Consider the following 57,671-nt stretch of genomic DNA (forward strand, 5'->3'; position numbering starts at 1 on the left):
CAGATGCACGATCAGAAGGGCAATATCGCTATTGCGTACCCCACTGATTCGGGAAGCCTGCCCCACTGAAATAGGCCGTACCAATTTCAGTTTTTCCTTCCCCTCTGTACTCAGTCCATCCAATGCATCATAGTCGAAATCCTGGCTGATATGGAGACTTTCCAGTTTTTCAAATCGGTTGATCTGTCGTTCCTGACGATTGATGTACCCTTCATACTTTACATCAAGTTCCACTTGGTACTTGATAGGCTCTTCAAAACCTGAGAGTTCGGGAATAGACTCCTGGAGACTAGCCATTGTAACCTCTGGCATCTTCAGAGCCTGGATTGCACTCTTATCGGCCAGTTTACGCTGACGAAGCAGATCCTTAACCGTTTCCATCTTCTCCAGCTTCTGGCGGAGACGGGAAAGGCTCTCCTCAGACTGCAAACCTACACGAAAACCTTTCTCGGTAAGGCGTTGGTCACAGCTATCATGTCGGAGATTGAGACGATACTCTGCCCTGCTGGTAAACATACGGTAGGGTTCTTTGGTTCCCATGGTAACCAGATCATCAATCAGCACCCCGGTATAGGCTTCATTGCGGCTGAGCACCAAGGGTGGTTCCCCTTTGAGTTTCTGTGCTGCATTGATTCCTGCCATCAAGCCTTGACAGGCGGCTTCCTCGTAGCCACTGGTACCGTTGGTCTGGCCTGCAATGAACAGATTCTCAACCAGTTTGCTCTCCAGGGAAGGGTAAAGGGCTTGTGGATTGATGAAATCGTATTCCACTGCATAGGCTGGGCGCATGATCTGAGCATGTTCCAAGCCTTCAATGCTATGAACAAAATCCCATTGTACATCCTCAGGAAGGGAGCTAGAGATACCATTAAGATACATCTCCTCAGTGCCGATGCCCTCCGGTTCTACAAAGATTTGATGACGATTACGATCAGGAAATCGCACCACTTTATCTTCAATCGAAGGGCAATAGCGAGGACCGGTTCCGACAATCTTCCCTCCATACAGGGGGGATCGATGGATATTATCCCGTATGATCGCATGAGTCTTCTCATTGGTCCAGGTAATGTAGCAAGGGACCTGGGGTCTGTTGATGCTGTCATAGTCGAAACTGAAGGGCATCATGAGTTCTTCCCCATCCTGCACTTCCATCTTGTCGAAATCCAGGGAGGACTTGCGGACCCTTGCGGGGGTACCGGTCTTCAACCGTCCGACTGGGAAACCCTTTTTCCGGAGGTTGGTACCCAAGCCAATGGCAGAGGGTTCGTCCAAACGCCCATTGGGAGCATCATATTCCCCTATGAAGATTTTTCCCTCCATGAATGTCCCTGTGGTCAGGACAACAACGTTGGCGGAGATGGTATGCTGTCTCTCGGTAATGACCCCTGTTAGGCGCTTACCTGTTGGGTCGAGTAAAAAATCGACAACCGTATCCATGAACAAAGAAAGGTTGTGTTCACTCTCCAACGTCTCCTTGGCAAGCCTTGCATAGGTGAATTTATCAGCCTGTGCACGGGGAGCTTGTACAGCCGGCCCGCGCCTCCTATTGAGTATGCGGTACTGTATCATGGAGTGGTCTATCAGGTGGGCCATCTCTCCACCGAGGGCGTCAACTTCCCTGACGATGTTTCCCTTGGAAAGCCCACCAATTGCCGGATTGCACGACAAACGCCCGATTGCATCGAGGTTCTGGGTGATCAAGAGCGTCTTGAATCCTATTCGGGAGAGAGCCAAGGATGCCTCAATACCGGCATGTCCTCCTCCCACTACAATTGCATCATAATCCATATATTATTTACCTACACAAAATCCACTGAAGATTGTCTCAAGAATATCGGAGGGGGTAACCTCTCCGGTCAACTGACCAAGATTGTCCAACGCCTCACCCAACTCAACTGCAGTGATATCCAATGGGATATCCTCATCCACCAAGGCGAGCGCTCGGCCAAGTGCTTCCTCACTTGCATTCAAGAGTTGGTACTGCCGCTCTGATTCAATGATTAAGAGCTCATCGGCACTGACAGAGAATCCACTGGTCAGCCTGGTGGAGATCTCATGCAACAAACGATCCACTCCTTCCCCACTTTGGGCACTGATAGCCAGCTTTCCTTTGGGCGGCTTTGCAAGATCACTCTTGTTGTACACCACCAAGGTTCGCTCATCCTCTTCAGGTACGTGACCCATCAGGGTACTGTCAACAAGGAATACCACCAAGTCAGCTTGCCCGATCAAACGCTCTGTTCGTTTTATGCCTTCTCGCTCAACACTATCAGAGCTTTCCCTCAGTCCTGCTGTATCGTATAACCGAATCGGGATACCCTCGATTGATAGATCTGCTTCAATGTAATCGCGGGTGGTCCCATTTATGGGACTGACTATTGAGCGTTCCTGTTTGAGCAACAGATTGAACAGCGAGCTTTTCCCTGCATTGGTAGAACCGGCAAGTACGATTCTGGCTCCACTCTTATACAACTTTCCTACTTGGTAGGTCTCAGAGAGATGATGGAGCTGGGCTATCAAATCGACAAGTTGAGTCCGAGGAAATACAAATTCATCCAGTTCATCCTCAGCATAATCAAGTTGTACTTCTACCGCAGCCATGATCTGCATCAATTGTTGCTTGAGGGAACTGATCCGTTCCTTCAAGCTTCCTTCGAGTCTCCCCAAGGCAAGTGCCCTGGATCGTTCACTCTGGCTTACAACCAGTTCCTGGACTGCTTCTGCCTGGGTCAGATCCAACCTGCCGTGCAAGAACGCACGGAAGGTGAACTCACCACCTTCTGCACTGCGCATACCCAATTGGGAGAACAGAGACAAAATCTCCTTGATTACAGCAAGTGAACCATGACAAGAAAACTCCAGAGCTTCCTCCAGGGTATACCCATGTCCTTCTGTATAGACGGCAGCAACAACCTCATCAATCTTTTTCCCTGCCTCATCCTGCAGGTATCCATGTACCAACGTGGCATTACCAGCTTCTTTCAGGGATTTAGGCCGGGAAAACCGGGTGGCCAGCAGCGCTTTGCACCCCTCCCCGCTCACCCTGATGACCGCTAATGCACTCTGTGCCCATGGGGTGGCAAGGGCATAGATGATATCGTCTGTTACATACTCTCTCATAGGAGTGAGTATACTGTTTTGCACGGTATGCTTGCAACACAAGCGACCCTTTGGCTATGATGCACCCATGAAAACAGCAGCACAGCAAAGGAGTAGGATGAACAAGGCGATCCGCACCTTCTTCGATGAACGTTCCTATACCGAAGTTGATACCCCTATTCTTAGTCCTACCCTCATACCAGAGGCTACCATAGAGAACTTTTCCACGCGGTTTGAAAATCCCTTTCTTCCATCCAAGGACCTGTATCTGGTTCCTTCCCCTGAAATTTTCATGAAGCAACTCATTGCAGATGGACTCGGCAGCATCTACCAGATCAGCCATTGCTTCAGAAACAGTGAACAACTTGGACATATCCACAATATAGAGTTCTCAATGCTTGAGTACTACACGGTAGGTGCAGATGAACAGGATTCCATTACCTTGAGTGAGGAGCTTATTGCCTCGTTGCTTTCTGCGGACAGTCCTGAAGACCTCAGACCTCCGTTCAGGAGGATGACAGTCGAAGAGGCAATGCTCTCCTATACGGGAATAGATCTGAAAAAGCACCAACAACAGAGTTCACTTGCCTCAGAAGCACGGAGACTAGGGCTCTCAATTCCGACCGAACCTGAAAGCTGGGAAGACACATTCAACAGGATCTTCCTTACATTTGTAGAACCGAAACTCCCTCAAGACCGTCCGTTGGTACTCGAGCAGTATCCGAGGCAGATCGCCTGCCTAGCCAAGTCAGACGGTCTTTATCGCCGCAGGTGGGAACTGTATATCCGTGGCGTAGAAATTGCCAATTGCTATGATGAGGAGCGGGGAGAGAACGCCATCTCCGCCTACTATCAGAGTGAGTATGCAAAACTGATTGAAAACAGGATGGTCAGTGGTTCGGTTATCCCTGATACCGACCCAACCCTTGCCCATACTTTTGCCTCAATGCCCCAGTGTTCTGGTGTTGCAATGGGGCTTGACCGCCTGTTGATGTTGCTCATGGACAAAATGAGTCTGCAGGGGGTGATTCTTTTTCCGCTTTCTGATATGCTGAGGAATGGCAATACGCGTAATTTGTAACTATACGAGGTAATACACATGATTAAAGCAGGCCAAATCGATAAGGGAACCGCCTTATTGATCAAAGGACAACCCTTTGTGGTCGTTGACCGAGAGTTCGTGAATCCCGGAAAAGGCTCCGCCTTCGTTCGGCTGAAGATGAAGAGCCCCTCAACAGGCCAGACCTTGAGTGAAACGATGAAGACCCAGGATAACGCTGAAGACATCAGTGTAATGGACCGTGACTGTCAGTATCTGTACAATGATGGAGAGCATTTCCATTTCATGATGACTGATACCTTCGAGCAGATTGAGGTTCCCATGAGCACTTTCCCGGATTATGAGTTTCTCATGAAAGACGGGGAGACCTATCGGTGCACATTCTGGGAAGACCAGTTGCTCGACATCCAGCTTCCCCCAAAAGTCATCTATTTGGTAGCAGAAGCTGAAGAAGCGGTAAAGGGTGACACCGTTCAAGGTGCAACCAAGTACGTTACCACGGAAACAGGACTGAAGGTCCGGGTACCAATTTTCATCAAGCAAGGTGAGAAGATTCGCATCAATACTGAAACAAAAGAGTATATTGAACGAGTCAACAACTGACCAATCCCTTGCTACCAAACCCCCATGAACATCCTTGGGGGTTTTTCTTTAGACAATTTTGTCTAATTCCGACATATTCTTGGATAATACATACTCATTATCTTCTTTGTATAAAACTACTTACCATAAGTTTTTGACATCTTATGTGTAAGCCCGTACACTATACACAACACGAACAATAAGGAGTGATTTGTATGAAAGCAAAAAACGTTCTCATCACCATCTTGGTGACCCTCTTGTTGCTACCGGGAGTCCTCTTCGCCCAGGCAGCTGCCGAGAAAACTGATTCGAACACGATGCGTCTCGCTTGGTGGGGTAACCCTACCCGAGATGAACGCACCTACAAGGCCGTCCAAATGTTTGAAGCTAAGAATCCGGGAGTCACAATTGAGACCGAGACAACCGGTTGGAGTGGCTATTGGGACAAGATGAACACCCAGGCAGCCGCAGGGAGCCTCCCTGACCTTATGCAACATGACTATGCATACATGCTTCAGTGGGTAGAGAGGAATCAGCTCGCTGATCTTACCCCCTATGTAAACCAGGGAATCATCGACCTCTCCAAGATCAATGACTCCTTCCTTACAGGTGGCAGGGTTGACGGTAAATTATATGGCATCAGCTTGGGCACCAATGCAGTTTGTCTAACCTATGATCCTGCTGTTCTCAAGAAGGCGGGCATTTCACAAATCGACAGCACAACCTGGACTTGGGAAGATTTTGAACGCATCGCCATACAGGTATACCAGAAGACTGGTGTACAGACCATCCCATTCTTCACCACTGATCCCAAGGTTGGGTTTGACAACATGATCCGTCAGACCGGCGCATCCACCTATGGTAAAACAGGACTCGGTTTTACCGATCCCGCAGTTCTGCGTGAGTTCTATGCAATCCAGCTCAGACTCCTTGATGCGGGTGCTCTCATCAAACCGGAAACAGCCTTTGTAACAGTCAGCCCCGAAGAAGGAGCAATGGCAAAGGGGGATACATGGGTTGAATTCATCTGGTCCAACCAATTTGTATCCACTCAGGCTGCTGCACAACGCCCGCTCGAAATAGCAATGCTTCCCAACATCAAGAATGCTAAGGCTAAGGGAACATTCCTCAAGCCTTCCATGTTCTTCAGCATTCCAGCTACTGCAGAGAATCCTGAACTTGCAGCCAAATTCCTCAATTACTTTGTCAATGATATTGAAGTCAATGAAATGTTGATGGGTGAACGTGGCGTTCCCATTCCTGATGATGTGCGTGAGCACATGGCTACAATGGTTGATCCAATCAACAAGCAAATTTTCGATTACATCAGTCTTGTTTCCAAGAATGCAGGACCGATTGATGCTCCCGATCCGGCAGGCAGCGGCGAGTTCCTCAAGATGGTACGTGATGTAACCCAAGAGATACTCATGAAGCGTGTATCCCTCAATGAAGGGGTTGCAAAGATCATGAGCAGAGGAAACGAAATTCTGAAGTAAGAGCAACGGTACACTATGGGGAAGACCTGCCCCCCAAGGTCTTCCTCTATAGCCGGAAGGAGCATCCATGAAGCAACTCACACCCCGCAGGCGATCGTTCTTGAACGATCTATCCGGCTATGCTTTCATCAGCCCATGGCTGTTGGGGTTCATAGCCTTTTCGATTATCCCTATCCTTTTCTCTCTCTATTACTCATTCACCGAATACGATATCCTCGGTGAACCGATATTCAATGGACTGGAGAACTTCAGGAGAATGCTAGGTGATGAACTCTTCTGGCAGTCGCTGAAGGTCACCTTCTTTTATGCCTTCGTTTCAGTACCACTGCGTCTGGTTTTCGCCTTCTTCGTTGCCATGCTGTTCAACCGTGGTACCCGTGCAATCAGGATATATCAAGCAATATATTACGTGCCTTCCCTAGTCGGCGGCTCAATCGCCATCGCGGTTATGTGGAGACGCCTGTTCATGGCAGACGGAGCATTGAATGCTGCACTCACAAAAATCGGTATCGTCACCGACATATCCTGGATTGGAAACCCTTCGACAGCAATCTGGACTTTAATTCTGCTTGCAGTATGGCAGTTTGGATCCTCCATGCTGATCTTCCTTGCAGGGCTTAGACAGATTCCCAAGGAGCTTTATGAAGCTGCCTCCATCGATGGGGCAAACCCTTTGAAGAAATTTACTCACATAACAGTCCCCCAGATTACCCCGGTTATCTTCTTCAACCTGGTCATGCAGCTGATCAATGGGTTCACTGTCTTTACCCAGGCGTTTGTGGTCTCAGGAGGCTCCGGAGATCCGCTGAACTCAACATTGGTGTATGCTCTCTACCTCTACCAAAGAGCATTCAAGTACTATGACATGGGTTATGGAAGTGCTCTAGCATGGGTCCTCGTACTGATTATTGGAGTGATGACTGGAATAGTTTTCAAGACTTCAAACAGCTGGGTCTTCTACGAAGCAAAGGAGGGCAAATAAGATGTTGAATCGAAAAACAAAATATCTTCTCGGCCAAACCACATTCCACATCGTTGTCATCCTGCTTGGATTCCTGATGCTCTATCCGATTCTTTGGATGGTTTCCAACTCGTTCAAGACCAATGCTGAGATATTTGGTTCCAGCTCCCTGATTCCAAAATCCCTGAGTTTGGAGAACTATATCCGTGGTTGGAAATTCAACAACACAATCACTTTCACAACCTTCTTCAAGAACTCATTCTACTATACGATCCTCTCCACTTTCGGAGCAGTGCTTGCCTCCAGTTTGGTTGCCTATGGCTTTGCCCGGGTACCATTTAGGGGCAGATCATTCTGGTATGCTTGCATGTTCCTTACCATGATGATTCCCTACCAAGTAGTCATGGTTCCCCAGTTCATCATTTTTCATAAGATTGGTTGGATCAATTCTTTCAAACCCTTGATTGTGCCGCAGTTTGCTGGACTACCCTTCTTCATCTTTCTCATGGTGCAATTCATCCGGCAGATTCCCTATGAACTTGATGACTCTGCAAAGATTGACGGGTGCAACCGCTTCATGATCTTCACGAAAATCCTTTTCCCTCTGATCAAGCCCGCAGTGATCACCAGTACCATCTTCAGCTTCTACTGGAGATGGGATGACTTCCTCGGCCCACTGCTCTTTTTGAACAAGCCAAAGCTCTTTACCGTATCTTTGGCCCTCAGGATGTTCAGTGATCCACAAACCTCGACTGACTGGTCCGCCATCTTTGCCATGGGGACACTGAGTCTTCTCCCAGTTCTGATCATCTTCCTGATCTTCCAGAAGTACATCGTTCAGGGATTGGCTACAACCGGGCTGAAGGGTTAATCGAGTTTCTCTCCTTCACAGAGCGCTAGGAGGATGATACCTATTCCATGGGTATCATCCAGGCGGGGAAGCAACTGCTCGGCATAGTAGCGCCGTGAACAGGAGAACTCCGAACCACGGCACACACCATGCACATGGCCATCGCCATCGATGGCCTTTTTCTTGAGTCCATCACATGCCTTCACACACCCCTCACGATAGGGTTCCGGGTTCTCATACCACTGGTGACGCACGCCCCTAGAGAAGGCACAGGCAGCCATGGCAGTACAGGAACTTTCTTGGTAGGAACTGTGCATATCCAACACTTGATGGAACATTCCCTCCTCATCCTGGTGACGGAGGAATCCTTCACTGAGGGAGCGAAAAAATGTAATCAGCTTCTTCCGTTTCGGATGGTTTTCAGGCAATACCATCAGCAGTTCGGAGAGGCTGAACAATGCCCACCCATTTCCCCTTCCCCAAGGAATCCCTGTTGCAATATTTCGCTCAAAATCATAGACATGGCTCATCAATTGCTCATCTTCCATGTAGAGGTATTTGGCAAACCCAAAGAATTGGTTGATTGCATCCTCCAAGGAGGAATTATCGTTTGCATAGATACTGTAGCGAATAAGGAAAGGAACGGACATATATAGGTCATCGACCCACATGGTGTTCTCATGGAACTCATGCATGAGTCCGGTGCGGAAGAACGTACCATCACTTAAGCGGGGCTGAATTTTGCTGATATACGTATGAACTACTTCAATAATCTCTTCAAATCCATGAAGTTCATGATCCTTCCCCACTTCCAGAACCGTCGAGGCAAAGGAACCACAGTCATCAAGGCTGTCCAGACTTGTCATCAAGTGATGTACAGCGGTGCTGCCTCCCAAGTGCTCCTTGTCCCACATCGCATAGGGGTAGGAGTCCAGACTGGCTTGTATGTGGTTCTCCAGATACTCTGCAATACGGTATGCCAGGGAAGGATCAGAAGAAGAGAGCATCCGCTCCGTTTCCGCTAGGCCATAGAGGGTGACACCAAGGGGATAGTTCCAATGACCGAACAGAGGATTGTCATTATACATTCTCAAGTAGGTATTTTTCCCTTCAAGATGCCAGAAATCTTCCCCATCGGCAGTAGGAAACGGCTTGGTGTATTGAAGTGTGAATGCATCGGGACGTGAATCAAAGGGACCTGCTATGAGAAAACGATAAGGGCACGATTCTGGAAGGACTGGATTGGATACAGCTATCGTATCATTGGTCTTCGCATCCCGGACTACCAAGGAGACCATTTCCTCGATTCTGGCATGGAGCAGAAGGGTATGCCGGCCTGATTGCAGTTCCAGAGACCCCTCTACGGGAAGATCATCAAGAAAAAGTCGGGCATTGCTCTGAAAGGTACACCATCGGTTCTCTTTCAAGGTAAAGGATGTGGCAAGTACAGCACATTGCCCTTCCTTCGCATCAGGGAAAACGCTGCTAAGCTTTACCTCTCCCTCATGAAGGTCAGGACGCTCTGGAAACCACGATAAGGAATACAAGGAATCCAAGGAGAGAGATTCCAGCAGGGTTTCCTGAGGAGCAGAGTAACACAATCCTTCCATTTCACTGTAGAGGGCGGGCATGAGAAAGTAATAGTCCAGCTTCCCGACCCACGTACCGAACTCACAGCCAAAACCTCCACTGGTGTTTTCACAGAGCAAGACCAGATCATTCAGGCCTTTTCTCATGGGAAGTTCGAGAATCTGCTTGCTGCGATATCGTTCACTGAAGATATCACTCTCCCCCACCAGTGCACCATTCACATACACTTTGACTGGTCCATAGGGGATGAGGGCGAAACGGAGCGTAGTCTCTCCTGTGCTGGGATATACTCCCCAGATATAGCTGTAGGAACCAAGAGGAGCAGAGGGGAGCAAACCCTGCAGGTCTGCATGGTAGCGGTAATCTTCTCTCCTGTAGATACCTCGTTTTACAAACGGTCGCCACGTATACTGGCCTCGCTCGTGTGATGCGAGATAGCGCTCCACTATTGCTTTTGCTGCATCAGTTGATGATACGTTTTTCATAGGCTTGATCCCTCCATGTTTTCAGTATCATGTTGAACGGGCATGGTTGCAAGAGCAACTAAACAAAGCTTGGAAAAAAACGTATTTCCCTCTTGTCAAAATAGAAAAACAATTGTACGTTAGTAATCGTTAACTTACTCTGGAGGAACCGATGCAGACAAAACGACAGATTGAGTTGGTTGAAGCAGCAATCCGCGTGACAGCCAATGATGGAATCCAAAAATTGACTATTCGTAATGTGGCCTCTGCCATTGGAGTCAGCGAGGCGGCGGTATATCGACACTTTGCGAGCAAACATGAACTACTACAAGCCATCCTTGTCCATTTAGATAGTTTACTTGCTCCACAGTTCGCTACATTACATGCATCCCAAGGTTCCTACAAAGAAGCACTCACCAAGTTTATAAATGACTTGTTCACTCTCCTGGAACATAATACAGCGTTCACCCTCATGCTGTTTGCTGAGGAGACTTTCAATGTCGATATCCAACTCAAGCCACAGTTGGATGCACTACTAAGTGGAAACCTGAAGCAACTCGCTAAGTTCTATACAGATGCCATTGCAGAAAAACGTTGCAGAGCCGATTTGAAACCTATTGAACTTGCCATGATCACCTTCGGCACCATCCGCCTCTATGTCTCACGCTGGCACATGCAGGACCAACCAACAAACCTGATGGACTATGCGGCCCCTGTCACGGCAAGCCTGAGTACCCTCTTTTCATTGCAATAACCATGCACTCCATTGAAAGAAGAGTGATATTCATTTCAATTATATGTAAGTAAACGTTAACTATCGGAGGATTTATGCACTTTTTCACATCATTTGCAAAACGCCCGTTTCTTCTCTTGTTCACAGTTCTGATACTATCCCTCATCTTTGTGCTCTCCATTGCCAACAATGCAGTGTTGGAGACAGACCTTGATGAGTATATGCCAAAGACCCACCCGGCCTTCATGGCTAGTGACAAAGCGGAGAGTCTCTTCGGCATCAAGGATGCAATACTCATCGTAGTGGAACACCCAGAGGGCATCTACAATTCGGGCACGATTGAGAAGATTGATGCCATCACCGTAGCGCTTCAAGAGGAGTTCGATGCAATTGAATCCGTAACCAGTCTTACAACTGCCGACAACATCAAGAGTGATGACGGATTTCTTGAGGTTGAGCCGTTCTACTCTGGAAAAACAAGTCAGGCGGCCATCTCACAAATGCAGGCAGAGGTAGAAGCCAATCCGATGATCTATGGGCGAAACGTCAGCAAAGATGGCACAGCTACGCTCATCATCGCTGAACTGAACAACGACATTGACGCAGATGTCTTACAAACGTGGGTCACACAGTGGGAAGGGCCTGAGAAACTCATGGTTGCAGGACGCCCAGTAGTTGAAGGGGCACTTGCCGAGCTGGGACCGAAGGACATGGCAATCATGTTCCCCCTGGTCATCATTACCATGATAATCCTGCTCTTCCTATTGTTGCGATCGGTACGAGATACCGTACTGAACATGGTCATTGTGCTCTTTGGCACACTGGTCTCCTTCGGCTTGATGACGTTGCTTAACATCCCAATATATGCGGTTGATACCATGATCCCCGTCATGTTGATTGCCATCGGGGTTGCCTATGGTATCCACATGCACAACACCATCCACCACTTTATGCGCTCCTACCCTGATCTTTCCAAAGAGGAACTTGCCACTCTATCCTTGAAGCAAATGGTCAGACCGATCATTATGACCGCAATAACCACGGCAATCGGATTTGTAGCCTTGATGAGCAGCCAGGTACTTCCTGTCCGCTATTTCGGGTTGTTTGCTGCCATTGGTGTCCTATCGGAGATGTTGCTTGCCCTGTTGCTCTTCCCCGCCTCCATATATCTTCTGGGCAAACCCAAGTACAAGAAAGCGAAGGCAGACTTTGAGACACAGAGGGAAAAAGGAACCTTATCTGATACTTTGCAAGCACTCCTGTTGCATCGTCCAAAGATGATTGTTTTCATTTCCATTGCAGTGCTCATCATCGGGGTGTGGGGAACAAGTAAAGTCTGGATTGACACAAGCTTCCTAGCAAACTTTGAGGAAGACAGCACCATCGCACAGACTGACCAATTCGTAAACAGCAATTTCGGAGGTACCTCCACCTTGAATATCATCCTCAATGGAGATGAGCCAGACCTCTTCAAACATCCGGAAGTTTTGCTTGCGATGGATTCCATGCAAGAGGACCTGGAGAAGGATCCAATTGTAGGCAACACCCTCTCGCTGGCAACCTTCATAAAGCAGATGAACCAAGTAATGCTGGAGCATGAGGATGGCAGTTACAGCATTCCTGACTCACAGGAGTTGGTTAGTCAGTATCTCCTGCTCTATGAATTCTCTGGTGACCCGGAAACCTTGGAACAGGTCGTTGACTATGAGTATACCAGTGCAAACATCACTGTTCAGCTGAAGAGTGACAGTTCAGCTGTTCTGAAGGACATCCTTGCTGTGGTTGACTATTACCGACCAGTCTTTGCGGAACATGCAATTGAAATAACGTATGCAGGCAGTGGATACAAGGCCTTCATCTTCAGCGAGCTCTTGCTCGAAGGGCAGATCATCAGCTTGGCCATAAGCTTCGCAATCATCATCATTCTCTTGGCTCTCATGTTCAAAAACCTCCGTATCGGTGTAGTGGGAACGGTTCCGATTGCCATCACAGCAGTGGTGAATTTCGGGGTGATGGGACTACTTGGCATCCCACTCAGCAGCGCAACCGCCTTGATAACGAGCATCGCCATCGGTATCGGGGTGGACTATGCCATTCACTTCCTGGAGCACTATACAAATGAACGACTTGGTGGATCTTCGCTTGAACAAGCCACAAGATCGACGCTGAGACATACGGGAAGGGCTATCATCTTTAATGCAATCGCCGTAATGGGTGGTTTTGCAATCCTGATGTTCAGCGTCTTTCCTCCCAACAGGCAGGTAGGGGCTCTTATTGTCCTGAACATGGCAACCAGTGCCTTGGGCACACTCACAATTCTGGTGGTACTGGTGCACTATCTCGAGAAAAAACATGTGTTTCTTCCAAAACGCATTTTAGACAACAATACAAGGAGTTTTTCATGAGAACACATACAACAAAACGACTCAGTGTACTTACACTGCTCATTACGTTCGTCTTACTTACCGTGAGCGCAGCTACCCCAAGTGGTAGTGAGATAATGTGGGAAGTCTACAACCGCGATAGCGGGGAAACGATGAGCGCCAATCTGATCATGACCATTACCAACGCAAGGGGAGCGGTCAGGGAACGAAGCATCGCTCAATACCGAATGGATAAGGATGGGGTGGAAAGCAAGCTTATGTTCTTCCTCTCCCCCAGTGATGTAAGGAACACCAGCTTTCTCAGCTTCAGTTATGAGGATGGAAGAAGTGATGACCAGTATATCTACTTGCCAGCCATTAAAAGAGTGAAGCGTATCGCCAGCACCAGCAAGAACGACTCTTTCATGGGGTCGGACTTCACCTATGATGACATGGGGAGCCGACATCCTGATTTGGATGTGCACAAAGTCCTAAGAAAGGAGACCATTGATGGAGTTTCCACTCTGGTAGTGGAAAGCATCGCAAAAGGAGATGAAGATTATCCTCGGACCCTCTCGTGGATTGTCGACGGACAATGGTTTGGTTTGAAGAAGGAGTTCTATCTCCCTGATGGAACTCGGGGAAGAACACTCACCATTGACTCGTATGAAGAGATAGATGGCATCTACGTCATCACCGACATGACGATGAGGAACCTAGAGGGGAATACCTCAACAAGAATACGAATGGAAGACGTCGAATTCAATCTCGATTTCAATGACAATTTCTTTAGTGAACGACAAATGAAAATTGGACCAAGGAGGTAAGTGATGAAACACAAGACCATTCTACTCACCAGTATTATACTCGCTACCGTCCTACTCCCGGCAGTTGCCGGGGATGGGGTATTCAGCGGCATGGTTCGAGACTATGCCACCTTCCGATTCAGCCAATCTGATATGCCAGTGCATGAGATAACTGCCGACCTGAGATATGACTACTATGGAGATCTCGGAAAATTCACCCTACATCCGGTAGCATACAGCTATCCCAATGAAGGAGTGGAACTCGACATCCAGGAAGCCTATTTTGATTTCTATTTGCAGGATGCGGATATCAGGGTAGGTAAGCAAAAGGTCATCTGGGGTGAGGCTGAAGGGGCATTCATTACTGACTTGGTAAGCCCAAGGAATATGCGCTCATTCATCCTTGCTGACTTTACGGAGATCCGTAAGGCAGTTCCGGCCATCAAGGTCGATTACTACGCAGGAGATTACACCCTGCAGGGAATCTGGGTGACGCATTTCATTCCATCCACCCTCCCCTCCCAGGACTCGATGTGGGCACAGACCCCTTCCATGCCGTTTCCTCCAACAATTAGTGCTACGATCAATGTGCCCACCATGCCAGATGCCAGCTTGGAAAATAGTGAAGCTTTCCTCTCATTGGGAAGATTCGGGAATGCGATCAGCTGGAAGGTAAACGGAGGCTATGTATTCACCGATGAACCATTGGTAACAGGGGTAACGGCCCCTGATTCTACCTCAAGGGAAATTTCCCAAGGATATGAGCGGTACGGATTTGTCGGGGGGAGTTTCAATACGACCCTGGGAAGTATGATCCTTAGGGGAGATGTAGCTCTTGCACTCGAGAAGCCGATGAATAGTGTGAATACCACAAGTAATCCACCCATCTCCATCGAGTACCATAACCAGGTACAGACGTTGGTGGGACTGGACTGGAATATGCTGGGAGCCCAGTGGTCGACCCAGTATCTGCTTACCTATACCCATGACCATGATGATTCATTGGTAAGTCAGATGAAACCAATCAAGGAGTTTGCCCACACCCTCACCTTCAGGGTACAGAATACGTTCTTGGATGAACGCCTGACTGCAAAGCTTTTCACCTATATGGAACTTGAGCCGGCCAATGCCCTAATCAGGCCATCCCTCTCCTACAACTTTGGAGATGGGGTGTTGCTTGAAGGCGGCGTGGATTTGTTTGTTGGGGATGAAGAGGGTACCTTTGGTGTCTACCAGGATAACTCCATGGCCTGGGCTGCACTTCGCTGGTACTTCTAGCACTTCATCAATCGCTTTGCAACATGGCTGCCTTTCTTCAAAGAGAGGCAGCCTTTTTTGGTTGCGCACTACAAGAAGGGAGCCTCCACCTGGAAGCTCCCCTCAACTACCTAGACGAATTGATTAGCCGATTAGCTCTGCAAGGTCATCCTCTACCGATGAGATTCCGGCAATACCGAAGTTCTCAACCAACACACTGGCTACATTTGGTGAGAGGAATGCAGGCAACGTAGGCCCGAGGTGGATGTTCTTCACACCCAGGTAAAGCAAGGCAAGCAGCACAATAACCGCTTTCTGCTCATACCAAGCGATGTTGTATGCGATGGGAAGATCGTTGATATCGTCCAAACCAAAGACTTCCTTCAGCTTCAAGGCAATAAGAGCCAGGGAGTAGGAGTCATTGCACTGACCAGCGTCCAACACACGGGGGATACCACCGATGTCACCAAGGTTCAGCTTGTTGTACCGATATTTTGCACAACCAGCGGTCAGGATTACTGTATCCTTTGGCAAGTTCTTGGCAAACTCTGTGTAGTAGTCTCTGCTCTTGGAACGGCCGTCACAACCAGCCATGACCACGAATTTCTTGATTGCACCGCTCTTGACAGCATCAACAACCTGGTCAGCGAGAGCAAATACCTGCTCATGAGCAAAGCCTCCGATGATCTCACCAGACTCAATCTCCGTAGGAGGAGGACAGGTCTTTGCAAGGTTGATGATCTCACTGAAGTCCTTTTTGTCACCAATGCCACCTTCAATATGCTTACAGCCAGGGAAACCGGTTGCGCCGGTGGTGAAAAGGCGGCTCTTGTACGATACAGAAGGAGGTACGATACAGTTGGTGGTCATCAAGATCGGACCATTGAAGGATTCAAACTCCTTCTTCTGCATCCACCAAGCGTTCCCATAGTTGCCATAGAAGTTGGGATACTTCTTGAATGCAGGGTAGTAGTGGGCAGGAAGCATCTCAGAGTGGGTGTATACATCGACACCGGTACCCTGGGTCTGCTCAAGCAACATCTCGAGGTCTCTCAGGTCATGCCCACTGATGAGGATACCTGGGTTCTTGCCTACACCAATCTTGACCTTGGTCATCTCTGGGTTGCCATAGGTGCCTGTATTTGCTCCATCGAGCAGCGACATGCCTGCAACACCCCATTCACCTGTCTTTAGGGTTAGCTCTACAAGTTCATCAACACGCTTCTCTTCAAGCAGATCATTCAGAGCACTCTGGATGAAGGCATCAAGCTCTTCGTTTTCCTTTATCAGGTTGTTAGCATGCTTGGTGTAAGCACTCACACCCTTCAAACCATAGGTGATCAACTGCTTCAAAGAGCGTACATCTTCGTTGCTCTCTGAGAGCACACCAACAGTCTTTGAAAACTCTTCATAGGTAGAGGTATCAGTATTGTCATAGCGTGCAGCTTCACTCAAGCCATCCTTTGCAGAAAGATCAGCAAGCAAAGCCTCTTTTGCCTCAATGGTACGAAGAATCCTTTCAGTCACCTTCTCACCATCAAAGTTTGCATTGGTAATTGTAGTGAACAGATTGTAGGTGACGATGTGATTGACATCCTTGCTGACCAACTTGTTTTCAGCACGGAGTCTGGTTGCAACCTGGCTCAAACCTTTGGTCACATAGATCAAGAGATCCTGAAGGTTTGCAGTCTCTGGCTGCTTGCCACATACTCCTACTTGCGTACATCCGAAATTGCGGGCGGTTTCCTGACATTGGAAACAGAACATCTTGTTGTCCATTCGTTCTCTCCTTGTAATGTTAAAAGCTGACTACCAGAAACATCTTGAAACGCTCTGGTGCATAGATTGCATGGGGTACCCCACTCGGCATCAGAATTGAATCCCCTGCCTCAAGCTTGAACTCCTGGCCATCGATGGTCACAAGTCCTTCTCCGTCCAAGGCAATGACCAAAGCATCCCCGCTACTTGCGTGGGTGCTGATCTCCTCCCCTTTTTCGAAGGCAAAAAGGGTTAAGCTATGATACTTGTCCTGTGCAAGGGTTTTGCTCACGACCTGCCCTTCCTGATAGATAACCTGGTCAGCAAAACTCATTACTTCTGATGGTTTGAAATTCTTTATCATCGTAGTCATAACTCCTTTTTTAATTCACTCTGTGTCTCTTTGTACCTGCATTCTATACCAATCAATTTTCACAGTATGTTGGATATCCAACACTTCAGACTTTTTTTCTCAATCTTGAGTTTCATGGCAAAACCTCCTATACTCACCCGCATGGAACATTGGAGGACCCCCTTTTGGGAATCATAGAACTGCTCATGCTCTCTGTAGGCCTTGCTATGGATGCGTTTGCCGTATCCCTGTGCAAAGGGCTGAGGATGCGAAGAATCAATTGGGCCCAAGGAACCCTCATCGCGTTCTCTTTTGGTGTCTTTCAAGCGGGAATGCCACTCATCGGTTGGTCACTCGGCCACCAGTTTGAACGATTCATCGCCCCTGTCGACCATTGGATTGCCTTCATCCTGCTCGGTGTCATAGGGGCAAAAATGCTCTATGATTCCATCACGGAAGACCCTACCTGTCCTGTGGAAACAGTGGAACGCCTCAATCTCAAAGAGCTGTTGCTCCTTTCTATCGCTACCAGTATTGATGCATTAGTAGTTGGGATTACCCTCGCATTTCTGAATACGAATATTATACTCTCCATCTCCTTGATCGGCATTGTCACATTTATTCTCTCACTGCTTGCCGTCATTATTGGAAACCACTTTGGTAATCGTCTACAGAGCAAGGCGGGAATTTTGGGAGGGATTGTGCTTATCCTCATTGGAGGAAAGATTTTATTCTCCCACCTTGGCATCATTGGTTTCTAGGGTTTCAGTCTCATCATCAGAGGGCTCTCCCCGTGTTACTCTTCCCATCAGGAAGAATGCAATCAACATGGAAGCTGAACCATAGAGGAATATTGCCCTAAATCCGAACAAATCAATGAAGGCACCGGTAAGCGGAGGGCTAATAATGGATGCTAGCTGGCTGAAGAAATAGTACAGACCAGTGTAAATACCCACAGTCTGGTAGGAGGACATCTGCCAGAGCATCGGGAAGCTATTGGTTACTACAGACACCCAGAAAATACCAAAGCAAAAGAGCAAAGCCCAAAAGGTATATTGACGAAATGCATCACTCATTCCACTGGTGAGCGGATCATGAAAAAAGATCCCTGCAAGCAGTACTACCAGAATTGCCAAAGAAATGCGGATCGTCTTCTTCCTTCCTACCCGGTGTGCCACAATCCCTGAAGGAATGGCAAAGAGAGCATAGGCAATGCCCACCATTCCTGCTGCCAGACTTGCTGTACCACTGCTGGTTCTCAGGATATCCTTGGAATACAAGCCGACAAATGGTAAGATTCCCTGATACCCAATGAACCAGAACAGCAAAGAGAGCAGAATGAAAAGAGCACTCTTGTCCTGCTCGGCGAAGATGACTTTCAGTGAGTGAAGGATCGGCTCCTTCTTCTCACTCTGTTCAGATGCCGTCGCCGGTCGCTCCTTCACAAAGAAGAAGATAAGCAGTACGGCAATGATGACAAGAACAGAAGAGATAGGGAACGCAAGAATTTCGGTGGTAGGGCCACGACCGGGAAGATTGATCGGTACATCCATCAATCGTGCAAGACCTACTGTTCCTACGATGGCGGCAATTCCGCCCATGGTATTGATTACACCGTTGGCTTCACTACGAAGGTCTCCTGGTATCATATCGGGCATCAGCGCAACCACAGGTCCCCTAACCGCTTGTTTGAATATATTGAGGACAAACACAAGCAGAATGAGCAACCAAAGACTGTTCAAGGCAGAGAAGGGGATCAAGCCAAATGCAACAGCTGTAATAGGAAGACAGATGACAATGAACGGCATCCTTCTCCCTATCCTTGTATGGGTCCTGTCACTGATTGCACTGAAAATGGGAATTAAGAATATGGCCAAAATATTGTCAAAGGTCATGATTGACCCGATTAGAGCCTTGGACTCAACAAAACGGGCCAGGAAAATAGGAACATAGGTATCATAGAGAGGGTCCATCAACCCCATGGTAAAAAATCCAAGACCGATCAAGAAGGTGGTAATGTAATACCCTTTCAACCCTTTTTTTTGTGTTTTGGCCATAGAAAAACTCCTTGTTACGCTCCAATTGCAGTAAGTGTATCATATATTTTCCAAAGGGAGTTAGGCTTTCCTCGGCTCTGGACGAAATGACGTGTTTACGGTACACCATGTTCATGCAGACACATGATGATATGGCAGTAGTTACCACAAAAGAGGCACTACAGCGCTACCTCTCCCTCAAAGAGGATGAGATCGCTTTCCATGAAAACCGGAATTGCTCCCTCCCTCTGAAAATTCCAACCTATTTTCTCTCCCTGATCAACCCAGAGGATCCTGATGATCCACTCAGACGCCAGGTAGTTCCCACGAGATATGAACAGATTCCTGAATCAAAAGGTACCATTGACCCCTTGGAGGAAGTCAGATACAGCGTGACCGAACGTCTTATCCACCGCTATAAGAACCGGGTTGCCTTCCTTACTACTGATATCTGTCCTATGTATTGCAGGCACTGTTTCCGCCGTCGTTTTACAGGAACTTTCCAAGGACCTGCAAGTGAGGAACAGGTAAATGAGGCAGCAACCTATGTTGCAAACCACAAGGAAATACTAGAAATTCTCTTTACCGGGGGTGATGTACTCACCCTCTCTGATACACGTTTGGAGTCCATGATACAAGCGTTCAGAAGCAAGCGTCCCGACCTTGTAATCCGCATCTGTTCAAGGATACCTGCTTCTTACCCCATGCGGATTACCGATTCCCTGATCACCATGCTGAAACAATTCTCGAGCGCCCCATTCTACCTCATGTGTCAGTTTAACCATCCAAGGGAACTCACCCAACAGGCAATAGTGGCGGTAGACCGCTTCGTGGAGGCAGGCATACCTGCAATGAATCAGACGGTATTGCTTCGAGGAGTGAACGATGATGCCGATGTGCTCGTTGAGCTTTGCAACCGATTGGTATCGCACAGGATTAAGCCATATTATCTCTTCCAAGGAGACCTCGTCGAAGGAACAGCCCACTTCCGCGTTCCGATCCAGAAGGGACTGCTCTTGGAGGAGCAGCTGAGACAACGACTCTCTGGGCTAGCCATGCCGGTATATGCAATAGACCTTCCCGCGGGTGGCGGGAAGGTTCCATTAGGGAGAAGCTATCTGCTGGGAAAAGATGAACAAGGAGCATGGATGTTCCAAAATGCTGAGGGAGTGATTAGGACCTATCCTGATCCAATCAGCGAGGAGCAATCCGATCAAGAACATCTTGAATAGCCTTGGTGCGGATATCTTGACGCTGTGATTCATAGACCTCAGGTTCCATGAATACCACTGTTTCCTTCTCTTCGAATGTCGGTACAAGAATTGGTTCCGCTCCTTCTTTCCGCAAAGGCGCGGAAACTTGTTCTACTGCTTTTACAACCGGAGCTTGTGGGGCAGGAGCTAGTACCGGAGCAACCTCTTCCACTACCATAGACGCGGGAGCTTGTTCTACTGCCTTTACAACCAGGGCTTGTGGGGCAGGCGCTACTACTGGAGCAACCTCTTCCACCACAACCGGCTCATCCACCTGAATTGAGATCTTGGTGGTGGGAATCCTGGGAACAGGGGGGATGAATTTCATCTCAACAAGATAATCCTGCACAGCCTTTCTCACCGGCTCCTCCATGGAATCGAGGAGAGAGGGAACCAAATCCATGACAATATCACTTCGATAGTTATCATAGAGCGCTATTGCTTCTTCCTCACTCACCCCTGGGCTGGGTAGATTAGCCTGCAATTCTGCTATATAGGTCTCCTTGTTTGCCTCAAGTTGGCTCACAACCTGGGAGACGACCTGGGGAATCATCCGGTCAACAAGCTGAGGAACGTAGGAGTCCACTTCCCTGGTCAACTCCGCTCTCATATTCTCCAGCTGTGTTGCTACAGAGTTCTTGATATCTGATTCCAAAACGCTTGCTTCCGCTCTCAATTCTGCCAAGTTCTTTTCGACATATCCTTCAAGCTCACTACGAAGTACTTCTTGATAGGCTTCTTGATCAGCGCTCAATGTTTCACTGAGAGCGGGAAGTACAAGTTCTTCCAACTGTCCTGCAAGGGAATTGAGCAATGTGGTATCTTTTAGGATTTGAGCAGAGATGGATTCTTTCAATACCGGCTCGAGCTGTTCTTGTAGCCGGGGCAACAGTTCCCGTGCCAAGGTTTCTGTCTGCGAAACCTCCTGGACAGTGGGCTTTTTCACTGGAGGAGTAACCTCCATCAAGGGTTGCAACTGCCGCTCTTTTGCTTGCTGGAGAATCTCATTGGGCACGCCTGGGCGAAGATACCACATTCCGACAAAGACAAATGTGGTAACAACTATGGTAATGACCAGCAAATTAATCAAAACAGACTTTCTCATTTCAAACCCTCGTATGGAAAAGATTTCATCGCTGGGATGAAATTCGTAATCCTATGGTATCACAATAGGTTATGATTTGTCGATGAATTACCTCCTTTGAGCGGTGATTACGTAATACCACCACATCCAAGCCTTGTACATCGGCTTCTGGAACGATATCCATCTGTGCTCGCTCTCTTTCCAAAAAACGCTTAAGGGAAAGCCCTTCTCTCCCCCTGCAGCGAAAAAAACGCAAAAGCAGTGGTGCCTTGATAAACAACACATGATCACAGAGAGGCTCCAAACCCATCCGCTTGAGTAGTGCTGCATTAAGAATGAGCGCAGGCTTCTGCTGCGCTTTTGCCTCCCTAATCAGACGTTTGCACACGCCAACCATCTTCGGGTGGGTGATCGACTCCAGCTCTCTCAGTTTCTCGGGGTCGCTGAAGACCAGTTTTCCCAACGCTTTTCTGTCGACCTTTCCATCGATTACGATATTTTTTCCAAAAGCTTGCCTGAGTTCATCCTTGCTCTCTGCAAGAGCAGCATGTCCCAATGAGTCCACATCAATCACTTCGCATCCATGGGAAGCAAATACCTGTGCATACTGGTTCTTGCCTGCACAGGCCCTACCCGTCAATCCGATAACCAACATCAGTGGATATCCCCCCAGTTGTCCCCCACCTCGATACTGGTTCTCAGGGGAATACTGAGCTTCACAGCTCCTTCCAGTGCTTCGCGCACTACACGCTTTGTTGCTTCCACCTCATCTTCAGGTACCTCGAACACCAGTTCGTCGTGAATCTGCAACAGCAATGTTGCCTTAAGGCCTTTTTCTTTGAGAGCGGCCGATACACGAAGCATTGCCAGCTTCATGATATCTGCCGCTGTCCCTTGGATTACGGTGTTCACGGCGATACGCTGAGCTTTTGCACGTTCCACAGCGCTTCTGCTGTTGATCTCGGTGATGGTTCTTACATGCCCAAGGAGGGTCGTTACATAGCCATCCTTCTCTGCACGGCTCCTCGTAGCCTCAACAAAGGCTTGCACTCCACTGTAGCGTTGAAAGTATTGATCGATGAATTGTTTTGCTTCACTGTGTGAGATATTGAGATCCTTTGCAAGACTATGGGTCCCCATACCGTACATGACCCCGAAGTTGATCGTCTTGGCGATACGACGCTGGTCAGAGGAAACCTCCCCGAGCGGGATATCGAAGATTAGGCTTGCTGTAGACCGGTGCACATCCACACCATCCTGGAACGCTTTTTTGAGCCCAGGGTCATCTGCCATATGGGCAAGTACCACAAGTTCTATCTGTGAGTAGTCAGCCGAGAGGAACCGATGGCCTTCCTTTGGAATGAAGGCAGAACGGATCCTTCTTCCCTCCTCGGTCCTTACCGGAATATTCTGCAGATTGGGGTCCTTGCAGGAGAGACGTCCTGTCTCAGTCCCAGTCTGGCTGAAGGAAGGGTGAATTCTTCCTGTCTCGGCATTGATCTGTAGGGGAAGTTTGTCGATATAGGTTGTTTTGAGCTTGTTGAGCATTCGATATTGCAGAATCAAAGCCACCTCAGGGTAGGTCTCCTGCAACGGTTCCAACACCTCTGTTGCTGTAGAGAATCCTGAGCGTGTCTTTGCGCCAGTAGGAATCTCACGCTCTACAAAAAGCACTTCCTGCAGTTGCTGTGGGGAATTAAGATTGAAGCTATGCCCACAGATGGAGAAAATCTCTTCCTTAATGGCATCAATCCGCTTCTCGAACTCTTGGGAGAGCGGCTCAATGCGGCTTCTCTCCAGATGGATACCTGCAAGTTCCATTTTTGCAATGACCAAGAGCAAAGGCATCTCAATATTGTTGAGTAAATCGAGTAACCCTCTTGCCTTCAGAAGTTCAAGAAACACCTCATACAAACGGAAGGTTACATCTGCATCCTCAGCACCATAGAATACCACTTGGTCCAAGGGAATATCGCTCAGCAATTTCCCCTTGGGGACAATGTCACTATAATGGACGGTCTTATACTCCAGATACTTTTCTGCAAGGTAGTCCATATTGAATACCGAGGTACTGTCCAGCAACCATGCAGCGACCATGGTATCAAAGATAACCAGTTTGGGGACCACCCCCCATCTAACCAATACTTTGTAGTCATACTTGAAGTTCTGTCCGATGAGTGCAAGCTTTCCGGAGCCAAGATACTCAGAAAGCAGTTCCTTTACCTCATCGGCAGGCAATAGTTCCTTACCATCATGAACCAAGGGAACATAGTACGCCTTCTCTGCCTCGTTGGTGAAGGAAAACCCAATAACCTTGGCAACCATCTCATCAATACTGGTTGTCTCGAGATCAAAGGCAACAGGCTTTCCTGCCTTTGCATATGCTTCAAGTAACGCTGCAAGTTCTCTGATGGTCGTCACTGCTTTATACGAGCCTTGCTTGGAGGCTTTCTTTCCAGGCTTCTCAGGTATATATGAGGAAGCGTCACCACCGGATGCCCTTCCAAGTTCCTTCAGGATGGTTCGCATCCCAATTTTCTGAAACAGGGGAATAGCAGCCTCATAATCTACATCCTTCACCAAGTACTGCTCAGTGTCGAATGTCTCTACGTTGAATAAGTCACGTCTCAGTTCAACCAGGCTCTTGCTCAGCATGGCATTTTCTTTTCCTTCCAATAACTTTTTCTGCAAGCCTGGAGCAACCAACTTCACATGTTCATAAATGCCGTCAAGGCTTCCAAACTGCTGTAAAAGTTTTGCAGCCCCTTTTTCTCCAATACCCTTCACACCGGGGATATTGTCAGATGAGTCTCCCAACAGTGATAGATAATCAACAATCTGGGAAGGTTTGATCCCGAGCATCTCTTCAACCTCATACTCTCCCATCAAGCGATAGAAATTCTCATTCTTCTTCGCAGGTCTCAAGGCGAAGGTGTGTTCGTCCACCAGCTGAAGCAAGTCTTTATCACTGGTAAACATGATGGTATCGATTGCATGGCGGGTGGCTTCCTCGCTCAAGGTAGCAATAATGTCGTCAGCCTCATATCCCTCCATGGTGATGGTGGGAATCTTCAGGGCTTTGAGAATATTGTTGATAATAGGTACCTGACTATGCAGATCCTCAGGAGCAGCATCCCTGGTTGCTTTATAGGGTTCATATATGATATGGCGGAAGGTCTTCTCCTTTCCGTCCATTGCAACCACCAGATAGTCTGGTGTGTATTCGCGGATCAACTTCAATACAGTGGAAAAGAATCCATATACTGCAGAGATGTTGTTACCCTGGGTGTCCTGCATCGGATTCTTGAAAAACCCGTAGTAGGAGCGATAGATCAGGCCGTAGCCGTCTATGATATAGAGTTTCTTCCGGTCGCTGAGAACCGTAGGATCCTTCTTTTTCTCTTCTTGCTTGGGGGGCACAGAGAGTGGTCTATCCTTTGCCTCCTTCTGCAACTTCTCTTGATCAAAATCCTGACTGGAAAATAGTTCGTCCATGGTATTATCCCCCTATGGATAACGAAAGCATATCATAGGCCACATGGATATGGGAAGGAAGTTCATCTTCCAGCTTTTGGTGGCTCACATTATGGCTGAGATGAGTAAGGTAGGCACGCTTGGCTCCAACCAATGCCACAAAGGCCTTTGCTTCAAATACACTGTAGTGGGTTGGATGCGGCCAGTACCGGAGTGCTCCCACAACAAGGGTATCGAGTCCGGTAAAGTAGGGAATACTCTCTGGTGGTACTTCACTGCAGTCTGTTGCATAGGCAAAGTCACCAATTCTGAATGCAAATATCTCCTTCTTGCCATGCAGAATGGGAATGGGTGTCACCGTAAAGGGACCAATTTCAATCTCGTCATATGCCTTCAATGTGTTGAGTTGAAGGTGAGGGACACCACCGGCTACAGTACTTCCGGTGAGCACGTAGGGAAAGCGATCAATAATTGCATGTTTTGTCTCTTCCTGACAGTACACAGGCAACACTTGATCCCTGCAGAAGACCCTAAGGTCATCAATCCCATTGAAATGGTCTGCATGATCATGGGTATAGAGCACTGCATCAAGGTGTGAAATATCGGCTCTCAGAGCTTGCAAGCGAAACTCTGGAGTGGTATCTACCAGGAGTGCGTGCTCACCGCTCCTGATAAGGATGCTGGAGCGAAAACGATTATCCCGAGGGTCCGCGGAAGTGCAGACCGGGCATTTGCAACCAATAACAGGTATACCATGGCTTGTACCTGTTCCGAGAAACAATACTTCAAATGGCTTCATTCGGCTCGTTCCGTCAATTGCTGGACTGCAGATTCCAATGCCTGCTGCCCTTCCTTTGCAGCTTCCTTCAATCGTTCCTGGACCTCAGGGCTGGAGAGGAGTTGTTGAAGCCGGACAAACGACTCGCTGGAAAAATCTGGATTACCCTGCGATTGTTCACTGATTACATCCAGAACCTGGGCATTCAACGATCCCTCACGGAGGGCAAAGCTGACACCGAGGAATTTCATTCCCATGCTGGGAATGAAGAAATACATCACAAAAAAAATCAACACTGCAACAATTACAGCAGAAAGAAATGAGTGAAAAAACCCTCTTTTTGCCATGGTGGTTCTCCTGACACTACTCTACCATACTTGGACAAAGGCGAAAAGCAACACAGGCCCGGATTTCTCCGGGCCTGTGGGTATATTCAGGTAATTTTAGAAAATTGAGAACAAGAGAGAAACGCCAACCTTGCCCTCATCAATGTTGGCACTGAAGAGTTTGTCCACCTCAGCTGCATTATTAAACGTATACTCTGTATCCAAGGTATAGTTCAAACCAAGCATAATATTGCCCAAATTGAAGTCAACAGTTGCACGGTAGGCAACCGGTGAATTGATGAAAGTTTCACCAAGAGAATCAATCGTCTGAGGTGCCCCGGTTTCATCAAAAATAGTAAAATCCCCTGTATCGTTGTTCATTCTCACAATCCAGCGAGGACCCAGGCCAAACCCGAGACGAGCAATTCCCAAGAGATCCATTGAGATACCGGCTGTAGTGAGAGTGGAAATTTCGGTGTACTCAATCGAGGAAGCATCAGTGTACGAGCCGAAGGTCCCGACCACATCCACTTCAGCAATAAGAAGCTTGACACGGAGGTCAGCACCCAAGGTGTAGTTCTTGAAATCACCCATTCCATCCCAAGAATCAGCATCAATTTCTTGCTTGATATCTCCCAATGTCTGGTTGTACTGCGCAGTAGCACCCAAACTCAAATCAACAACAGCAGCACTCAACGCTGTAGGCAACATCACACATACAATGAGCAGTAATACCATACTTTTTGCTTTCATATCAAAACCCCTTTTGTCATTTCCTATGACACATTACTAATTGCGTTCATAATTTAGAACATTTTCAGTGACAACGCAAGGGAAAGGGAGGCTTTATCTATAGCAAACATGCCCCACCACTCACTTGAGGTGAACACTGAACCCAATGTGGAACTACTTTCCATCAGCCATCGAATTCTTAGACCCACAGGACCAACTTCAGAGCCTAAACCTATCTGGAGATACACAGGACTTGCAAACATGGCCTCAGTGAATGTTTTTTCTTCTGTATCAGCATAAACTCCATTTGCAAGCTCATAATAGGAGGAGCGGGGACTGCTTGAGGAAGTAGGCATATAGGTTACACTGGGACCGGCACCAAATTCCAGGGCAAGCAAGGATCCCAAAACAGGAAGGCTCATCGACCCCATACCAACCAGCAGGACTCCCTGCTCTTCATTACTGCATGTAATGGGGTAAACCATTGCCTGACCCTGCAGGAATGCAAAACGAGCACTCAATTCACCAGAGAACATCCAGTTATCTGGATCCTGAAACCCAAGGGAAATGTCATCTAATTCTTTAGGTGAATAGGTTGCACCAAAACCGAGGCTTACATTGAGTAAGCTCCTTGCTCCGACAGTGGAAGGAACCATGAGGATTATGATGAGGATAAGAATAGCCGTACTTTTGTGCATAACGATGAGCAACTCCTCACCTGTATAACAGCTACCAAGCAAAGAGGCTACAAAAGTGAACCATTTTTTTCAATAATTCCTATATCAGTTTGCTAGCGTTTCCAACTCCTGTTGCCAAAGGGCCACAGAGGAGTCACTACTCATTCGCCAATCCCCACGAGGAGAGAGGGACACCGATCCAATTCTCGGCCCATCAGGAAGACAAGATCGCTTGAACTGCTGGCTGAAGAACCGACGATAGAAGATTTTTAACCAACCAAGGATGAATGCAGGTTCATAGATACCGGTGAAGGCATATTGAGCAAGCCGATATACCTTTGAGGGGCTGTATCCGAAACGTACCACTTGGTAGAGGAAGAAATCATGCAGTTCATAGGGCCCAACCAAATCTTCCGTCACTTGGCTGATCGTCCCATCATGTTTTGCCGGAAGCAACTCGGGGCTTACCGGTGTATCCACAATATCCAGCAACACCTTTTTCAATGAAGGGTCGCTGATTTGGGCAATGTAGGAAACCAGATGCTTGACCAAGGTCTTGGGGACCGAAGCATTCACCCCATACATTGACATATGATCGCCGTTGTAGGTTGCCCATCCAAGGGCAAGTTCTGACAGGTCTCCTGTACCGATAACCAAGGCCCCTCTCTTGTTGGCAAGATCCATCAGGACCTGGGTACGTTCCCGAGCCTGGCTGTTCTCATAGGTGACATCAGCAACTGCTGGGTCATGACCGATGTCCTTGAAGTGTTGCCCCACCGCTTTGGAGATGGATATGGTTGTGAACGCTACATCAAGGGCTTTTGCAAGTTTGGTTGCATTCCCCTTGGTCCGCTTTGTGGTACCGAAGCCTGGCATGGTTACCGCAAGGATACCGCTCCTTGGGAGCTTGAGAGCATCGAAAGCCCTCACACAAACCAATAGAGCCAAGGTGGAGTCCAAACCACCTGACAACCCCACTATCACCTGTTTTACCTTTGTATGTTCAAGACGTTTCTTCAAGCCGAGGGATTGCAAGGTAAGAATCTTCTCACATCGTGCAGTCATAGTCTGTGCATCGGAAGGAACAAACGGATTCCTATCAATCTTCCGGGTCAAGGTACACTCCCTCTCCTCCAGGGTAAAGGGAATACGTTGATACATATTGTCATCATACCCAAAGCTCTGTCTGCGAATACGCTCCAAGGCAAGTTTCTGTACATCAATCTCAGTAATGAGGAGCGTATCACTCTGCTCACGTTGTTCCCCAAGACTATGACCATCCTCAAAGATCAGATTGTGGGGAGAAAACACGAGATCAGTAGTGGATTCACCTTCCCCTGCATCGCTATAAAGGTATGCACAGATCAGCCTACCACTCTGGGTTTTCACGAGGGAACGACGATACTCTTCCTTGCCGACAAATTCATCACTGGCTGAACAGTTTGTGATGACCGTAGCACCAGCAACGGCATGATCTGTACTAGGAGAGCGGGGTACCCAAAGGTCCTCACAAATCTCACAGGCTACGACCAACTCGGGAAGATTGGTACAGGTAAAGAGCAAGCGTGTACCAAAATATGTACTTTGGCCAAGGAATTCCACTGCAATATTCCCATCGGAGGGTACTTTGAACCAACGTTTTTCATAATATTCAAGATAGTTTGGCAAATGTTGCTTGGGAACCAAACCAAGAATACGTCCGCTCTGGACCACCACAGCACAGTTGTACAAGCGTCCATGCAAGGGAATCAAGGAGCCAAAGACAACAAGAAGATCACTGTTCCTGCTCTCATCAACAACATTGGCTATTGCATCAACAGCCCCTTTCTGCAGAGATTTCTGGAGAAAAAGATCAGCGCAGGTATAGGCAGTGGTTACCAGCTCCGGCAACACGAGAAGTCTAACCCCTTGTTGTACAGCAGACCGCATAAGCGAAATAATTGATGCTGTGTTATACATGGTGTCGGCAACGCGAACGGAGGCCGAGGCAACTGCACATTTTACAAACCCGTCTTTCATGGTCTTTTTCTCCCTACCGGTCAAGAATGGCAACGACTTCACTATGAAACGTTTGGGGATATAGGTCGAACACCTTCACCTGGCTTAGAGTGTAGCCTTCAGAGGCGAATCGTTGCAAGTCTCGTCCCAATGTTACACTGTTGCATGAAACATAGATGATACGGTGACTCTTCCAGGAAGCTATCAAGGAAGGAAGAGAAGCATCAAGGCCTACCCTCGGAGGATCGACCACGACTGTATCCACAGCAGCCCCTTTCTGCCTCTTTGCCCACTGCTCAACCGGCTCACTATAAAACTCACAATAAGGTGTATGCCGTTTGGCGAGAGAGATGCACTGTTTCTGTCGCTCAACTGCAATCACCTGTCTCCCAGGCTGTTGTAGAAATGCACTGAATGTACCCACCCCACTATAGAGATCCATAACTGTGCTCCCCACAGCGTGGGAGGCTACATAGCTCGTTAGAGCAGGAAGCAAGTATTCATTGGACTGGAAGAACACCGATGCGGTAACGAAGAAAATATGATCCCCCACGGTGGTCTTGACCACTTCATCTAGTAAGGAGACCTCATCATCGCCACTGAAAGCAGGGACTTCAATGAATCCGCTGCTCCCTCCTCTGTTGGAAAACATCTGGGTTCTGGCTGCTTCAAACAGCCGGCCAGGGTTTTCAAGGAGTGCATTGAGCTTCTCGCAGAGTATCGGACAATGCTCAATGGGCACCAAGGACTTGCTTTTCCTTGCAAGGAATCCTACCTTCCGCTCAGCAATGTCTACATGAAAGCGTACCCTGTTCCTATAGCCCCAAGCTGGTCCTGTCTCAAGCTTCTCGGTGAGAAAAGAGGCAGGGTCTATCCCTCCCAGTCGCTTGATATTGTCCAGGACAATCCCTTCTTTCAGGACTCCTTGCACCTCATCCTTGGCATACTGGAAATCACAACCACCACACCTCCCCCAGTAGGGACAGGGAGGCGTAATACGGTCTTCACTTGCTTGCAGGATATTCTGCACGGTCGCACGAATGTATCCTGACTTCTCTTGGAAGTGGCCCAACTCGACCAACTCACCGGGCAGCACATCCATGACAAGGATACGCTTCCCTTCTTTGCTTGTTGTTAGGCCCGCCCCACCCTGGATGAGTTTCTCAATCTGATACGCCATGGGCAAATTCCTCAGCATAGGATGCGATGACTCCCATCGCTTCCTGCCAGAAAGACACATCAGTTAGATCAATCCCGGCCAACCCGGCCACCTCTGCAGCGGGAAGACTGCCGGTTGCTCCAAGGAGCTTCTTGTAGGAGGCGGGAAAATCTGTACCTGCCTGCTTGCTCTGAGCCCAGAGACCCAAGGCAAACAACTGCCCAAACGCATACGGATAGTTGTAGAAAGAGAAATCAGATGAGTAGTAATGTCCTTTCACAGCCCACATGTACGGATGATAGATTGACAGCCCATCTCCGTAGGTCTTCTTCTGGGCATCTTCCATCAAGGCTGAGAATGCACTTGCACTCAGATCCCCCCGTTTTCGTTCACTGAATACAGCGTTCTCAAAGTAATACCGACTCAGAATATCCACACAAACCTGCGTGGCATCCTGCAGGAAGTGTTCAATAAGGGCAAGTCTCCCTTCACTGCTGCTCTTCTCCAATGCCCCTTGAAACACAAGAAACTCACTGAATATGGAGGCAGTCTCTGCCAAGGTCATCGGATACGAACGCAAGAGATTGCTTTTCTGCAATACCACATGGTCATGCCATGCATGACCCAGTTCATGGGCAAGGGTGGAAACCCCATTATAGGTGAAGTCAAAGTTGGAGAGAATTCTACTCTGCTTCGCTAAAGGGAAAGCAGTATCATACGCTCCCCCTACCTTACCTTTTCGACTCTCAGGGTCAATCCAATGGGCCTTGAACGCATGATCTGCAAACTTTCCCATCTCAGGGTCGAAGGCACTGAACTGCTGCACAATGAAGGTATGAGCTTCCTCATAGCTGAAGTGCAGTGCTTCCTTGCCAACCGGGGCAAACAAATCATAAAACGCACAACTATCCAACCCAAGCATCTTTGCCTTGTTCTGCAGGTATCCTCTAAACAGGGGAAGGTTCTTCTCAAGGGTGGTAATAAGTGCATCGAGGATGGGACGATTTATCCTTGACTGCATCAAGGATCGGTCAAGCGGGGAATCATACCCTCGTCTCGCATCCAGCGTGATGGTAGTTCCTTTCACCCCGTTTAAACTCGAAGCGAAAGCAACCTCATAGGCCTTCCATATCTCCAGCTCTTTCTCGAAAGCTTTTCTACGGATAGTTCTATCAGCATTGAAGGCTTCATTCCTCAGTTGGATGACGGTCTTTTCGGTTTGATCGTCCCAAGCAGTGGAAACACTGCTGCTCAAGGCTTCCTGCAAACGGGAAAAGGCGTCGGTCCCGCTTCTCCCTAGATCATTTGCAAGGTCCTCTAGTTCCTCACTCATCAGATGACGCTGCTCTTCCAATAATTCACTCAGTGGGAACCGGTAGGGTGCCAAGTCCCCACCTTCGGCACTGCGACGGGCAATTTCCTCGGTTCTTGTGGCCAGAACGTTGAGAAAGGCAACCTGCATATGCTGAACCATCAAGGAAGCCTCCTCAGTTTGCGAAACTGCCCTCAAATACTCCTCATTTGCCGTATCTGTAGTCAGGCATGCTGCACTGTATGCATCGAGGTTTTCCAGATGGTCAAGAATCAACTCATACTGAGAGAGCATGTCTTTCAAATCTTTTTTGGTGTCTTCAAGATTTGCCTCAAGTTCTTGAGAAGAGGCAACCACCCACCTCAGGTCATGTTGAAATTCCTTGCTCGTACAGCCAGGATAGATGGGATCAAGGTCCCAAGTTGGTAATGTACTCACCGACGTCGCTCCTTCTTATAAATTCAGATCATATTCAGCAATCTTGTTGATCAGGGTTCTGCGGCTGATGCCAAGCTCTTGCGCTGCTCGGGTACGGTTGCCCTCCCAACGATGGAGAGCCCTGATGATTGCATCAACTTCTACATCCTTGAGGCTCTTTACCTCTGCTGGGGTTGCAGGTGTTTCATTTTTTATCTGGGTATGAAGGGAGACCGATCCCCTCAAATCAAGGTCATCGCACTGGATCTCTTCTCCACTGGTAAAAATGACAGCTCGTTCAAGGATATTCTCCAGCTCCCTGACATTTCCAAAGAAGTCATGCTCGCAAAGCAGTTGCAGTGCATCTGCTGAAAACCCTGTAACCTTCTGCCCCATTTGCCGGTTGAACCGTCGTAAGATTCCTGCCGCAAGCAAAGGAATATCTTCCCGCCGCTCCCTGAGCGGGGGTATGACGATTCGTACCACATTAAGCCGATAGAACAGGTCCTCCCGGAAAGCACCTTCCCTGACCTGCTGTTCCAGATCCTTGTTGGTAGCCGCAATGATTCTTGCATTGATGGGGATCGCTTCAGTACCACCAAGGCGGGTAATCCTGCGGTCCTGCAAAACCCTGAGTATCTTCACCTGCAGAGAGAGTGGCATATCCCCGATTTCATCAAGGAACAGGGTACCCCCGCTCGCGAGCTCAAACATACCGGTCTTCCGATTTGCAGCACCGGTGAAGGCACCCTTCTCATAACCAAAGAGTTCACTCTCAAGCAGGTTCTCTGGAACCCCTCCAATATTGATGGCTACAAAGGGGCCTTCTTTGACAGGACTGGAAGCATGAATCTCGCGAGCCACCACTTCCTTTCCCGTCCCACTCTCGCCTGTTATAAGTACCGTTGAGTTGGTGTCGCTGATCTTGGTGATAATCTCCTTGATCTTCTTAATCGAGGAACTTTCCCCAACAAAAATCTGTTTGTCATCCTCGCGATTGTTTCTTGTCTCGCTCTCTACCAAGTTCCTCAGGTGTTGTGCTTCTACGAGCTTCTTCAATCGAATAGTCAATTCCTCAGGATCGAATGGTTTTACAATATAGTCCTGGGCACCGCTTTTTAGGGCAGAGACTGCATCTGTGATCTCTCCATGGGCACTGACCATGATGATCGGCATGCGGAACCCTTCCCCCCTAATCCAGCTGATCAATGAAAGTCCATCCATACCTGGCATCTTCAAGTCAACCAGAGCAGCATCATAAGCCTCCTCGCGAAGCATACGTTGTGCAGAAAGACCATTCTCTGCACAATCACTTTCAATGCCATCAAGCTTGAGATATTGCTGCATCAAATCTCGGATATTCGGTTCATCATCAACAATGAGAATCTTCATTTTTTCGTTACTCCCATCAATTTTACCGTATGGATGGACTTAGGCAGTACCACTTCGGCAACTGTACCTCCCCCATCCCGCGGGTAGAGCCGGATATTCCCCCCCCTTGCCTTCACAAATTGCTGGCTGATGGAAAGGCCAATCCCTGAGCCATGGATCTTGGTGGTAAAGAAGGGATCAAAAATCTTCTTTGAATCCTCCACACTGATACCATCGCCACGGTCCATGACATAAATATGTACAAAATTCCGCTTATCTGTGGTAATACGTACCTCTACTTGTGGGTCTCGGGTGCTGCTGCTCTCCACCGCATTCTTCAGGAGATTTTCGAAAACGGAACGTGCCCTGTCTGCATCGATGACGATTTGCTGCGGTGAACTACTCGAGAAACGGATGGGCTTGTCAAACCGCATCACCAATGAGGTGAACAACTCATTCAAATCAACCACGACCGGCTTCCCCAATGGGTTGCGGAGGAAGTCGCTGACCTTGTTCGTCAACTGGGTAAGTCTTTTGATTTCCTGCTCTATGAGTTTCAACTCTTCAGCGTGGTTCCCTGGAAGTGTTTTCTTAAGAAGAGCAAGCTGGATGGTGATGGCACTGAGCGGGTTCTTAATTTCATGGGTCAATGTTCGTGCTGCCTGCCCAAGGTTAACCAGGCTCTCTTGTTTTGCAATGGTTTCTCGATATCTACGGTTGTTCCGATAAATGGAGAGCACCAACAAAAAGAGTCCCACCAAGGTAAGGGTGGAAATAATTCCAATGATCTTGATGACCGTCACCCGGTGGTGATAGTTCTGTCCATCAAAATGGAGATACAAAACATCAGGAAAGTCCAGAGGGGACGGAAGCAATCCATTTTCTGTGAGGGTGAGTTCTCCTGTGTCCAACATGATGGTGAGCCGGCTGAATCGAATATACTCGATCATTCCGGTCTCTTTGTTGAAGGTTGCGGTCCCTGTATTTGACCTATCCTTGGGCAGTGACTCCCGAGAACCAAAGCGGTCCAATGGTATGGTCATCGGTACGTTGCCGAGACTCAGCACCTTTCTGCCCAGGGAGTTGTACACACCAATGCCGGAGACATTCTCGTCCTGCATGGCCTGTAATGCCTTATTGGTGCTATCCTGCAAGGCAAGAAAAACGGAATTGAACGCTCGCTCAGCCTCACTCTGCATTTTCAGTTCTTCACGGTCAAGCATGGCCGAGGTGAGAAATATCACCAAGGCAATCAAGACGATGAAGGCAAATGCAAGCGAGGTGATGACGATGAACGGTTCCTTTCCATCAACAATCATCCAGCTGGTCTTTTTAACAGTCAAGCGTATACTCCCCCGAGAATCCTATTCGTAATTAAGGGCATCAATCGGGTCAAGGCGGGAGGCTTTCATCGCAGGATACCACCCAAAGAAGACTCCGACAAACATGGAAAAGCCCAACGCCAGTATGACCGAGGTGTACGATAAATGCAACGACCAATCCATTACATTGGTTACGCCGTAGCTAATGAGGGCCCCAAGCACGATACCCAAAAATCCTCCGATTATGGTCAACGTAAGCGCTTCACAAATAAACTGGCCACGAATGACATTCGGGCTGGCTCCCAATGCCTTACGTATGCCAATCTCCTTGGTACGTTCAGCAACAGAAACAAGCATAATGTTCATGATCCCAATACCACCAACCAACAAGCTGATAGCAGCAATTGCTGCCAAGAATGCACTGAACGTCCCAGTAATCTCATTAGCCATTTCTGCCAGGCTTGCTGGGCTGAAGATGTTGTAGCCATCACTTCCTACTATGCCATCGAGGTATTCGGTCACCCTGTCTGAAACCTCGATGGTATCGTACCCTTCCTGCACTTTCAGGACGTAGGCACCCACACCAGAGGTTTTGGTAAAACGCTGGCCGTAGGTGTTGTAGGGAATAAACACTGTGTTGTCATAGGAGAGGTTGAATGTTGCATCCTTGCTTTCCAGGACACCCACCACCAGATAGCTCTTTGCCTGATTTCGGAATACACTTACATACTGGCCAACCGCGCTTTGGTCGGGAAATAATTCCTCGGCAATATCAGAGCCAAGCACGATAACCTGACGATAGTTGATGTTATCCATGGAAGCGAAGAAACTTCCCTCCGAAAATTCCAGATTCAATACCTCACCATAGCTGGAAAGCACCCCGGAAACAGATGCATTGATGGTCTCCTGACCACTACGGATCTGGGCGTTGCTATTGTTCTGGGGAAGCACGGTTGCCAATCCCTCAATATCCCTTAGCAGGGTATCGCCGAACTCCTCATCAAACGTACCTGTCGAGCGCTGTCCATAGGAAGGATAGACGGTAATCATATCCAATCCACCGACTGCGATGCTGTCGGTGATGCTCGTGGAAGCACTCTGGCCAATGGTCAGAATCGCTACCACTGAAGCTACCCCGATAACAATACCCAAGAGGGAGAGGGCCGTCCGCATTTTGCTGCCACGCATTGCTGAGAATGCTAGTTTTATATTTTCAAACAGCATAGCCTTCCTCCAGTTTCCCATCACGCAAATGAATCTGCCGGTGGCATCGCATTCCCAGTTCCCTGTCATGGGTAACCAAGACGACCGTCCTGCCTTCAGCATTCAACTCCTCAAAGAGCTCCATGATCTGGCTTCCGGTCTTGCTGTCCAATGCTCCTGTGGGTTCATCAGCAAGCAAGATGGTGGGGTTGTTCACTAGTGCACGTGCAATAGCCACCCGTTGTTTTTGCCCGCCGGAGAGTTCATTGGGACGGTGGTACATGCGGTCAGCAAGGCCAACCCGTTCTAGTGCATCAGCTGCCTTCTGCTTCCGTTCACGAACTCCCATGCCTGCATACAGAAGCGGGGTCACCACATTCTCGAGGGCAGTAAGCTTTCCCAACAGGTTGAACTGCTGAAAGACAAAGCCAACCTTTCGGTTTCTGATGTAGGCCAGCTCAGTCTCATTCAAGCCAGCGGTATTCTCACCATCAATGTCAATCAAACCACTGGTGGGAGTATCGAGACATCCAATGAGATTCATCATGGTTGACTTCCCACTTCCTGAAGGTCCCATGATTGAGGTGAACTCTCCCTTTTTAATGGACAGCGACACCCCATCTAGGGCTTTCACCATGAAATCGCCCATGACATAATAGCGCCTGACATCCTCAAGATGTATTACATTCTGTTCCATGACTATCACCGAGGCCGTCCTCCACCTATGCCACCAGGTCCTGTCATACTAACAAGGGCAGATGTGCTGGTATTGGTCTTCTTGACGATCAGGGTATCCCCTACCTTGAGGTCACCACTGAGAAGCTGACTGATACCCTCACCTAGGTACTTCACTGTTACAGGAACGGTAGTGGTGGTCCCATCGGCCAATTTCTTGGTGACGTAGCTGGTCCCACGGGTGCTTGTCACAGCACTCTGGGGAAGAAGCACCAGTGTGGTTTCACCCTCACTCGCAATTGTCCCTTCAAAGGTGAAGCCTGGGGCGATCTGAGGCGGAGGATCAGCTATGGTGAGTTCCACATCCATTACCCCGATCCCCTGATTGGTGTATCTTCCGAGCATTGGGATGTAGGTCACCTCGGCCTCTACCGATGAGGCGGGATAGGAATCAAAGTAGAGCGTAGCAATCTGCCCAAGCTGCAGGTACTGCATGTCAATCTCATCGATTTCCACTGTTGCCTTGAGAAGGGAACGATCGATGATTGTCATTGCACTGGAACCTGCATCAAAGTAGTCACCTTTGCTGACATTGACCTCTGCCACCACTCCATCAAAATTGGCATATGCCTTGGTATAATCGAGTCGATTCTGTGCCGATCGCAGCCGTAGCTCAGTTAGTTCAACCTCACGTTCACTTCCCGTCAGTTGTGCCCGCTCCAGTTCTGCTTCAAGATTTGCAACTTCATACTTCTGGCTGGTGTCATCGATGGCAATGAGTACATCGCCCTTCTTGACCATGTCTCCTTCCTTTACAAACACATCGGTTACCGTTCCTGTTGCTCTGAGGATTACATTCTGGATGTCATTCGGTTCAACATACCCAGAGAGGTCTATCGTGGAGGTAAAGGTACTCTCATACACTTTTGCTTCTACTTCCTGTATTGCACTTACCGGAGCCTGTTCCTCGGCCCAGGGCATCCTCCCGTTTTCATTGTAGTACGTATAGAGATAGAGACTGAATATGATCAAGCCCAAGATGACAAAGGTGGTGATCAATCGCTTCACCCGTTTTACACGGAGTTTCTTTCGGAGTTGGTTTCTGACTTGGTGTTCAGTATTCATTTCATCGGACTGTTTTTGCATGGAATGCTTCTCCCTCATATCTGCAAGATGCGAATTTCGTTTTCTAGTTGCAACCCCTCAAGCAAGGTGGTTGCCATATCATAGGCATCCATCTGGCTAGTAAAAGCTGCATCATCTACTTCACGTTGGGTTGCAAGACCACGTTTTGCCAGGTCCTGTTGTTGCTCCAACACTTGTTTGTGGTAGTCCATTGTCTGACCCAACAGCATATAGCTGAGGTTCCATGAGGCTATTCTGTTCTCAAGTGAGGTTGCACTCTGTTGGTAGTCATTCTTGGCATCAGCATACGCAATTTCTGCAAGCAAAACCTCATTCTGTAGCTTCTGTACCGTTAAGGAGTCAGCGGTGGAGGCAGGATTGTTGCTCCAATTACCACTGATACTCACGGTAGGAGTAAAGTCATTTTTAGAAATATCATAGGTCCCTTCAACCTTGCCTGTCAGGGAGAACTGCTTGCCGGACAAGGTAGCAGAGAGTTCCGGTGTAACGGTATTAATATCCCCCTTATCATTATTAAAAACCGTATCAATGGTGGATGAAGCAATACCCCCACTTAGTTTCAGACTCTTGTTCTCAAACTCAGCCATCTTCAGCGCCAGGTCTTCCTTAGCCATGGATAGGGCAAGAGACTGCATAAGCACATTGCTGTTCCCTTCCTCATTGCTGGAGAAATCGAGTACCGGTTCAGGAATGGAGTCCACTCCTTCCCAAGATGTCCCGGTGAGGGAGGCATACTGCTTGAGCAACAACTCCCGGGAAGCCTTCAAACCTGAGAGGGTTGCCTCTTGGGACGCAATAGCCTGCTTTTGCGTCTCATGGGTAAGACTGCCCTCTCTGATAAGCTTCAGCGTCAGATTTTGCTGAAGGTCACGCTGCAAGTCTGCAATTTGCTTTTCAGTCTGTTTGATTGCCTTTTCATTCTCCAACAAACTGCTGATCTGTTTATAGATGGTATTGGTAAAATTCAGCTTGCTGCTCTCATAGGAGCTGGTAGCCAAAAGCTCAGTCTGCCGGTTTGCAAGGCTTTGACGGTTATCGGTGGTATATCCATAGGTAAGGGTGTGGCTCGCTGAAACCGTGGGGGAAATAGCAAATGCGCTTCCATTCGGCAAATAACTCATCTTACCGGTGGAAACGGAAATGGTGGTATCCCCATCATTGGGAAGCACGAATGATGCTCCAACCCCTGAAGTCATGAACTCATAGCTATTTTTGGAAGGGTCGTATGTCGTACTAACGGTACCACTGCTTATGGAAATACCTACCCCTTCTTCTGCATCTGAAATGCGTTGCGTTAATAGTGCGTTGTTCTTGGTAATCTCCAAGTCCTGCATCTGGGAACTCTCTCCAAGGGCTTTGGAAACGATATCCTCCAGGGACTGGGAGAAAGCGGAGGTGATTCCCAAAATGAGTACCAAGACAAGAACCATCCCTCGTATTCTTCGATTATGCATGGATATGCACTCCTTCTATTGTGCGTATTGTATTGCTAACTATCGCCTTGAATCACAGCAAGGGCAAGCATTATAGCGCCATCTTCACCTAAACTACAAAAGTCTCTGCCCGCCATCGACTGCGAGGTTCACTCCTGTAACAAAGGAAGCACGGAGCAAATAGGCCACTGCCTGTACAATATCAAAAGCTGTACCGGTATGCTTGAGCGGGAGTCGCTCAGCCATCTTTGTAAAATACGATTCATCCCCATTGCTGAGTACAGCTCCCGGAGAAATTGCATTCACTCGGAGAATCGGGGCAAGGGATACCGCCAGGGTTTTTGTCTGTGCAAGCAAGGCTCCCTTGGAAATGTAATACGCCGGACGGCTTGCTGTAGGGGCATCTGTCTTGGTGTCGACCATATTGACGATAGACCCTGTTGTTCCACGTTCGAGTATGTGTTGGTAGAGTGCTTTGGACAGAAAAAAAGGAGCTGTATTGTGGAGGGTCATTACCTCATCCCATAGTTCAAGGGTTGTCTGCTCGATTAAAGCGGAAGGAAATACTGATGCATTGTTGACCAGATGATCAACCTGGCCGAAGCATTGTACTGCTCGTCCAAACAGCGTCTGCAGTTCTTCCCTGTTGGTGAGATCTGCCTGCACAGTGCGGCAATCGCTTCCCAAGTTTTCCACTGCATTGCAACTTGTGTTGCAGTGGATGACCACACGATACCCTTCACCAAGCAGATGCTGTGCCATGGCAAACCCAAGACGCTTTGCGCCACCGGTAATCAATACAACCTGTTTCGTATCCATATATCGATAACTATATCGGGCTTGTTGCCGATTGACAATTGTAGGGATATATTTAACAGAGATGTCAGTGGAGGCATTATCAACCAAGGAAATAGGTACCATGAGTAAAGACAATAAGGATTGGAAAGAAAATTTCAAGAAAAAGTTAAATATAGAGCCTGGCGTACATTTAGGAGAGAAAGAGCCAAGGGATAGGAAGAAGTTTACCTTTTCCTTCTGGTACTTCTTTATCATTCTCTTGGTACTCATGGCTTTGAACACCTACATGGTCAGCAGGCAGAGTACCGTTCACCCTGTGGATTACAACCAGTTCAAGTCCTTGGTAGAGGATGGAACCATCCGCCGTGTTGCCATTAAGGAAGACCAGTACATCGGCTACCCCTTCACCAGGGACCAAGCGGCTAACGAACTGCAAGCGTACACTACAAACCCACAAAACGGACTGGAGGCCAGTACCTATCTGCAATCCTTCAGCACCTACAAGGTGGATGACCCTTCGTTTATCCCTCTCTTGGATGAGAAGGGAGTAGAGTATTATGCAACAGCACCAGAGAGACCAAGCTTGCTCTCATCACTTCTCTCCTTTGTATTACCCTTTGTCTTTATCATCCTCTTTTGGCGCTTTTTGTTCTCCAAAATGGGTGGTCAGGGAGGACAAGGAGTCCTCTCCTTCAATCAGAACAAGGCCAAAATTGTTGCAGAAGGAGACACCGGTGTCCGCTTTGCTGATGTTGCAGGAGCTGATGAAAGCAAATACGAACTGGAAGAGGTTGTAGATTTCCTCAAGCAACCAGAAAAGTATACCCAGATAGGAGGAAAGATTCCAAAGGGAGTCCTTTTGGTTGGACCTCCAGGAACGGGCAAGACGCTGCTCGCAAAAGCAGTTGCAGGAGAGGCTGGTGTTCCATTTTTCAAAATGAGTGGTGCGGATTTCGTGGAAATGTTCGTTGGAGTGGGAGCAGCGCGTGTACGTGACCTCTTTAGGCAAGCACGGGAAAACAGCCCCTGTATCATCTTCATCGATGAGATTGACGCCATTGGCCGCTCACGCGTCTCAGCAGGTATGGGAGGAAACGATGAGCGGGAACAGACTCTTAACCAGTTGCTCGTGGAAATGGACGGATTTGATTCACGCACCGGTGTTATCATCATTGCAGCAACGAATCGACCAGAAATTCTGGACCCAGCACTCCTTCGCCCCGGTCGTTTTGACCGACAGGTCCTCATCGACAAGCCGGATCTGGAAGGGAGACTTGCCATCCTGAAGATTCATACCAAGCAGATCAAGATGGGAGATGATGTCGATCTTCGCAAAATTGCACAGAGTGCTGCTGGTCTCGCTGGAGCTGATCTTGCAAACATAGCCAATGAAGCGGCCCTGATGGCCGTACGAAACAACCGCCAAGTAGTGCTCCAGGAGGATTTCGAGGAGGCGATTGAGAAGTCGGTAGCAGGTCTTGAGCGGAAGAGTCGCTTGCTCAATGACAAGGAACGAGAGCGTGTAGCCTATCATGAAACAGGGCATGCCCTAACCGCATTCATGACTGAGGGAGCGGAACCGGTGAGTAAAATCTCCATCGTTCCCCGTGGACTTGGAGCCTTGGGGTATACTCTTCAGTACCCAACCGAAGACCGCTTCCTGCTCAGTCAGAGCGAACTCTTGGGCAATATCGATACCCTCATGGGTGGTCGGGCAGCCGAGGAGGTCATCTACAATGAGATTTCCACAGGAGCAGGAAATGACATCAGCAGGGCAAGTGACTTGGTGAGGCGGATGATTACGGAGTTCGGTATGAGCGAAAGGTATCGGAACATCACCCTCCCTACCACCAACAGTGGTATTGCAGGAATATCTGGAGCCCGTGAGTACAGCGAGAAAGCACAGGAATACATCGACAGTGAGACTGCGAGAATTGTCGGTGAACGCTATAAGCAAGTCAAAAGCAACCTAGAGAAGAACAAAGAAGCCTTGATTGCAATTACAGAAGAACTGCTTAAACGGGAGGTTCTAAGCGGAACTGAGTTCGAAGCTCTTGCAAAAAGTAAGGTCATTGACTACTCTGCTTCCGTATGATCAAGAAAAATATAGAAGATAGTAATTTACAAGAACATCTCACGTCCCTGCCTGAAGATGGGCGTGAGGTGTTCCTTTTGCATAACGATCAAGTTCGTGTTACTGCAATCTCAGCGACCACACTGATCAATCAGATGCGAGCCAACCATGATTTGGGACTCCTGGAGACCTATGTGTTGGGTCAAGCTTACCTAGCTGCGGGCCTGCTCAGCGGTACGGTAAAAGGCAATGACCGTATCCAACTGAATATTGAGTGTGGAGGCCCCATAGCGGGCGTATATGTCGAGGCCTGGGCCGTAGGAGCTGTAAGAGGATACCTGAAACACAATCCAATCCCCCTTACAAAACCTCTGAAAAGTCTGGATCTCAATGAGCTATACGGTCCTGGCTTCCTCTCGGTATCCAAGCTGCTGGAAGGGCATAAGGCCCCCTTCACCGGCCAAACAATGATGGCCTATGGCGATTTGGCCAAGGATCTTGCCCTCTACTTTCAACAGTCAGAGCAAACACCCACCCTCTTCAGCCTCTCGATTCACTTCAACAAGGAAGGACAGGTCACCGGCAGCGGAGCACTGTTCATCCAGGCGATGCCTGGTTGTGAAGAACGCATCCTGGCTCAGCTCCAGGAACAAGCTCACACCCTTCCCTCCATTGGTGAAAAACTCGCTGAAGGGATGTCAATCAGGGAATATGTAGAAGAACAGTTCGGGGCCTATGGCCTCAGACACCTGGCAAGACAGCCACTGGGATTTTCTTGCACCTGTTCCCGTGAGCAATACAAAACGTACCTGAAGCAACTGGACAAGGCAGAGCAACAGGACATTCTGGAACATGGCCCCTTCCCGCTTGAGCTGGTCTGTGTCAACTGCAATACCCATTATCACTATGAGAAATATGAACTCGATTACCTGTTCAGCGATGCAGAGGGAGAACCCAAATGATTTTCTTCGCCACTTCAGCCTTATACATGAACGATATTATTGAAGAGGAAGCCCGTAGGGCCGGTGCAACCGAAATCCGCAGCATAAGCGGAGGGGTTGAGTTCGTAGCAGACCTGGGGACAGCCTATCGGTTCTGTCTCTGGTCGAGAACCGCAACACGGGTACTCCTTGGATTGTTCATGGATGACGATATTCAGAATGCAGATGAGCTCTATGAAGCATCGATGCAGATTCCTTGGGAGGAGTGGATAACTCCAGAGCTCACCTTCTCTGTCACGGAAACGACAAAGAACTGTCGTTACCTGAAGAACTCACACTTTGCAACAATCCGTATCAAGGATGCAATCGTTGACCGAATCAGGGAAAAATTTGATGGTCAGCGCCCCATGGTCGACAAGGAAGAGAGTGATGTGGTCTTTCACGTGCATATCGATGGGGACTCCGTCGCCTGGTATGTAGACTTCTCCGGTCGCGGGTTGTACAAGCGCGGCTATCGCGCAGCACAGACCGATGCAGTACTCGGTGAATATCTTGCAGCCTCTGTGCTTTACCGCTCCCAGTGGAGAAAGGCGTTGGAACATGAAGAAACAGTTCCAATCCTGTTGGATCCTTTTACCGGGAGCGGTACACTTGCCATTGAGGCAGCCCTCTGGGCAAGTGATCGTGCCCCTGGGTTGGTAACAGCCCGCAAGTTCAACTTCCTCAGCCTCCCATTCCACGATCCCGATCTCTGGGAAGATGTGGTGGATGAAGCACTGGAGAGAGCCGAAAAAGCAAAGAATCGCAAGATTTCCATCTATGCATGGGACAATGACCCAAAGGCGGTTGCTATTGCAAGAAAGAATGCAGAACTCGCCCAAGTAGACCATCTCATCGACTTTCGTGTACAGGATTTCCTCACCCTTACCAAGGATGATGTTCCCTCAGACCATGGCTACATCATCACTGATCCTCCCTTCGGTTTGAGGATGGAGGGTGATGGAGACCTTCACACTCTGTACCGAAAGATAGGTAGCCAGTTGAGCAGTCTGTTTGGGGGCTGGAATGTTGCCATTCTCTGTGGCCAGCAAGAATTGTTGAGCTATATTGATATGAAACCTGATAGAACCAACACGGTGAACAACGGTGGAGTCACCTGTCAGATTGCCCACTACTATGTATTCACCCCGGAAGAGAGAGCGCAGATGATTGAGCGTGCCATTGCCCGGAAGCAGGAACGACTCGCCCAACCATTGAGCGAGGGTGCCCAGATGGCATACAACCGTTTGGTTAAGAACCTCGCTGCTCTCACTCCCATCATGGAGAGCCAAGGAGTCACCTGCTACCGTATCTATGATGCTGACATGCCAGAGTACAGTGCTGCAATTGATCTGTATGAAGGAAAGTACATCAGCCTGCAAGAGTATGCTCCCCCGAGTACCATCGAGGAGGAGTCTGCACTTAGACGATTGGGAGAACTCATTGATGCAACAGAGAGGGCAACCGGCATCGATCGCGATCAGATCTACGTAAAACAGCGCACTCCCCAGAAGGGAGAGAAGCAGTATGAGAAGATGGCAAGCAGTGACCGGTTCTACATCATCAATGAGAACGGATCCAAATACTTGGTGAACTTCACTGATTATTTGGATACTGGAATCTTCCTCGATCATCGTCCCCTCCGTGCTGAAATTGCTACCATGGCGGAAGGGAAACGGTTCCTGAACCTGTTCTGCTATACGGGAACCGCCACGGTACAGGCCGCCAAGGGAGGAGCGCTGAGCACGGTTAGTGTTGATGCATCTACCACCTACCTTGACTGGGCTACCAAGAACATGGAGCTCAATGGCTTTACCGGGATGAACCACTTTTTCTACCGAAGCGATTGCATTGAATTCCTATTCGACACCTATGACCGGTATGATCTCATCTTCTGTGACCCCCCGACGTTCTCAAACGGAAAGGGACGGGATACCTTCGATGTCTATCGAGACCAGGTCCGCTTGATCAAGGCATGCATGATGCACCTTGATGAAAAAGGTACGTTGATCTTCAGCAACAACTATCGGAAATTCAAGCTGGACGAACGGCTTCTCGATGAGTTTGACGTTACAGATATTTCAAAGGATACCATTGCAGAAGACTTTGCAAGAGACCAGAAAATTCACCAAACCTACCTGATCAAGCATCGCTCGATTGCTAAGGTCATGCAGGTAAAACCCACCAAGAAGGTCATTCGAAAAAAATAGTCATCCAAGAGGCTCCCTGGCTTCAGGGAGCCTCTTTTTCAAGGAGCCAATGACCGCACCATAGAGCTGTGCAAGCTGTACCTTACCCTGCAGTTGCGGGAGCCAGATTATGAGCTCTTCTTTACTGAACAGAGAGGGGAAGAGAACATGTTGTTCTTCACCGTCCTGGACCAAGAGGGATCCATCAGTTGTGAGGATAGATTATATAGTCAGCTCCATGAAACTGCCACGGCTTTCCCTATTGATAGAGGATATTTCTACAGAAAGGTGGGCTGAGGGGAGCATCAGAAACAACGCTGGCCGGTAACGTTGTGGCAGGTGTCACACTGATAACAGATTTCATGCTCCATCACGTCCCCCTTTTCATAGCTCTCGACGCTCTTGAGTGTCGTGAGCGCAATATTCTGGAGTGCCTCCTTGGTAAGAAAAGCCTGGTGACTGGTAACCAGTACATTGGGCATTGAGATCAAGAGCATGAGGATGTCATCATCAAGGATGGTGCTGCTTCTGTCTTCATAGAAGAGCTCAGCTTCCTCCTCGTACACATCCAGTGCAGCCCCTCCAATCCTCTTGCTCCGAATGCCTTCCAAGAGTGCTTGACTATCGACCAAGGCACCTCGAGAGGTGTTGATCAGGACAACTCCCTCCTTCATCTTCGCAATGCTCTCACGATTGATCAAATGGAAGGATTCCTCTGTCAGTGGGCAGTGCAGGCTTATGATATCACTCTCACTGCAGAGTTCCTCAAAACTGCAATAGTCAACCGGGACTGACTTGTTGGGATAGGGATCATAGGCAAGTACCCGCATCCCAAACCCCTTGCAAATGTCTATGAATACCCTTCCTATTTTCCCGGTCCCCACAACACCGATGGTCTTTCCATGCAGGTCAAATCCAACCAAGCCATTGAGACTGAAGTTGAACTCACGGGTTCGTACATAACTGTGGTGAGTTTGCCGCACCAGACTCAGCAGAAGCGCCATTGCATGTTCTGCAACTGCATAGGGTGAGTAGGCGGGAACCCTGACAATATGTATTTTTCCAAAGGCTGCCTTGAAATCAATGTTGTTGTATCCTGCGCACCGCATGGCAAGCAGGCGTACGCCACCTTGGTACAGATCCTCTATGACCTGTTCATCAATAGTGTCATTTACAAAAGCACAGACCACCTCATACCCTTGGGCTAAAGGAGCAGTCTTATGGGTAAGCTTTGATTCGAAATAGGTAATTTCCGCCTGATACTCACCAGAGAAATGATCAAACCAAACCTTGTCATAGGGTTTGGTATCAAAAAAGGCTATATTGGTCATCTATGTGTCTCCCAAAAAAGTGAAGGGGACGGAAAATCCGTCCCTCTCCCTTACAACACCACTTCTTCCAGCACATCAATCAACAGTTGGTAATCCCCGTCAATCGCGCTGATATCAGCTTCAAGCAATCGGTCCGGGTCTATCATCGACCAGTCGATGTCAAAACCCGCATGTACCGAGAGCTGGTAGAAGAACAGCCGCGCTGCCCTTCCGTTTCCATCCCTGAATGGATGGAGTGCCTCTATCTCTCCCATGAAGAAAGCAAGGTCATTGATAAAGGTTTCTCTATCCAATCCTTTGAGGTAGTGTTCTTTCCTGAGACAGCTGAATATATCCTCAGCAGCGCTTTCAATAAACGCAGGATTGCAGAAAACGGTTCGTTTCGCAGCTGCCGTGGTACGTATCTGGCCAGCTGAGGGATAGACGTCACCGAACATCCTTCCATGTATGGTTTTCAGATATTCAAAATCATAGGTATTGTGCACGGATTCGCTAAGCATCTCTGCAGTACGCAAGTTGGCCAACGACGCTTCCACTTTTTTTAGTTTTAATCGTTCCTTAATCGAAAAGAAGTTCACCAAAGTGGATGTACCAGGATAGACGGAATGATTATCGGGGGTTTTGGTATACTGCATGGCAAGCCCATGGTCCTCAATATACCGTTGAATCAATTCATCCGCTGTAACCTCTTCCTCCAAAATGGAACGTGCGCTCTGTTCCTCTTCCTCAGAGAACTCATATCCTTCTGCCTCATGGTTGAACTTGATATAGTCGATGCATGCTTGCACACGGCCTGCTTTCATAAAAACACTAACCATCCTTTTATCGTACCGGATCTTATATAATCCAGCTCAATAGTATCCTGAAGGGAACCTGCCCCATCTCGGTCTATGATATCCATACCAAAGAAGTGAGGTCAAGGTACAGGTGTAAGAAAAGAGCCCATTGCTGGGCTCTTTATCCAAGAAATACTGTCTTTCCCTAGAAGGAGAAGCCCATATAGACGGTACCCTCGGCAAATTGCGGCATGCTGCTGGTCCCCTCGCTGAGAATAAGACCGTACTTCGCACTGGCTCCCAAGCTGAAGGTCTTGTTGAAATGGTACTCCAGCGCAGCCTTCGCAAAGGCACCATAGAGGAATGCATCCCCGCTGGTGGTTGCCAAGTCTGGTCCCCAGGTGAGGAAACCACCAATGCCGATATCGAAATCGGTCTTACCCATGCTGATATTGAGCATCGGAGCAATTGAAATGGTTCCTGCCTGGTCGAAGTTGGAAAGAGCTGTAGAGAAATCAAATGCCAATACGTCTTCTGCGGTATTTGTCCATCCATAGCTACTATAGAGGTACGGAGAATAGGCAAGTCCAAGGTCGACACCCAAGCCAAGAGAGTCATTGAAGGTCAACAGGTTCTCCATATGCACACCAAGCTCGGCTTGCAGATTGTATTTGTGATAGATATTCAGTGCAGGGTCCTGGAAGTTGAAAGTACCACCCAAGGTAAGGGTTGTACGTGAACGACTTTCCGCTTTCTTCTTCTCTTCCACGGGCTCTTCAGCTACCAGCAAGGGAGTTTCGGCTGCAGGTTCTTCCGCGACAACCGCAACCTCTTCAGCCGCTGCTACCGGTTCTTCAGCAACTACTTCCTCAGCTACAGGGGCTGGCTCTTCGGCCACTACTTCCTCAGCTACAGGGGCTGGCTCTTCGGCCACCACTTCCTCAGCTACAGGAGCCGGCTCTTCGGCCACCACTTCCTCAGCTACAGGAGCCGGCTCTTCAGCCACGATCTCCTCAGTAGCAGGGGCTGGTTCACTGGCCACTACGGGTACTTCTTCTTCAGGCGGGAACATTGCCTCTGCTACCGAAGCGGCACTTCCACTGAAATGCTCACCATCGTAGGATTGCTGCAGGTAGAGGGTGTGGTCCACAGTCCCGTCGAGCCCTCGTTCAGTGTAACTGGTGACAGAAGAATCGACAACGGTCCAATTATCCTCTTTCTCCCCATCAACTTGATAACGAAAGGTTGTTACCAAAGGATCTTCCAGCAACCATTCCCAGGTTACGACAACAGGAACGGCAAACAAGAATGCCGGTAAAAGTATCAATGCGGCAAATACAGTAATGAATTTCCTTTTCATAACTATGAAACTCCTCTCTGCGACTCTTTATGGGGTCACAGCAATCATATAGCAAAACCAACTATAGGTATCATACACTTCTGCAATCATTATAACAAGCAAATGAACATTTGGTAACCCTACTTATTCACCATCTTGCCACAGATATGACATATTCTGTACGCTTCTTCATATGAAGCACCTACAAACATTGGCAATATTTTGTGGAAGCAGCACAGGAGTGAACCCCCGCTTTGCCGAGGGAGCCCGGGAATTGGGCGCTGCCATGGCAGAAAGGAACCTTTCCTTGGTATATGGAGGGGGAAATCGTGGGTTGATGGGTATCGTTGCCCAAAGTCTCTACGATCGTGGAGGAAAGGTCATCGGTGTTCTGCCCGAAGCGCTAAACAGGAGTGACATTCGACTGCATACAGTTGAAGACGAACTGATTATTGTGCCAACGATGCATGAACGAAAAGCCAAGATGTATTCACTCGCTGATGCATTTACTGCACTTCCCGGTGGAATTGGTACGCTGGAAGAAATTCTGGAAATCTTTACGTGGTTGCAGTTGGGGTACCACCAGAAGCCTGTGGCTATCCTTAACCTTGCAGGGTTTTACGACCAATTGCTGGATTTCCTCTCCTACAGTGTTACTCAAGGTTTTCTCAAACAGGATCACCTGGATGTTTTAATCGTAGACCAAGACGTCGCTGCGCTGCTTGAAAGACTCGAAGGATGGGAACCCAAACTGAGTGATAAACTCTCATAGATGAACAGTAGCAAAACGCTATCAATCGAGCTATGCTATACACATGACTAAACGAAACTATCATCTGCTTGAACTCTTCTATATTATAGTGGGGTCCTTCCTCACTGCCGCAGGTGTTGCCCTTTTCTCCTCACCTGCAAGAATTGCCAGTGGTGGGGTAAGCGGTATTGCAATTATCATTTACCACACACTGCAGTTCGACACCGGTTTATCCATATTACTTCTCTCCATTCCACTCTTCTTGCTCGGGGTGGCCATATTTGGGAGACAATATGGAATGAAATCGCTGCTGGGAACCATCCTTCTCTCACTTTTCACCTCACTGATCAACGCATGGGTTGGCTATGACGGATTGCTGGATTATTCGAAAGATCTTTCGGTATTGCTCTCGGCAATTTCAGCTGGCGTCCTGATGGGATTGGGAGTGGGATTGGTACTCCGTAGTGGGGCAAACACTGGGGGAACAGACATCCTCGCCCAAATAGTTGCACGGTTCACCCCACTTTCCACGGGGACCGCACTGTTTCTTGTTGATGCAGTTATCATCGCTTCCAGTGCCTTCATTTTCTCACTTGAGATGGCATTATATGCAACCATGACCGTCTATATCGTAGGAGTGACCGTTGACAAGGTGGTGTTATCCTTTGGAACAAGGTCCGCAAAGACGGTCTTCATCATCAGTGAAAAACGACAAATCATCCAGGAACAGATTCTCAAGGAATTGGGACATGGAGGAACCATCCTCAATGGACAGGGGATGTTCACCGGGCTTGACCGACCGGTCATCATGACGGTAGTGGCAAACAACAAAGTGGGGGAGCTCACCAATATTGTGCACCGCTCTGACAAGCAGGCCTTCATGGTTGTACAGGAAGCATACAAGGTCCTCGGTGAGGGATTCACCCCCATCGAGGAAGCTGCTTGGGCAGGTTTATCAGATGTCACTCAAAAAAGAAGTAGAGTGAAACGTTCCTAGAGTTTCCAGAGCTTATCTGGGTAATATCCTGAAGACACCTTTTTGGCAAGCTCATGCTTCACAATATCCTTGTCCTCACTATACGTCATTCCGAACCAGCTCTCCTGGGTGGTATAGAAACGCATCTTTCCCTCCCCGTTTGTTACAATATTGCTGGCTCCATTGGGCAGATAACACTCAATCTTCTCACTGGTGATATGTTCCTTGATAAACGAATCCCAGTAGTGGTTAAAACTTTCGAAGGCTGTGGGTGAGAATCCGAAGAAATTCATGGAAACCCACTCTTTACCAGTAAGAACGATATCACCGGAAGGCTGGTGACTCACCACCTTATCCCCTTCATACCCTATCTTGGTATGCTCTTCCATGCTTACAAGATAGCCATCCTCGACATTACAGATAGCGCGACTGACCGTTCCACTCTTGCTCATCGTATGGTCAAGGACGTAACCCACCATGGCATGTTCTTTGCTTCCTGGCTCCAAGGCAGAGAGATGTTCAGCCAAGATGGCAAATGCCTCTCTACCATAGTAGTCATCGGCATTGATGACTGCAAAGGGTTCCTTCACAACGTTCTCCGCACAGAGAACTGCATGGATGGTTCCCCAAGGCTTTTTCCTGTTGCCGGCGAGTCGTATTTGTTCTTCAGAGAGGAGCGCATCTTGGCTCTGGAAAACATAGGTGGCATCCATATTGTTTGCAATACGGTCGAACAACCGCTCACGGAAATCCTTCTCAATATCCTTGCGTATGATAAAGACAACTTTCTCAAAGCCACTGCGATGGGCATCATAGACACCATAATCCAACAACGTCTCTCCATGGTTTCCTACGCTGTCAATCTGCTTGATGCCGCCATAGCGACTTCCCATACCAGCTGCCATTACCAAAAGTGTTGGTTTCATGCTTTCTCTCCTCAAATCTGTGCTCGGATGATTTTATTCTAGCTTCTCTGCCTAAGACAGTCAAATGAAAGGTACCAATACCCCAGGGCAAGCCCTGGACTCAGGAGGCGTTGCCTCCTTTTCCGCCCCAAGGGACGGGGTATCTCACCTTGCTTTCCCGGCACTCTCTCGGGAGAGGAACCTTCCTGCTGATTCCTTTCCTCTCGCTCCGTTGGTGAATGAAGAAACAGTGGTAAAACAGAGAGGCATGGAGTATGCTGTGTGCATGAACAATCGAGAATGGTACACAGAAGCGATGCGTTTCTGTCAGTTATCCAAGTCTTGCGCATCCTGTCCTTATCAGTTGCTGTCAGGTGGTATAGACGCACCTAGCAGCAATGATATACCCTGTTTTTCCTCCAAGGAAGCATTACTCGCTTTGGATGCATGGCTTTCCGAGGAATATGCATACAGCAATGATGATGTGGATATGGAAGAAGATGACCACCAGTGGCTCCAAGACCTCTTACGGGTCCAGTTCCATGAGGAAGAGAGCGAAGAAGACACGTTCTTCGACGATGATCTTTTCTAGATTACCTCAATACTCAGCTGAATAGCCGCTGAGTACCACCCTGTTGCGTAAAGGTCGGGATTGAAGTCAGGAATCTCAGCAAGAATATCCCCTGTCTCATAGAGGATTGTATCATTATTCCCATAGACTCCACGCACACCCAAATCCTTCTCCATGGCTTGTTGTCCAGCAACACTGACTGCCCTAGCGATATTGCTCGATACATGTACGGTAAAAGGTATTACTGACTCCTGCCCCTGGGGCAACGGTTCTCCCTCATCCAATACAAAAGCAAACCGTTCCTGGTTCCCATCTTCTCCAGGGCGAATGGCCAAACGGAATTTGCTGATGCTGTTATTGGAAATCAGTGTATAGGACCCTACCCTGATGATACTGTTCCTGCTGGCAGAAAGATTGAAATCAAGGGCCGCATCATTCTGTTCAACACGGAAGATTTCAGTAATTGGCATCCTGCCTTCAACTCTCACATTGGTAAACGGAAGCGGAGTCGCAGAAAGTACAGCTCCTTCTACAAGGAGGAAACATAGGATAGGAAGTATAAGCTTCAAGCGGAACTTCATCCGATTCCATTTCATCATACAGAAAGTGTAATAATGTGCATAACCCATGTCAAGAGTTATGAATATTCTTTCCCATTTCATGTAATAATCTAACAAAAAATACTCTTTTATTATTTATATATTATCATTTTATATCTATCCTACCTCATGTCATACGATTTCCAAGAGCTCCCCTTGACACTCCCCTTTCCTCTGCCGTAGGATACTGAAGAATGGGCTCGTAGCTCAGCTGGATAGAGCGTCTCCCTCCGGAGGAGAAGGCCGTGCGTTCGAATCGCGCCGGGCTCATCGTGAAAGGAAGTCATCAAGGCTTCCTTTCCTTGTATTCGACGGCCTGATGTAATCGAATATCCCTGCTACTCGAGCCGATTCTGATCTCATATTGCCCTTCATCACTGAATAACTGCCATGAGTCAACATCCCATCGAGAAAACGCCTCTGAAGAGACAGAAAACGCAACCTTTGTCTTCTCCCCTGCCTTGAGAAATACCTTCTTGAATCCTTTCAGCTCTTGCTTTGCTCGATAGACCTTGGGAACCAAGGGGTGTATGTAGAGCTGGGCTACCTCTGCTGCAGAAACAGCAGAGACATTTGCAAGCGAAAAGATGACTGAGAAACACCCATTGGCTTGCTCGGTTATCTTCAAATCTTCATAGGAAAAGGCAGCATAACTCAATCCATGACCAAAACAGTACAGTGGGGATGGCCCTTCACTGTCAAATTGACGGTAGCCAACCATAAGATTCTCTGTATAGTCTATGGAACTCACCTGGCGTACCTTGGGATCTCCCTGCCCCTTGTGGATTCGTGTGAGGGAGAAGGACGCATAGTCCGATGGGTAGTTGCGCATCGACCGGTAGTCGGAAAGCGAGAAAGCAATGGAAAACGGCAGCTTCCCTGAAGGAGAGACAGTTCCAAAGAGTATATCTCGCAAGGCCTCCGCCGTTGATGAGCCCAGATAAGAGGTCCAGAGGATTGCCGATATCTTGTCATTGAATGGGGTGAGATGGAGTGCTCCTCCACTCTGTACGATCAGAATGGTCCTCTTATTCAGCTTGCTTGCATGCTCAATCGAACGGAGTGTTGCACGATCGAGCTCCCATGGACGATCGTATGCCTCCGATTCTTCGATGTGGTTGAAACCAACAACCAGGACGATAGCATCAGAGGCGGCAACTTTTTTCCGGTATGAGGGGTTGCGGTACCAATGTCGAGGCAGGCAGGTTGCACGGGATTCCATTGATGAAGCAAAAGGTTTTGGTGGCTCGAGCAACTGAATCATCGACGAACCTCCGCCTTGGGCTACGCGGAAGGCATTGTCTCCTCCAATGCAGAGTTTCCAGGAAGGATTGAGGGGAAGCACTGGTCCTTCGTTTTTCAAGAGCACTACACTTTCACGTGCTACTTGCAACGCCGTTTTTCGATGGTTCGCATCCCCTACCTGTAGAACAGGATCGGCAAGAGGGCAGGTAAACAATCCAGCTTTTTCATACGCTGAGAGGAGATGAAGCACTTTCTTGTCGATTGCGTCTTCCTTGACTACACCTCGTCCAAGGGCATCCATAACGCGTTCTTTCTGCAGGTATTTGCCGCCTGGCATCTCCAAGTCGACACCAGAGGTGAGCACCCCATCTGTGCTGTACAGGGAATTCCAATCGCTGACAACCAGTCCATCAAACTGCCATTCTCCCCTCAGTATTCCCTCCAAAAGATAGGCATGCTCACTTGCATAGGTCCCATTGACTTGGTTATAGCTGGTCATCACCCCAAGCGAACCAGCATCCAATGCTTGTTTGAATGCAGGAAGATAGAGCTCCCTGAGTGTTCTCTCGTCAACCACAGAGTTGGATTTATGCCGGTCGTACTCGCTATTGTTACAGGCAAAGTGCTTCACTGTGGTAATGACGGGGTGCCTCTTTACCCCCAAGATGTATGCTCCCGCCATCTGACCGGTAAGAAAGGGATCCTCACCAAAATATTCAAAGTTCCTTCCACAAACTGGAACCCGTGCAAGATTCACGCCGGGGGCAAGCAGGACTCCGATTCCCAGCGCACGACACTCAGCCCCAATACGCTCCCCTACCTCGGTGATCAGCGGAGTATTCCAAGTCGCGGCCATGGCCACTGCTGCAGGGAAATCGGTTACCGGGGCATTCCACCCCCTGAGTCCAAGCGTTGCATCACTGGTCCATATCGGTTTCAAGCCAACACGCGCAATACCGGGGATACAGAACTCATCCTGTCCACTGAGCAAGGTAATCTTTTCTTCAAGGGTCAAGAGCGCAAGCAACTGTTTGGCTTTCGATGGTTCCTCACTCGGTGGTAGCTGGAGATCCATCGGCTCATAATCCTGCTGGATATCCCGACTTTTCAGCGTTCGCTGCATACGTAACTGGACCACACGTTTTCCCAACTTTGCAAACCATCGCATCACCACAGCACACCTCCGAAGGCCAGTATATCATGCACACTTGCCTTTGCATGGAAAAACTCGGTACTGTAGGTGCATGAGCATACGCGTACTCTTTTTAGGTGAGATAGTAGGAAGACCGGGGATCCAATGTGTCAAAGAAGCTTTACGACCATTGCGGACGGAAAAGTCCATCGATTTGGTTATAGCCAATGGGGAGGGAGCAACTGGAGGATTCGGCATTGGAAGAGCCCACAGCATGCAATTGCTGAAGTTGGGAATCGATGTAATCACCGGTGGAGAGAAAATCTACTACAAGAAAGACATGGTGGAGTTCATTGCAAAGAACCCCAGCATCCTCAGGCCGGCAAACTACCCTCAGCAAAACCCTGGAAGAGGTGTTCGTTTTCTAACAGTGAATGGCCAGGAAGTATGCGTAATAACCATTCTTGGCAATGCAGACTTCCCCCGCACCCATCTTTCCAATGCCTTCAGCCTCGCCCAACTGCTGGTGGACAAGGCGCTGGAAGAGGGAGCAATACCCTTGGTGCAGTTTCATGCTTCGCCTACTGCAGAAAAACTTTCCATGGGATTCATGCTGGATGGAAAGGCTGCAGCAGTCATTGGTACACATACAAAGGTGCTCAGTGCTGATGGGCGTATTCTCAAGGGTGGTACAGCCTACATCACCGACAATGGCCGCTGTGGCAGCCAAAGGAGTGTGGGAGGCTTCGACCCCACCACAGAAATCGAGAAACATATACTGCAGATTCCGGTTCGCAGCCAAGAGTGTTGGGACGACCTTGCCCTGGTTGGGGTGATGGTGGAGATTTCAGACGAGCAGAAGGCATCCTCCATCGAGGTTGTCCATATACCGGTAAAAAATGAAAGGACATAAGTATGTATGAAGTTGTGACGATTACTAAAAACATCTCACCTGACAAGGTAGAGGTTGTCTGCAATAGTTCTGCGTGTGAAGGATGCAAAGGATCGACATTCTGTAATACCAAGGGAAAAAAGTTTGAAGTTTGGAATGAAAACAAGCTTCTCCTTGATGAGGGCCAGGAAGTTGAAATCTTCCTTAAACCCTCAAGGACGATTGCAGGAACCTTGATTACACTCATTGCTCCCCTGTTGCTCTTCCCTATCGGCTACTTTTTGGCCGTTGCAGCAGGACTTGGTGAAGGACCTTCCTTCCTTATTGCCTTGGGTGGTATTGCATTGGGGTTCGTTGGCGTCTGGATCTATTTCAAGAAACAAAAGAACCACTACCTTCCTGTTGTAGCTTCCGCGCTCTCACAAGAGAGCGAAGATTGAGATTGCTCAAAAGATCAACGACGGGTATACTCAAGACATGAGAAAAAAGCTTCTTGGCATGATTCTTGCATCATTTCTTTTCCTATCCTGCTCCCTCTCCCCCGAGCAGGAGGCCTTCTCACGTTCTTTTACCCTTCCTGATCTCTCCTTGAGAAACGCAACCTATGTCCTGGACCGTGGCAATGAACCTCCGCTTTTTGTCATAGCCGATGAGATTGACCTTTATGATCAGACTCACAAAGCCATCATTCGTGGATTGCATTTTTCACAGAAAGATGAAGAAGGAAATCTAATACTCACTGGCCATGCTGAGTATGCAGAAGTCGATACCGAGTACTATGATGCTGAACTCTCTGGCTCTGTCACTCTGGAAAAATACCCAGAGCAACTGCTCATTGAAGCAGAAGCGTTGAGTTGGCTTGGACAAGATGAAACGCTTGTGAGCAAGGGAGAAAATCCGGTCACATTGCACTACGAAAATGACAAGAGTGTACGGGGGACGGGAATGACGGCAACCTTAGCTACCTTTACCGTCACGTTCAGCACAGTACTGGAGGGAGTGATATCCCAATGAAACGAATACGTATTATCATAACACTCCTTCTTTTGCCCCTCGTTTCGCTCCTTGCTGAGGAAATCTCCTTCTCCGGAGGCTCAACAAGCATGCGCATGCAACAGGGATTCGAGACCATCACGCTCTCTGAAGGCGCTTCCATCGTAAGTGGGTCGCTCCGCCTTGAAGCCGATACCATTGTCCTGACAGGAGAATCCTTTCGCTATGCTACCTGTTCAGGGTCTGTCAAATTATCTGATGAAGAACGTGGGATAACCTTGCAAAGCCAGAACCTCTACTATGACCGCCAAGAAGCGTTGATTATCATTGACGGATACTTGGAATTGGACGAC

At 48.4% G+C, this 57,671-nt stretch carries 51 protein-coding genes and 1 tRNA gene (2 of these 52 cut by a window edge); 22 read left to right on the forward strand and 30 right to left on the reverse strand.

Annotation, left to right across the window (positions count from 1 at the left end):
• Both mnmG and mnmE read right to left on the reverse strand, forming a co-directional pair.
• Positions 1-1,788: the 5' portion of a tRNA uridine-5-carboxymethylaminomethyl(34) synthesis enzyme MnmG gene (gene mnmG, locus DYP60_RS08000; RefSeq protein ID WP_117330485.1), read on the reverse strand. The gene continues 27 nt to the left of window position 1, outside the view; 1,788 of the gene's 1,815 nt are visible here — the first part of the coding sequence; it begins with the start codon at positions 1,786-1,788; its stop codon lies beyond the left edge, outside the window.
• 3 nt (positions 1,789-1,791) lie between these two features.
• Positions 1,792-3,120 (reverse strand): tRNA uridine-5-carboxymethylaminomethyl(34) synthesis GTPase MnmE, encoded by a 1,329-nt coding sequence (mnmE, locus tag DYP60_RS08005; protein WP_117330486.1) that lies wholly within the window; start codon positions 3,118-3,120, stop codon positions 1,792-1,794.
• A gap of 67 nt (positions 3,121-3,187) precedes the next feature.
• On the opposite strand from mnmE, the gene DYP60_RS08010 reads away from it, so the two are divergent.
• The 5 genes from DYP60_RS08010 (at position 3,188) to DYP60_RS08030 (ending at position 8,069) form a co-directional block, all read left to right on the forward strand.
• Positions 3,188-4,180, forward strand: a complete 993-nt coding sequence (locus DYP60_RS08010) for an amino acid--tRNA ligase-related protein (RefSeq protein ID WP_117330549.1) — start codon at positions 3,188-3,190, stop codon at positions 4,178-4,180.
• A gap of 18 nt (positions 4,181-4,198) precedes the next feature.
• A complete protein-coding gene (efp, locus tag DYP60_RS08015) occupies positions 4,199-4,762 on the forward strand; it encodes an elongation factor P (RefSeq protein WP_117330487.1) in 564 nt (187 codons plus the stop codon).
• 194 nt (positions 4,763-4,956) lie between these two features.
• The gene (locus DYP60_RS08020; RefSeq protein ID WP_117330488.1) at positions 4,957-6,237 is read left to right on the forward strand and encodes an ABC transporter substrate-binding protein; all 1,281 of its coding nucleotides are present in this window, start codon (positions 4,957-4,959) and stop codon (positions 6,235-6,237) included.
• 67 nt (positions 6,238-6,304) lie between these two features.
• A complete protein-coding gene (locus DYP60_RS08025) occupies positions 6,305-7,219 on the forward strand; it encodes a carbohydrate ABC transporter permease (RefSeq protein WP_117330489.1) in 915 nt (304 codons plus the stop codon).
• Between the two features lies 1 nt (position 7,220).
• On the forward strand, positions 7,221-8,069 hold the full coding sequence (locus DYP60_RS08030; protein ID WP_117330490.1) for a carbohydrate ABC transporter permease: 849 nt from the start codon (positions 7,221-7,223) through the stop codon (positions 8,067-8,069).
• On the opposite strand, the gene DYP60_RS08035 is transcribed toward DYP60_RS08030, so the two are convergent.
• The gene (locus tag DYP60_RS08035) at positions 8,066-10,123 is read right to left on the reverse strand and encodes a glycoside hydrolase family 88/105 protein (RefSeq protein ID WP_117330491.1); all 2,058 of its coding nucleotides are present in this window, start codon (positions 10,121-10,123) and stop codon (positions 8,066-8,068) included. The two genes, DYP60_RS08030 and DYP60_RS08035, sit on opposite strands and share 4 nt — an antisense overlap.
• 151 nt (positions 10,124-10,274) lie before the next feature.
• Here DYP60_RS08035 and DYP60_RS08040 point away from each other — a divergent pair, with 151 nt between their 5' ends.
• From DYP60_RS08040 to DYP60_RS08055, 4 genes are all read left to right on the forward strand, one after another.
• The gene (locus DYP60_RS08040; protein WP_117330492.1) at positions 10,275-10,856 is read left to right on the forward strand and encodes a TetR/AcrR family transcriptional regulator; all 582 of its coding nucleotides are present in this window, start codon (positions 10,275-10,277) and stop codon (positions 10,854-10,856) included.
• Between the two features lie 74 nt (positions 10,857-10,930).
• The gene (locus tag DYP60_RS08045) at positions 10,931-13,240 is read left to right on the forward strand and encodes an efflux RND transporter permease subunit (protein WP_117330493.1); all 2,310 of its coding nucleotides are present in this window, start codon (positions 10,931-10,933) and stop codon (positions 13,238-13,240) included.
• On the forward strand, positions 13,237-14,025 hold the full coding sequence (locus DYP60_RS08050; protein WP_117330494.1) for an outer membrane lipoprotein-sorting protein: 789 nt from the start codon (positions 13,237-13,239) through the stop codon (positions 14,023-14,025). Before DYP60_RS08045 ends, DYP60_RS08050 begins: the two co-directional genes overlap by 4 nt.
• A gap of 3 nt (positions 14,026-14,028) precedes the next feature.
• Positions 14,029-15,282: a DUF1302 family protein gene (locus tag DYP60_RS08055; protein WP_117330495.1), complete on the forward strand. Its 1,254-nt coding sequence runs from the start codon at positions 14,029-14,031 to the stop codon at positions 15,280-15,282.
• A gap of 123 nt (positions 15,283-15,405) precedes the next feature.
• Here DYP60_RS08055 and hcp read toward each other — a convergent pair whose 3' ends face one another.
• The gene (hcp, locus tag DYP60_RS08060) at positions 15,406-17,040 is read right to left on the reverse strand and encodes a hydroxylamine reductase (protein WP_117330496.1); all 1,635 of its coding nucleotides are present in this window, start codon (positions 17,038-17,040) and stop codon (positions 15,406-15,408) included.
• Between the two features lie 19 nt (positions 17,041-17,059).
• Positions 17,060-17,383: a cupin domain-containing protein gene (locus DYP60_RS08065; RefSeq protein ID WP_202384405.1), complete on the reverse strand. Its 324-nt coding sequence runs from the start codon at positions 17,381-17,383 to the stop codon at positions 17,060-17,062.
• Between the two features lie 173 nt (positions 17,384-17,556).
• On the opposite strand from DYP60_RS08065, the gene DYP60_RS08070 reads away from it, so the two are divergent.
• On the forward strand, positions 17,557-18,132 hold the full coding sequence (locus DYP60_RS08070) for a manganese efflux pump MntP (RefSeq protein ID WP_117330498.1): 576 nt from the start codon (positions 17,557-17,559) through the stop codon (positions 18,130-18,132).
• On the opposite strand, the gene DYP60_RS08075 is transcribed toward DYP60_RS08070, so the two are convergent.
• Positions 18,100-19,428: an MFS transporter gene (locus DYP60_RS08075; RefSeq protein ID WP_117330499.1), complete on the reverse strand. Its 1,329-nt coding sequence runs from the start codon at positions 19,426-19,428 to the stop codon at positions 18,100-18,102. The genes DYP60_RS08070 and DYP60_RS08075 overlap by 33 nt on opposite strands.
• Positions 19,429-19,541: 113 nt before the next feature.
• Between DYP60_RS08075 and DYP60_RS08080 the strand changes: the two genes are divergently transcribed.
• Positions 19,542-20,639: a KamA family radical SAM protein gene (locus DYP60_RS08080; RefSeq protein ID WP_117330550.1), complete on the forward strand. Its 1,098-nt coding sequence runs from the start codon at positions 19,542-19,544 to the stop codon at positions 20,637-20,639.
• Here DYP60_RS08080 and DYP60_RS08085 read toward each other — a convergent pair.
• The 17 genes from DYP60_RS08085 to DYP60_RS08165 form a co-directional block, all read right to left on the reverse strand.
• Positions 20,602-21,765, reverse strand: a complete 1,164-nt coding sequence (locus DYP60_RS08085) for a hypothetical protein (protein ID WP_117330500.1) — start codon at positions 21,763-21,765, stop codon at positions 20,602-20,604. The genes DYP60_RS08080 and DYP60_RS08085 overlap by 38 nt on opposite strands.
• Before the next feature lie 25 nt (positions 21,766-21,790).
• The gene (gene coaE, locus DYP60_RS08090) at positions 21,791-22,399 is read right to left on the reverse strand and encodes a dephospho-CoA kinase (protein ID WP_117330501.1); all 609 of its coding nucleotides are present in this window, start codon (positions 22,397-22,399) and stop codon (positions 21,791-21,793) included.
• Positions 22,399-25,239 carry a DNA polymerase I gene (gene polA, locus DYP60_RS08095; RefSeq protein WP_117330502.1) on the reverse strand — a complete coding sequence of 947 codons (2,841 nt, stop codon included), beginning with the start codon at positions 25,237-25,239 and terminating at the stop codon, positions 22,399-22,401. Before polA ends, coaE begins: the two co-directional genes overlap by 1 nt.
• A 4-nt stretch (positions 25,240-25,243) precedes the next feature.
• Positions 25,244-26,017, reverse strand: a complete 774-nt coding sequence (locus DYP60_RS08100; protein ID WP_117330503.1) for an MBL fold metallo-hydrolase — start codon at positions 26,015-26,017, stop codon at positions 25,244-25,246.
• Positions 26,014-26,343, reverse strand: coding sequence for a metal-dependent hydrolase (locus DYP60_RS08105; RefSeq protein ID WP_117330504.1), 330 nt, complete (start codon positions 26,341-26,343; stop codon positions 26,014-26,016). Before DYP60_RS08105 ends, DYP60_RS08100 begins: the two co-directional genes overlap by 4 nt.
• Positions 26,344-26,439: 96 nt before the next feature.
• Entirely contained in the window at positions 26,440-27,075 is a 636-nt protein-coding gene (locus tag DYP60_RS08110; protein ID WP_117330505.1) for a hypothetical protein, read from the reverse strand.
• A 53-nt stretch (positions 27,076-27,128) separates the two neighbouring features.
• Complete coding sequence (locus DYP60_RS08115) at positions 27,129-27,752, reverse strand: hypothetical protein (RefSeq protein ID WP_117330506.1); 624 nt, start codon at positions 27,750-27,752, stop codon at positions 27,129-27,131.
• Between the two features lie 84 nt (positions 27,753-27,836).
• Positions 27,837-29,750: an NAD(+) synthase gene (locus tag DYP60_RS08120; RefSeq protein ID WP_117330507.1), complete on the reverse strand. Its 1,914-nt coding sequence runs from the start codon at positions 29,748-29,750 to the stop codon at positions 27,837-27,839.
• A 13-nt stretch (positions 29,751-29,763) separates the two neighbouring features.
• Positions 29,764-30,909 carry a class I SAM-dependent RNA methyltransferase gene (locus DYP60_RS08125; protein ID WP_117330508.1) on the reverse strand — a complete coding sequence of 382 codons (1,146 nt, stop codon included), beginning with the start codon at positions 30,907-30,909 and terminating at the stop codon, positions 29,764-29,766.
• The gene (locus DYP60_RS08130) at positions 30,893-32,638 is read right to left on the reverse strand and encodes a M3 family oligoendopeptidase (RefSeq protein ID WP_117330509.1); all 1,746 of its coding nucleotides are present in this window, start codon (positions 32,636-32,638) and stop codon (positions 30,893-30,895) included. Before DYP60_RS08130 ends, DYP60_RS08125 begins: the two co-directional genes overlap by 17 nt.
• Before the next feature lie 15 nt (positions 32,639-32,653).
• Complete coding sequence (locus tag DYP60_RS08135) at positions 32,654-34,009, reverse strand: sigma-54-dependent transcriptional regulator (protein WP_117330510.1); 1,356 nt, start codon at positions 34,007-34,009, stop codon at positions 32,654-32,656.
• On the reverse strand, positions 34,006-35,331 hold the full coding sequence (locus tag DYP60_RS08140) for a sensor histidine kinase (RefSeq protein WP_240622846.1): 1,326 nt from the start codon (positions 35,329-35,331) through the stop codon (positions 34,006-34,008). The genes DYP60_RS08135 and DYP60_RS08140 overlap by 4 nt, the downstream gene beginning before the upstream one ends.
• A 21-nt stretch (positions 35,332-35,352) precedes the next feature.
• Positions 35,353-36,534 carry an ABC transporter permease gene (locus DYP60_RS08145; protein WP_117330511.1) on the reverse strand — a complete coding sequence of 394 codons (1,182 nt, stop codon included), beginning with the start codon at positions 36,532-36,534 and terminating at the stop codon, positions 35,353-35,355.
• On the reverse strand, positions 36,524-37,210 hold the full coding sequence (locus DYP60_RS08150) for an ABC transporter ATP-binding protein (protein ID WP_117330552.1): 687 nt from the start codon (positions 37,208-37,210) through the stop codon (positions 36,524-36,526). Before DYP60_RS08150 ends, DYP60_RS08145 begins: the two co-directional genes overlap by 11 nt.
• A 5-nt stretch (positions 37,211-37,215) precedes the next feature.
• Positions 37,216-38,334 (reverse strand): efflux RND transporter periplasmic adaptor subunit, encoded by a 1,119-nt coding sequence (locus DYP60_RS08155; RefSeq protein WP_117330512.1) that lies wholly within the window; start codon positions 38,332-38,334, stop codon positions 37,216-37,218.
• Positions 38,335-38,348: 14 nt separating this feature from the next.
• Entirely contained in the window at positions 38,349-39,788 is a 1,440-nt protein-coding gene (locus DYP60_RS08160) for an outer membrane factor lipoprotein domain-containing protein (RefSeq protein ID WP_133299320.1), read from the reverse strand.
• A gap of 93 nt (positions 39,789-39,881) precedes the next feature.
• Complete coding sequence (locus DYP60_RS08165; RefSeq protein WP_117330553.1) at positions 39,882-40,586, reverse strand: SDR family oxidoreductase; 705 nt, start codon at positions 40,584-40,586, stop codon at positions 39,882-39,884.
• A gap of 100 nt (positions 40,587-40,686) precedes the next feature.
• Here DYP60_RS08165 and ftsH point away from each other — a divergent pair, with 100 nt between their 5' ends.
• The 3 genes from ftsH to rlmKL are packed head-to-tail and all read left to right on the forward strand — an operon-like array spanning position 40,687 to position 45,829.
• On the forward strand, positions 40,687-42,660 hold the full coding sequence (gene ftsH, locus DYP60_RS08170; RefSeq protein WP_117330514.1) for an ATP-dependent zinc metalloprotease FtsH: 1,974 nt from the start codon (positions 40,687-40,689) through the stop codon (positions 42,658-42,660).
• Entirely contained in the window at positions 42,657-43,601 is a 945-nt protein-coding gene (locus tag DYP60_RS08175; RefSeq protein WP_117330515.1) for an Hsp33 family molecular chaperone HslO, read from the forward strand. Before ftsH ends, DYP60_RS08175 begins: the two co-directional genes overlap by 4 nt.
• Positions 43,598-45,829 carry a bifunctional 23S rRNA (guanine(2069)-N(7))-methyltransferase RlmK/23S rRNA (guanine(2445)-N(2))-methyltransferase RlmL gene (rlmKL, locus tag DYP60_RS08180; RefSeq protein ID WP_117330516.1) on the forward strand — a complete coding sequence of 744 codons (2,232 nt, stop codon included), beginning with the start codon at positions 43,598-43,600 and terminating at the stop codon, positions 45,827-45,829. The genes DYP60_RS08175 and rlmKL overlap by 4 nt, the downstream gene beginning before the upstream one ends.
• Here rlmKL and DYP60_RS14260 read toward each other — a convergent pair whose 3' ends face one another.
• From DYP60_RS14260 to DYP60_RS08195, 4 genes are all read right to left on the reverse strand, one after another.
• A complete protein-coding gene (locus tag DYP60_RS14260) occupies positions 45,830-46,003 on the reverse strand; it encodes a hypothetical protein (RefSeq protein ID WP_165849543.1) in 174 nt (57 codons plus the stop codon).
• A 110-nt stretch (positions 46,004-46,113) separates the two neighbouring features.
• Positions 46,114-47,139 carry a 2-hydroxyacid dehydrogenase gene (locus DYP60_RS08185; protein WP_117330517.1) on the reverse strand — a complete coding sequence of 342 codons (1,026 nt, stop codon included), beginning with the start codon at positions 47,137-47,139 and terminating at the stop codon, positions 46,114-46,116.
• A 50-nt stretch (positions 47,140-47,189) separates the two neighbouring features.
• Positions 47,190-47,957, reverse strand: a complete 768-nt coding sequence (locus tag DYP60_RS08190) for a Fic/DOC family protein (RefSeq protein ID WP_117330518.1) — start codon at positions 47,955-47,957, stop codon at positions 47,190-47,192.
• A 163-nt stretch (positions 47,958-48,120) separates the two neighbouring features.
• On the reverse strand, positions 48,121-49,275 hold the full coding sequence (locus DYP60_RS08195; protein WP_117330519.1) for a hypothetical protein: 1,155 nt from the start codon (positions 49,273-49,275) through the stop codon (positions 48,121-48,123).
• A gap of 172 nt (positions 49,276-49,447) precedes the next feature.
• On the opposite strand from DYP60_RS08195, the gene DYP60_RS08200 reads away from it, so the two are divergent.
• Positions 49,448-50,026, forward strand: coding sequence for an LOG family protein (locus DYP60_RS08200; RefSeq protein ID WP_117330520.1), 579 nt, complete (start codon positions 49,448-49,450; stop codon positions 50,024-50,026).
• A gap of 43 nt (positions 50,027-50,069) precedes the next feature.
• On the forward strand, positions 50,070-51,002 hold the full coding sequence (locus DYP60_RS08205; RefSeq protein ID WP_117330521.1) for a YitT family protein: 933 nt from the start codon (positions 50,070-50,072) through the stop codon (positions 51,000-51,002).
• On the opposite strand, the gene DYP60_RS08210 is transcribed toward DYP60_RS08205, so the two are convergent.
• A complete protein-coding gene (locus DYP60_RS08210) occupies positions 50,999-51,907 on the reverse strand; it encodes a nucleotidyltransferase family protein (RefSeq protein ID WP_117330522.1) in 909 nt (302 codons plus the stop codon). The genes DYP60_RS08205 and DYP60_RS08210 overlap by 4 nt on opposite strands.
• A 64-nt stretch (positions 51,908-51,971) precedes the next feature.
• Between DYP60_RS08210 and DYP60_RS08215 the strand changes: the two genes are divergently transcribed.
• Positions 51,972-52,478: a hypothetical protein gene (locus DYP60_RS08215; protein WP_117330523.1), complete on the forward strand. Its 507-nt coding sequence runs from the start codon at positions 51,972-51,974 to the stop codon at positions 52,476-52,478.
• On the opposite strand, the gene DYP60_RS08220 is transcribed toward DYP60_RS08215, so the two are convergent.
• The gene (locus DYP60_RS08220; RefSeq protein WP_240622848.1) at positions 52,475-53,056 is read right to left on the reverse strand and encodes a hypothetical protein; all 582 of its coding nucleotides are present in this window, start codon (positions 53,054-53,056) and stop codon (positions 52,475-52,477) included. The two genes, DYP60_RS08215 and DYP60_RS08220, sit on opposite strands and share 4 nt — an antisense overlap.
• Positions 53,057-53,252: 196 nt before the next feature.
• On the opposite strand from DYP60_RS08220, the gene DYP60_RS08225 reads away from it, so the two are divergent.
• Positions 53,253-53,326: transfer RNA gene (locus tag DYP60_RS08225), tRNA-Arg, on the forward strand.
• Positions 53,327-53,342: 16 nt separating this feature from the next.
• Here DYP60_RS08225 and DYP60_RS08230 read toward each other — a convergent pair.
• Positions 53,343-55,469, reverse strand: coding sequence for a beta-glucosidase (locus tag DYP60_RS08230; RefSeq protein WP_240622849.1), 2,127 nt, complete (start codon positions 55,467-55,469; stop codon positions 53,343-53,345).
• A 76-nt stretch (positions 55,470-55,545) separates the two neighbouring features.
• Here DYP60_RS08230 and DYP60_RS08235 point away from each other — a divergent pair, with 76 nt between their 5' ends.
• The 4 genes in view from DYP60_RS08235 to DYP60_RS08250 are tightly spaced (at most 37 nt apart) and all read left to right on the forward strand, a layout consistent with a single transcriptional unit that may run on beyond the window.
• Positions 55,546-56,346, forward strand: a complete 801-nt coding sequence (locus tag DYP60_RS08235) for a TIGR00282 family metallophosphoesterase (protein ID WP_117330526.1) — start codon at positions 55,546-55,548, stop codon at positions 56,344-56,346.
• A gap of 2 nt (positions 56,347-56,348) precedes the next feature.
• A complete protein-coding gene (locus DYP60_RS08240; protein WP_117330527.1) occupies positions 56,349-56,765 on the forward strand; it encodes a SoxR reducing system RseC family protein in 417 nt (138 codons plus the stop codon).
• Between the two features lie 37 nt (positions 56,766-56,802).
• On the forward strand, positions 56,803-57,339 hold the full coding sequence (gene lptC / locus DYP60_RS08245; protein WP_117330528.1) for an LPS export ABC transporter periplasmic protein LptC: 537 nt from the start codon (positions 56,803-56,805) through the stop codon (positions 57,337-57,339).
• Positions 57,336-57,671, forward strand: the 5' portion of a protein-coding gene (locus DYP60_RS08250) for an LptA/OstA family protein (RefSeq protein ID WP_117330529.1). It continues 288 nt past the right edge of the window; 336 of the gene's 624 nt are visible here — the first part of the coding sequence; the start codon lies at positions 57,336-57,338; its stop codon lies off the right edge, out of view. Before lptC ends, DYP60_RS08250 begins: the two co-directional genes overlap by 4 nt.

The sequence above is a fragment of the Sphaerochaeta halotolerans genome, assembly GCF_003429665.1.
Taxonomy (GTDB): domain Bacteria; phylum Spirochaetota; class Spirochaetia; order Sphaerochaetales; family Sphaerochaetaceae; genus Sphaerochaeta; species Sphaerochaeta halotolerans.

Coding starts and splice junctions, on each gene's coding strand:
- DYP60_RS08010 (WP_117330549.1), top strand. CDS start 3,188: ATGAAAACAGCAGCACAGCAAAGGAGTAGGATGAACAAGGCGATCCGC.
- ftsH (WP_117330514.1), top strand. CDS start 40,687: ATGAGTAAAGACAATAAGGATTGGAAAGAAAATTTCAAGAAAAAGTTA.
- DYP60_RS08035 (WP_117330491.1), bottom strand. CDS start 10,123: ATGAAAAACGTATCATCAACTGATGCAGCAAAAGCAATAGTGGAGCGC.
- DYP60_RS08115 (WP_117330506.1), bottom strand. CDS start 27,752: ATGCACAAAAGTACGGCTATTCTTATCCTCATCATAATCCTCATGGTT.
- DYP60_RS08065 (WP_202384405.1), bottom strand. CDS start 17,383: ATGATAAAGAATTTCAAACCATCAGAAGTAATGAGTTTTGCTGACCAG.
- DYP60_RS08220 (WP_240622848.1), bottom strand. CDS start 53,056: ATGATGAAATGGAATCGGATGAAGTTCCGCTTGAAGCTTATACTTCCT.
- DYP60_RS08135 (WP_117330510.1), bottom strand. CDS start 34,009: ATGAAGATTCTCATTGTTGATGATGAACCGAATATCCGAGATTTGATG.
- DYP60_RS08195 (WP_117330519.1), bottom strand. CDS start 49,275: ATGAAAAGGAAATTCATTACTGTATTTGCCGCATTGATACTTTTACCG.
- DYP60_RS08125 (WP_117330508.1), bottom strand. CDS start 30,909: ATGGCGTATCAGATTGAGAAACTCATCCAGGGTGGGGCGGGCCTAACA.
- rlmKL (WP_117330516.1), top strand. CDS start 43,598: ATGATTTTCTTCGCCACTTCAGCCTTATACATGAACGATATTATTGAA.
- DYP60_RS08045 (WP_117330493.1), top strand. CDS start 10,931: ATGCACTTTTTCACATCATTTGCAAAACGCCCGTTTCTTCTCTTGTTC.
- DYP60_RS08240 (WP_117330527.1), top strand. CDS start 56,349: ATGTATGAAGTTGTGACGATTACTAAAAACATCTCACCTGACAAGGTA.
- DYP60_RS08050 (WP_117330494.1), top strand. CDS start 13,237: ATGAGAACACATACAACAAAACGACTCAGTGTACTTACACTGCTCATT.
- DYP60_RS08105 (WP_117330504.1), bottom strand. CDS start 26,343: ATGGCAAAAAGAGGGTTTTTTCACTCATTTCTTTCTGCTGTAATTGTT.
- DYP60_RS08020 (WP_117330488.1), top strand. CDS start 4,957: ATGAAAGCAAAAAACGTTCTCATCACCATCTTGGTGACCCTCTTGTTG.
- mnmE (WP_117330486.1), bottom strand. CDS start 3,120: ATGAGAGAGTATGTAACAGACGATATCATCTATGCCCTTGCCACCCCA.
- DYP60_RS08150 (WP_117330552.1), bottom strand. CDS start 37,210: ATGGAACAGAATGTAATACATCTTGAGGATGTCAGGCGCTATTATGTC.
- DYP60_RS08025 (WP_117330489.1), top strand. CDS start 6,305: ATGAAGCAACTCACACCCCGCAGGCGATCGTTCTTGAACGATCTATCC.
- DYP60_RS08230 (WP_240622849.1), bottom strand. CDS start 55,469: ATGCGATGGTTTGCAAAGTTGGGAAAACGTGTGGTCCAGTTACGTATG.
- DYP60_RS08100 (WP_117330503.1), bottom strand. CDS start 26,017: ATGAAGCCATTTGAAGTATTGTTTCTCGGAACAGGTACAAGCCATGGT.
- DYP60_RS08030 (WP_117330490.1), top strand. CDS start 7,221: ATGTTGAATCGAAAAACAAAATATCTTCTCGGCCAAACCACATTCCAC.
- DYP60_RS08085 (WP_117330500.1), bottom strand. CDS start 21,765: ATGAGAAAGTCTGTTTTGATTAATTTGCTGGTCATTACCATAGTTGTT.
- lptC (WP_117330528.1), top strand. CDS start 56,803: ATGAGAAAAAAGCTTCTTGGCATGATTCTTGCATCATTTCTTTTCCTA.
- DYP60_RS08040 (WP_117330492.1), top strand. CDS start 10,275: ATGCAGACAAAACGACAGATTGAGTTGGTTGAAGCAGCAATCCGCGTG.
- DYP60_RS08110 (WP_117330505.1), bottom strand. CDS start 27,075: ATGAAAGCAAAAAGTATGGTATTACTGCTCATTGTATGTGTGATGTTG.
- coaE (WP_117330501.1), bottom strand. CDS start 22,399: ATGTTGGTTATCGGATTGACGGGTAGGGCCTGTGCAGGCAAGAACCAG.
- DYP60_RS08210 (WP_117330522.1), bottom strand. CDS start 51,907: ATGAAACCAACACTTTTGGTAATGGCAGCTGGTATGGGAAGTCGCTAT.
- DYP60_RS08145 (WP_117330511.1), bottom strand. CDS start 36,534: ATGCTGTTTGAAAATATAAAACTAGCATTCTCAGCAATGCGTGGCAGC.
- DYP60_RS08235 (WP_117330526.1), top strand. CDS start 55,546: ATGAGCATACGCGTACTCTTTTTAGGTGAGATAGTAGGAAGACCGGGG.
- DYP60_RS08080 (WP_117330550.1), top strand. CDS start 19,542: ATGCAGACACATGATGATATGGCAGTAGTTACCACAAAAGAGGCACTA.
- DYP60_RS08175 (WP_117330515.1), top strand. CDS start 42,657: ATGATCAAGAAAAATATAGAAGATAGTAATTTACAAGAACATCTCACG.
- DYP60_RS08075 (WP_117330499.1), bottom strand. CDS start 19,428: ATGGCCAAAACACAAAAAAAAGGGTTGAAAGGGTATTACATTACCACC.
- hcp (WP_117330496.1), bottom strand. CDS start 17,040: ATGGACAACAAGATGTTCTGTTTCCAATGTCAGGAAACCGCCCGCAAT.
- DYP60_RS08205 (WP_117330521.1), top strand. CDS start 50,070: ATGACTAAACGAAACTATCATCTGCTTGAACTCTTCTATATTATAGTG.
- DYP60_RS08160 (WP_133299320.1), bottom strand. CDS start 39,788: ATGCATAATCGAAGAATACGAGGGATGGTTCTTGTCTTGGTACTCATT.
- DYP60_RS08215 (WP_117330523.1), top strand. CDS start 51,972: ATGAAAGGTACCAATACCCCAGGGCAAGCCCTGGACTCAGGAGGCGTT.
- efp (WP_117330487.1), top strand. CDS start 4,199: ATGATTAAAGCAGGCCAAATCGATAAGGGAACCGCCTTATTGATCAAA.
- DYP60_RS08055 (WP_117330495.1), top strand. CDS start 14,029: ATGAAACACAAGACCATTCTACTCACCAGTATTATACTCGCTACCGTC.
- DYP60_RS08200 (WP_117330520.1), top strand. CDS start 49,448: ATGAAGCACCTACAAACATTGGCAATATTTTGTGGAAGCAGCACAGGA.
- polA (WP_117330502.1), bottom strand. CDS start 25,239: ATGGACGAACTATTTTCCAGTCAGGATTTTGATCAAGAGAAGTTGCAG.
- DYP60_RS08185 (WP_117330517.1), bottom strand. CDS start 47,139: ATGACCAATATAGCCTTTTTTGATACCAAACCCTATGACAAGGTTTGG.
- DYP60_RS08155 (WP_117330512.1), bottom strand. CDS start 38,334: ATGCAAAAACAGTCCGATGAAATGAATACTGAACACCAAGTCAGAAAC.
- DYP60_RS08120 (WP_117330507.1), bottom strand. CDS start 29,750: ATGAAAGACGGGTTTGTAAAATGTGCAGTTGCCTCGGCCTCCGTTCGC.
- DYP60_RS08190 (WP_117330518.1), bottom strand. CDS start 47,957: ATGGTTAGTGTTTTTATGAAAGCAGGCCGTGTGCAAGCATGCATCGAC.
- DYP60_RS08165 (WP_117330553.1), bottom strand. CDS start 40,586: ATGGATACGAAACAGGTTGTATTGATTACCGGTGGCGCAAAGCGTCTT.